This is a genomic window from Aliikangiella coralliicola (assembly GCF_007004725.1).
In the GTDB taxonomy this organism is placed as follows: Bacteria; Pseudomonadota; Gammaproteobacteria; order Enterobacterales; family Kangiellaceae; genus Aliikangiella; species Aliikangiella coralliicola.
In genome coordinates this window covers 1-57,671 of the sequence record NZ_ML660164.1, presented here as the reverse complement: position 1 = coordinate 57,671, position 57,671 = coordinate 1, and the positions used below count along the sequence as shown (strand labels likewise).

The window sequence follows — 57,671 nt, the reverse complement described above, 5'->3', positions numbered from 1 at the left end:
CGATAGAATTCAGTCCTTTTTAGACAATATTACCCTGGGAGAACTCATTCTACAGAATGAGCAACAAGCACTGGAACGGGCTAAACGAAATAGAGAACCAGACATTGAGCTGACTACACTCAACTAGTTTTGGCGACGTTTAAGCGTTATTTGATTTTAAGAAATTAGCAGCGCAATTGAATATTAGAGAGTATTTGTAATGTCAGAAGCGGAAGTTATTGACCAATACGTAAAAACTGAATATGAAGCAGGGTTTGTTACTGATATCGAATCAGAGACATTACCGCCCGGCTTAACTGAAGAAGTCATTCGGTTTATTTCCAACAAAAAGAAAGAACCTCAATGGCTGTTAGAATGGCGTTTGAAAGCGTTTGAAAGCTTTCAAAAGATGCAAGAGCCTGAATGGGCTCACCTTAATTACCCTAAAATAGACCTTGCTGATGTCTCTTTTTACTCAGCACCGAAGAGCATTGACGATGCGCCAAAAAGCCTGGACGAAGTCGATCCTGAACTCATTGAGACATACAACAAATTAGGTATCCCGTTACACGAACAGGAAATACTTGCTGGCGTCGCAGTCGACGTTGTATTTGACTCGGTTTCGGTTGCAACCACATTTAAAGAAAAACTGGCTGAAGCTGGTGTCATTTTCTGCCCAATTTCCGAAGCAGTTCATTCACACCCTGAGCTGGTAAAAAAATATTTAGGGTCAGTCGTACCACAAAAAGACAATTATTTTGCCGGGTTAAATTCTGCCGTTTTTAGCGATGGCTCTTTTGTCTACATTCCAAAAGGCGTTCGCTGCCCGATGGAATTATCGACCTATTTTAGAATTAATGAAGCCAAAACAGGCCAATTCGAAAGAACGCTAATTATTGCCGACGAAGGAAGTTATGTCAGCTACCTTGAAGGCTGTACCGCGCCGATGCGTGATGAAAATCAACTACACGCAGCTGTCGTTGAATTAGTTGCGTTAGGTGACGCAGAAATTAAATATTCGACCGTTCAAAACTGGTATCCCGGTGATGAAGAAGGTAAAGGCGGCATATACAACTTTGTGACCAAACGTGGTGTTTGTCACAACAATGCCAAGATTTCCTGGACGCAAGTAGAAACAGGCTCAGCAATTACCTGGAAATACCCTTCCGTCGTTCTTCGTGGCGACAATAGTATCGGTGAATTTTATTCAGTTGCGCTCACTCGAAATTTCCAACAAGCGGATACCGGCACCAAGATGATTCACTTGGGTAAAAACACCAAATCAACCATCGTTTCAAAGGGTATTTCTGCAGGAAAAAGCCAAAATGCGTACCGCGGATTAGTCCGAATGAGTCCACGTGCAGATGGCGCGAGAAATTATACCCAGTGTGATTCACTATTGATTGGAGATCGCTGTGGCGCACACACCTTTCCCTATATCGAAAGCAAGCATCCAAACGCCATTGTTGAACACGAAGCAACAACTTCTAAGGTCAGTGAAGATCAACTATTTTTATGCCAGCAACGGGGCATCGACGCAGAAAAAGCAGTTTCGATGATCGTTAACGGTTTCTGTAAAGAAGTTTTTAAGGAGCTCCCAATGGAGTTTGCTGTTGAAGCAGGAAAGTTGTTAGAAGTTAGCCTTGAAGGTTCTGTGGGTTAAAGTTCTTGGGGTTAAAGTTCCTTGGGCTAAAATTCTGGGCATTAACATTCTATAGAATTATTTTTGTTGGTCTAAAGCCAATCTAATTTGAGAAAGTATCGATGTTATCAATAAAAAACTTACACGCAAATGTAGAAGATAAAAACATTATTAAAGGACTTTCACTAGAAGTGAAACCAGGTGAAGTTCACGCGATTATGGGGCCTAACGGCTCAGGAAAAAGTACTTTTGGTTACGTTCTATCAGGAAGAGACGGCTATGAAGTCACTGATGGCGAAGTCGTTTTTGATGAGAAAAACATTCTGGAATTAGAGGCTGACGAACGAGCAAAAGAAGGATTATTTCTCGCTTTTCAATATCCAGTTGAAATTCCTGGTGTGAGTAATATGGAGTTTCTAAAAGCCAGCATTGACGCGACTCGTGCACATCAGGGAAAGGAGCCCTACGACGCAGTAGCCTTTATGAAATTAGCACGCGAAAAATGTAAAGCCGTCAACCTTGATCAAGACTTTTTAAAACGAGGTGTTAACGAAGGTTTTTCTGGCGGTGAAAAAAAGCGCAACGAGATCATGCAAATGATGCTTCTCGAGCCGAAATTGTGCATTTTAGATGAAACCGACTCTGGCCTTGATATCGATGCATTGCAAGTGGTAGCTGATGGCGTTAATGCCTGTCGAAATTCAGATCGCTCATTTATCGTCGTGACTCATTATCAAAGATTGCTCGACTATATCGTTCCGGACTATGTCCATGTTTTATCTGATGGAAAAATTATTAAATCAGGTGGCAAAGAACTCGCTCACGAACTAGAAGAAAAGGGTTACAGCTGGATTAACCAGCTTTAACATTAAATGGTGTATTAGTATGAGTTATGCAATAGATTTTCTTAATCGTGATGCCCTTGAGCTTTCTCAGTTTAACAATGAGTTAAGCCCATCATGGCTGGCTCCGATTAAACAGCAGGCGTTGCAACATTTTAAAAGCGCCAAAACGCCGGGGCGAAAAATAGAACACTGGAAGTATAACGATACCGCTTTTTTAGCCGGCCAATCGTTTGTCAAAGCACCGGCTCCCCAACCAAATGAAATAGAAGCAGTTGTAAGCGCCAGTCAATCAATCTCTATTGAGTCTGCGATTGAATTGACATTTATTGATGGTTATCTGGTTAGCGATTTAAATGCGCTAAATGTTCCAGAAGGTTTGAGACTGACTGCAATTCAAAATGCAGATGACTCACAACAAGACGCCATTTTAGCCCATCTGGATCCTGATTTTGATAGTAAAAATTTACTGCTTAATCTAAACGATGCGATGTGTGACAAGGGCATTTTGATCGAAGTAGAAAGAAACGCTGACATCAGCACTCCAATCTATTTACGTCATCTCTCAAGCACGTCTGAAAATGCGAGCTTATCTGACAATAAAGTTATTGTTGAACAAGGAGAATCCAGTCGCTTGACCTTGATTGAGCATTTTGAAAGCACTACATCTACACAAACAGCGCAAGAAACACAACCAGATAAAAGTAATCAGCCTCCTCTGCTTGCTTTGCAAAAAACATCGATCAATCTGGCCGCTAATAGTCACATTGATCATTATCGCCTCAATCTGGAACAAGATAGTGCGACTCAGGTAAGCCAGGTTAAAAGCCTACTTGGAAAAGACGCGGTGCTGAATAGTTTTTACTTAGGCGTTGGAAGTAAACTCAACCGCACAGATATTGATGTTATCCATGCAGGTCAAAATGCGGAATGTAATTTAACAGGTATTTATTTACCAGCAAATGAGCAGACAATCGATTATCACACTAACATCGAACACCGCGTTCCTCATTGCAATACGAATGAAGTCTTTAGAGGAATTATTGCAGATAAAGCAAGCGCAACCTTTAACGGAAAGATACACATTTTTCAGGATGCTCAAAAGTCAGACGCATTTCTTAATAACAAAAACCTGTTATTGACTAATCAGGCTGAAGTTAATACCAAGCCAGAATTAGAAATTTATGCAGACGATGTTAAATGCGCTCATGGCGCTACGATTGCCAAGCTCGATGAAAAAGCGGTTTATTATTTACAAACCCGTGGTATCAATCAGCGGCAAGCGAAAAAAATGTTGAGTATCGGTTTCATACAAGAGCTGCTGAATAATATTCAACTTGAGCCCGTTAAGTCCTATCTGGCAAATTTGCTAGATGAGTATATGAGTCATATTGACTAGTCGCCGACGAAGAACAAAAAGCGGTATTTAAAATAGCAAGTAAATGATGAGTAATTGAGTAATATGAACAACATAACTGCTTTAGACAATCAAACAAACGCGAAGCGGAAGTTTGATATAAAAGAAGTTCGAAGCGACTTCCCTATTCTCAATGAAAAAGTTCATAATCAATCATTGATCTATCTCGATAACGGCGCAACCTCTCAAAAGCCTCAGACGGTTATTGACGCTATCGACAACTACTACCAACATTTTAATTCAAATGTTCATCGTGGCGCCCACGCATTAAGCGACAAGGCAACTGAGTTATTTGAAAATGCCCGCGTCAAAGTTCAAAATTTTATCCGCGCAAATTCAAGAGAAGAAATTATCTGGACTCGTGGTACAACAGAATCAATTAATCTGGTTGCGCAAACTTGGGGGCGAGAAAATATTGGTGCGGGCGACGAAATAATCGTCACAACATTAGAACATCACTCCAATATTGTTCCCTGGCAAATACTTTGTGAATCTGTTGGCGCTCGCTTGCTACCAGTTAATATCAAAACCAATGGCGAACTTGATTACGAGCATTTTACTCAGCTACTTTCGGCCAAAACCAAACTAGTAGCGGTCGGTCATATTTCTAATGCTCTCGGCGTGATTAATCCTGTCGAAGATATGATTAAAGCCGCGCATCAGGTCGGCGCCAAAGTACTCATTGACGGCGCGCAAGCAGCGCCTCACTTAGTCATTGATGTCCAGCAACTAGATTGTGACTTTTACGCTTTTTCCGGACACAAAATGTTTGCCCCCACGGGTATCGGTGTGCTCTATGGTAAGCGAGATTTACTTGATGCCATGCCACCTTGGCACGGCGGCGGTGAAATGATTGAGAAAGTCAGTTTTAGCGGCACAACTTTTAACAAACTTCCCTACAAGTTTGAAGCAGGAACGCCCAACATCGAAGGTTCAATCGCGATGGCAGCTGCCATTGATTACCTTGAACAATTCGACCGAGACGGCATGACCGAATACGAAATGGATTTAATTAACTACGCCACAGAAAAGGCACAATCTATTCCTGAAATGAAAATCATAGGCTCTGATTGTAACAAAACCTCTGTGCTAAGTTTTATTATCGAAGGTTGTCATTCTCAAGACGTCGGCATGATACTCGACCAACAAGGAATCGCGGTAAGAACCGGCCATCATTGCGCTATGCCATTAATGGATGCGCTAGACTTGAAAGGAACAATCAGAGCTTCATTCAGTTTCTATAATACAAAACAGGAAGTTGACAAACTATTTGAGGCATTGGAAAAAGCTAAGCAGTTTCTAATGTAGGATTAGATAAAAGCATTCGGTAAAAGTATTAACTCCGAAGATTTAAACATAGAGAATTAAACGCAGAGAGCTGGAAGTAAATATTATGACAGTTGCAACTTACAATCCTAAAACCACTTTGCCAGTATCTTTTACTGATACAGCGATTAAGCACTTAAGTAATCAGGTTGCAAAGCGGCAAGCCAAAGGCATTGAGTTTAATGTCAAAGAAAGTGGCTGTTCAGGTTATAAATATTTGCTCGAACTTTGTTTCGAAATTGCTGAAGATGCTATCGACTATCAACTGGGTGAAAAATTAACATTGTTTATTTCTCCCAAAGTGATTCCTTTGATAAATGGAACTTGCGTCGACTATATTCAGGAAGGCGTTAACTTTCGACTCGATTTTAACAACCCTAACGCAACAGCTCTGTGTGGATGTGGCGAGAGTTTTAGCGTGGAGCAGTAACACTATGCAAAAAAGAATGGTTGTGGCCGTTAAAGATTGTCCCGCCCGGCTAGTTCCGGCCGGCACAAAAATCATTATTCCTAAAGACACCTTTGTGACAATAACCCAAGCTTTAGGCGGAAACTATACCGTTGCGGTCAACGGCAATATGGCACGAGTTGATGGAACCGATGCAGCAGCCCTCGGCTTAAAAGAAGAGAAACTCGAATTTGAACAGCCAACCTCTGATGAAATTATTGAAGAGCAAGTTTGGCAAGCGCTGAAAAGTATTTACGACCCAGAAATCCCGGTTAACCTGGTAGATTTAGGTTTGATTTATTCGGTCGATATTGACCAGCAAAACAAGTCTATTCAAATCTCGATGACGTTGACTGCGCCAGCTTGTGGAATGGGTCCGGTATTGGTAAGTGATATTAAGTATCGCGTTTCAAAAGTTCCTAATGTCGCTCAAGTGGATGTAGAGTTGATATTTGAGCCACCTTGGACTCGCGATATGATGAGTGACGAAGCGAAGCTAGAAACAGGAATGTTTTTTTAGTTTTCAACCAGCCATCATAGCAAGATACTTACGCAAATTAGCCACAATACCTGAAGATAAATAAAATAAAGTTAAACGAAAGCAGTTAGACAACATGACGACACCAGAAGACATTATTGATACGCTAAGTTTTTTTGACTCATGGGAAGATCGCTACAAATATATGATCGACCTTGGCAAATCGTTACCACCGATGGACGATGCTTTAAAAACCGAAGAAAGATTAGTCCCCGGATGCCAGAGTCTGGTATGGATTGAGCCGACATTCGAGAACGATAAATTTAGTTTTCAGGTCGATAGTGACGCACTTATTGTCAGAGGATTACTTGCTATCGTGATGGCAGCCTACAACAACAAATCATCACAACAAATTATTGAATTTGATATTCAAAATTACTTCAGCCAACTTGATCTCATTAAGCACCTTAGTCCAACCCGCGGAAATGGATTGCAGGCAATGGTGGAAAAAATCAAACAGCTCGCAACGTCTTATTCATAAATAAAATTTACAGACGGAATGGAAAGCCTGCAACAATAGTCGGGAATGATAAAAACCTCCCCAAAATAGACATTACTTGTTAACTCTCTCCTTCAACAGAGAGAGAAATAGAACGCTGCTTAGGATAATAAATTTCTGCTCATCTAATTATCGAATTTCATCTAGCTGTCGACACAATACACTTTAGGATAACCGCATTTTCAATACTCGCTTTTTTATACAAACAATTAGTCAATACTGAGTCGCTAACCGGTGATAAAAGCTATTTAAACTACGGGCAAACTGATTTCGATTCGAAAGCAAACCATAGTATTCTGCATCAATCAGAGCTACTAGCTGCTTTTTAGTTTGCTTATTGGCCTTTAACGCAATCGCGTATTGCTGAACTCTAAAGTAAGGTTCTTTAGGAAAGTCGTTAATCATTGCCTCCAATACTGGATCATTAAATTGAATTTTGTTTTCATTTTTAATCAAATGCCCAATATAAAAACTCTTGGCAAACTTTACCTTCTTATATTTTTTCCAACCGATTTCGTCAATTTCCGGAAGTTTGTCGTTATTTTTTGTGCTTACCAAGATATGCGCTAAAACTTCAAGCTGGTAGATAGCTTGTTCATCAGGCGCTAAATTATTCTTAATATAATCGAAATGTTTATCGAGCAACTGCTCTGGTGTTATATATTTCAACTCCAAGGCACTAGTAACCAACTTTTTCATCAAATAAGGATTTTTGGGTAAACTGCTCGCTGTTGAAAAGTAACCGAACTTATCACAATACTCTTTGAACTCTGATAAATCGCTTGCAGAGTTCATCAACTCATAATGCAGCAACTCCTGGCCAACCTTGCTTTCCGCAGGCCAGGTTTCGTAGATTAAACTTAATGCATTGGAATAAGCTTTCTCATTAAAGCTAATATTCCACCAATCTAAATCCCAACGCTCAGAAAGTTCCAAAATAGAACCAATCGCAGACTCGTCACCTTGCTTAATTCTCTGCGCTAATTTCGAATAGCGACTCATCGGGTGCGTCTTTCCAAAAACATCGTGAATCGTCTTATCGATAGAAACATGATAATTAGCAAAGTCAGACATTTGCCAATATTCTACCGCTTTTTCATACTTCCCAGCTTTAAGGTAACAGTGAGCTACAAGTACAAATTTAGGCTTACTCGAAAGAGAGCCGCTGGATATGATCTTTTCGTAAAAAGGAAGCGCTGTTTTACAATCACCTTCACGGTGATATTGCATGGCCATTTCCAGTTGAACTGAAGGCTCATTCGGATATTCGCGATAAGCCATTTTATGATAGTTAAACGACGCTTCTATATCAGTGCGGTAGAGCATATTACCCAGAATAAAATAATCCGCTGCAGTATGATTCTTATTCTGCTTTTTCAACTCATCAATCGCGCTAGAAGAATTTCCATCTAAAAATAGTTTTTCCTGTTTTGTGTTATCGACCTGAGAATAAACTACCGCTTTAGTTTTTACTTCATTCATAAATGCGGATTCGCCTTGAGAGGCGTGTTCGCCGGCTCGGTTAACCTCTGTTGACTTGCAACCTACAACCAACAAAAAAGTACCAATGATTAATACTGTTATTATTTTATTCATTTTAAATTTAAAATATTAATTTGTTAAAAGTTGACATGAGCATACTGTAAAACCGAGCCTAAATCGGAACAATAAAAAAGGAGGCCAAATAGACCTCCTGTCTCAACTCAATGACTTGTAATAATTACGCCGCAGTCTCTGTCTCAACAGATTCAATCGACTCAATATTTTTCTGTAAGGGTTTAAACAACAACAATAATACAGGTAACAAAGTCAGGTTTGCTAACAGCGCAATAAACATTGCCAAACTGGTAAACACACCAAAGTATATCGACGGCATAAAGTTAGATAACACAAGCACCGAAAATCCAGCAATAATCGTAATCGATGTAAAATACATCGCCCTGGCGATAGTGTCATGACAGGCATACATCGCTTTGGTGTAATCTCCTAATCGAGCATACTCCATTTTAAACCGATGAATGTAATGAATAGTATTGTCTACCGCAATACCGATACTTATTGCAGCAATCGTAATTGTCATCATGTCCAACGGGATACCAGACCACCCCATCAGTCCTAGTACAAAACACGCTCCAACCAGATTCGGAAACATTCCCAAAAGAGCAAGTGTTATCGAGCGGAACAGAATAATAAACATCAACAGGATAATACCAAATACAACGCCAAGGGTCAGAATTTGCGATTTAAACAGACTCTCCAACATGTTGTTATACAAAATCAACATTCCGGTAAAATGAAAATCCTGTTTTGAAAATTTCATTTCATTAACAAAAAAGTCGCTAATGTCAGCCAATAATTGATTGCGGTCAAGCTCAGGATCAGACTCTTTAACTCGAATCAAAAACCTCACTTCGTCATTTTCACGATCATAAAAAGGAGACAGAACTTGCTCTCTTAAATCTTCGGGAATTTTCTTTTGCAGCAAAGCAAGTTCAAAATCACTCAGACGCTCGTTACCGTTAATTTGCTCAACAATTTGCAAACCAGCGGCCAACGATAAAGTTTTTCCCGTCACACTAATACTTTCTAAAAAGTTCTGAATTCGATGTAGCTTATCAATGCCGTGAGAAGTCATCCATAAACGAGGGGTCTCGTCCTCTTTTGCCGCATCGGCGACATCACTTTCGCTCTCGCCTGCTTCAAATTCATCTTCCCACTCATCTTCTTCACTTTCTTCTTCAATAAATGCAAAGTCTTCTTCGATCGCGCTACGTTCTATAATTATTTCTAGCGGCGTCGTACCACCTAGCTCAGTATCAATAACTTTCATTCCCTGATGAATCTCGGTGTTGCTTTTAAAATAATCAATGAAACGATTATCGACCGACAGATAACTAATTCCCCAGGCACTAGCGACACTCATCAATACCGCAACACTTGCCACTTGCCAGCGCCACTTGTCAGTTATTTTCGCCAATTGATTGGTAAAGGTAAAAAAGCCACTTTCTTTACGTTTGTCCAGTCCTGATTTTTTTCTAAGTTTCATCAATAATGGAAACATTAAAAATGCGATAACAAACGCCAGACTCACGCCCATAATCATCATTTTGCCAAAATCAATCACCGGACGAATATCGCTGACCATTAACGAACCAAACGCGACAATTGTTGTTAACGAAGTGTAGGCGCAAGGTGTAAACATAGATGAAATCGTTTCGAGAATTTTATCGTTATAACTCATTTCTCGAAAATCTCGTTCCACCTGTCGGAATCGAACGATCAAATGAATAACGAGCGACATCGTTATTATCAGGAGTAGCGCAACAAAATTAGATGAGATAACTGTTACCGGCCAGTCTAGAACGCCAAGAATTCCAATGCTGGTCACCGCAGTAATCGTACAACACCCTAGCGTGATAATAATCCAGCGAGCCCGCCGAAAAATAAATGCCTGGATCGCCACCAATAAAACAAAGACGCCCAAACCAAAAATGACTAAATCACTTTTGACATAATCAATCATGTCGTAAGCAATCATCGGAATACCACCCAGATAAATCGTGCCGACGTCTTGATAACCTGTTTTTAGATTTCTGATTTGAGTAATAACCCTTTCATCACGCAAGGCTATTTCATCTGCTAATAATCGCAGCTCTTGTCTTAAGTTAGCTTCCGCCTGCGCTTCATATGCGCTGAGCGGCTGCTTATTAACCCGCTTCCATTGCAGCTTGCGGAGTTCATCATTCAATTTAAAATATTTGGGGTTACCTTTTAAATTGGCTTGAATTGCCGTCGTTTCTCCATCAGTACTAACCAATAGATTACGATACAGGGGAATACTTAGAATATCTTGCTTCGCCTGAGCCAGGTCAATTCCTTCGTCTTCAATAAAATAAAGATCATTTTCAATATTGGCCAAACTCACCTTATCGGGATTGAATATGGGCGCATCAACCAGCGAAATAACAGTCTCAACATCGGGCAAGGCGGCAATCTGGTCTTTTAGCGATTTAAGTTGCTTAATCGACTGGTCAGAAAACAAAGGCGCTTTCGGCTGGAAGGTAATGAAAAGGTAATCATCTGTTCCATATTTCTTTTTGACTTTACGATAAAATTCTAATGAGCGATCGTTTTCCAATATCAGCGAGTCAGCAGAGGCATCCATCCGAAAATCAGCTGAATGTGAACCAATGGTTGCAATGATAGCAATCACGATGATTGCAGTTACCCAGGTATGTTGTAACACGTAATCTTTATATAATTGCTTTAGCCAATTTGGCATAAATTTTCCCTTAATCTGGATAAATTATTGAAACTTGTACTTCTTAATTGCTGCATTTTACGGTTGTTCGAGCTTTTCGCCCTAAAACACCCATTATAAAAACAATTTAAATATCAATTAGTTCGGTTTTCTTTCTATCAACAAAGTCAGAAAATTCGTAGTTTTCCACCAAAGAGTATTTTATACTGGTCGGAGCTTTAGTTACATCAGTTTTTGCCGAATTTTTGACCGAGTTAATTTTTGCCAAGCCTACTTGTCACAGAACCAGGACAAATGTTACGGAACTAGGACAAAAAGTATTGTAAATAATTCCGGAGGGAAAAAATGAAGTTTCCACAGAACATCTTAGTCATCGTCAGCGGTAAGCGGCGGAATCACATCGCTTTAAGCCGAGCGATACAATTTGCTGAATTTTACGACATAAAACTAAATCTGTTAAGTTGGGTTTATGATCCAGGGACAGAATTATCCCCCCTGCTGCCCGGATCTCAAAAAAAACTGATTAAGGAACAAAAACTACAGGAACGTCTGGACTACCTGAATGAACTAAAAGCCAACATCGAATCGAAGGGGATTCCGGTTACAACCCAGGTAAAATGGCACCGAAAAATTCAAAAAGCGGTGATTGAAGCTTGCGAAGAAACGAAACCTGACCTGGTGGTTAAACGGATTAGCGAAAGTGCTTCAAGTATTAACCCCTTTACTATGCCCATGGATTGGCAACTGTTGAGGCAATGTCCAGCCCCTATTCTACTGGTTAAAGATGAGCAATGGAAACTCACATCTCCGATTTTAGCGGCAGTAGACGCCGCTTCAGAAGATCCTAAAGAGCAATCTTTTAACAGTCAGATTGTCGGCTATGCTAAATTGCTAGGCCGGCTGACTGACGCACCAATCCATGCTGTCAGCACTCATATCACGCCGATGGTTGATAAGGCTATCTCGATTCCCGGATTTGACCTGGAGGATCTACGTACCCAGGTCAACAGTCTGAATCACGAAAAACTGGCTTCACTGGTTACTGACTTCAATGTTTCCAGTGAAAACCAGCATGTCGTTGAAGGGCTTGCAGAAGATAGAATCCCCGCCTTAGCTGAAGAAATTGACTCACAATTAGTGGTCATGGGAACAATCGGCAGAAGCGGTATTAAAGGTGCCTTTATGGGGAACACAGCGGAACGCGTGCTAACTCATCTTCAATGCGAAGTTCTCGCGTTAAAGCCGGGCTCAATCAATTAATTTTTTGAATGAATGGTCCGATTGACTAATATCAATTCAACCAATCACAATTACAACCGCTCACAATTTACTCTCCTCGCATAAGCGTCCACGGAGAGTAAGTGAGCCTATCTGTCCTCATTCAGGCAAACAGCAATAACAATAATAATTTGATAGATATTCATTAGTTTTTTTTGTGCAAAAATCAACTGATAATATGTGCATTCATATCTCCTTGTTCTATAATTACGTGAATATTTACATGTCCAAGAGTAATCACTAAATACCCATAAATATTTTATTGATTTAGATCAAATTTGACGCACTGCTATTAAGGCAAAATTCGTTGCGGCGATATTCGCCGGTTTCTTTTATAACAATGGGAATAAAAATGTCTGAAACTAATTCTCTGACCTATAACTATCGTGTGGTCAGACAGTTTTCTATTATGACTGTCGTATGGGGTATCGTCGGAATGCTGGTTGGCGTGATTATCGCCGCACAGTTATTTTGGCCTGACCTAACTTATGGTATCGAGTATTTAACTTACGGTCGTTTAAGACCTTTACACACCAACGCTGTTATCTTCGCGTTTGGCGGTTGTGCATTAATGGCAACTTCACTTTACGTTGTACAGAGAACTTGCCAGGCCCCGCTCATCAGTAATGGACTGGCCGCATTTGTATTTTGGGGATGGCAGCTGGTGATTGTGTTAGCGGCGATTTCACTACCGATGGGCTGGACCAGCGCCAAAGAATATGCAGAGCTTGAGTGGCCAATCGATATTCTAATTGCCGTCGTCTGGGTGGCTTACGCAATATTGTATTTTGGCACAATCATGAAACGTAAGGCACCACACATTTATGTTGCCAACTGGTTTTATGGCGCCTTCATTCTTACCGTTGCAGTCTTGCACATCGTTAATAGCGCCGCTGTTCCAGTATCACTGACTAAATCCTATTCTGCTTACTCCGGTGCTATCGATGCAATGGTACAATGGTGGTATGGGCATAACGCGGTCGGATTTTTCCTGACAGCAGGCTTTCTTGGCATAATGTATTACTTTATACCGAAACAGGCGGGACGCCCTGTTTATTCCTATCGCCTATCTATTGTTCATTTCTGGGCTTTAATAGCGATTTACATGTGGGCCGGCCCACATCATCTACACTACACAGCTTTACCAAGCTGGGCGCAATCTTTAGGAATGGTTTTTTCTCTTATCTTACTAGCACCTTCCTGGGGCGGAATGATCAACGGAATCATGACTTTGTCCGGCGCCTGGCACAAACTTCGTAGCGACCCTATTCTTAAGTTTTTGATCGTATCACTTTCGTTTTATGGAATGGCTACTTTTGAAGGACCGATGATGGCCATCAAAACCGTCAATGCGCTATCACACTACACCGACTGGACCATTGGTCACGTTCACTCAGGCGCATTAGGCTGGGTTGCGTTTGTCACTATTGGGGCGATGTACTACATGATCCCTAAGTTATTTGGCCGCAAAGATATGGTCAGTATTAATCTTGTAAATATCCATTTTTGGGTATCTACCATTGGTGTCGTTCTATACATATCAGCAATGTGGATTGCCGGTGTCATGCAAGGTTTGATGTGGCGAGCTGTAAATGAAGACGGTACCTTGACTTATAGTTTCGTTGAATCAGTTCAAGCCACCTACCCCTATTATGGAATTAGACTTTTAGGCGGAATTTTATTCTTGGCCGGGATGCTCATTATGGCATACAACGTCATTAAAACAATTCAAGCTGGACCTGACGTCGATGCGTCTGAATCAAACAATATAAAGGAGGGCTAATCGATGCAACATGAAGCGATTGAAAAAAATATTGGCCTGATGGGGATTTTAATTATTATTGTCATCAGCTTCGGTGGTTTGGCAGAAATCGTCCCACTATTTTTCTTAAAAGATACAACAGAACCTGTTGCCGGGTTAAAACCCTACACCGCGCTGCAGTTAGAAGGAAGAGACATATACATTCGTGAGGGTTGTACTACTTGTCACTCACAAATGATTCGACCATTCAGAGCTGAGACAGAGCGCTATGGCCACTATTCTGTCGCCGGCGAGCATGTTTGGGAACATCCATTTTTATGGGGTTCTAAACGAACCGGTCCCGACCTTGCCCGTGTTGGCGGACGCTACAGCGACGAATGGCATCGTGTTCACCTGATCAATCCAAGAGACGTTGTCCCAGAATCAAACATGCCTGCTTTTCCCTGGTTGGAACATAAACTTATCGATAGCGAACTCACTCCAGAAAAGCTAAAAGCCTTTAAGTTTTTGGGGGTTCCTTACACCGATGAGGACATCGCCGGCGCTAGTGCAGCCGTTGAAGGCAAAACGGAATTAGACGCCGTTGTTGCTTATCTTCAAGCGCTTGGTCTGGCTTTAAAAGACAAAAGGTAACTTAAAGTGGATATCAACCTAATTCGAAGTTTGATTACGCTTGCTCTGTTTGTTTTGTTTATCGTACTGATCTATCAAGTATTCAGTAAAAAGAACAAGCGCCACTATGAAGACGCTGCGAACCTTGTCTTTAACGACGGGGATGAGCGTAGTGAACAAATAAACCAGGATAAAACTAAGGTGAAAAACCATGACTGAATTTTGGAATTGGTGGGTCATAATCATTGTAGCTATCAACATTTTAGGATGTTGGGGACTGCTCTACTGGACCAGAAGAATTAAAGAAAGCGAAGAAGGCGAAACAACCGGGCACGTCTACGACGGAATCGAAGAATATAATAACCCTCTGCCACGCTGGTGGTTAAACATGTTTTATATCACTTTAGTATTCAGCATTGGTTACCTGGTACTTTACCCCGGTCTGGGCAACTTCAAAGGAACTTTGGAGTGGTCAATGGAAGGACAGCATAACAATGAAGTTGAGTCGGCCAAAAGACTGTACCAGCCTCTTTTTGATAAGTATGCCGATGTACCCATTGCAGAACTCGCCAAAATTAAACAGGCAACTGAAATGGGTAAAAGAATCTTTGTTAACACCTGTTTTGGCTGTCACGGTTCTGATGCACGCGGCAACCCCGGTTATCCAAACCTAACCGATAAAGACTGGTTGTGGGGCGGTTCACCTGAGCAGTTAAAGCATAGTATTGTTAACGGAAGAATAGGTGCAATGCCTCCTTTCGGCGCTAACCTCACTGCAAGTCAGGTTGATGAGTTGGTTAACTATGTTGGTCAGCTTTCCGGCAATAAAGTTGATGAAGCAAAAGCGGCGGCAGGTAAAGCGACTTTTGACGTTCAATGCTTCGTTTGTCATGGTACTGACGGTAAAGGAAATACAAGTGTCGGCGCGCCTAACCTGACCGATAATATCTGGCTACACGGTGCCTCAAAAACGGCAATAGCGGACACCATCAGAAACGGTCGCACCGGTGAGATGCCGCCACATAAAGATATTCTAGGTGATGCAAAATCTCACCTGGTTGCAGCTTACGTTTATAGCCTCTCGAATCAATAAAGGCTACTGCGAAACTTAGCTTTCAGTTAACGCCAGAGGCAAATGCCTTTGGCGCTTCTGCACGAAACCTGCTAATGCTTGGAAATTGATAAGATGTCACAATCTCAATCCGATACTTATATCATTCGTGATCTTTACGCCAAACCTGACAAAATATATCCTCGCCAGGTTAATGGAATTTTTGCAAAACTTCGTATTTTTTCTGTTTTATTTTTACTTGGTTTTTACTACCTGGCTCCCTGGGTCACCTGGGATTCTCGTCAAGCCATTTTACTTGATTTACCGGCCAGGCAATTTCATCTTTTCGGTATTACCTTCTGGCCACAGGACTTTGTTTACCTGACCTTGCTTTTGGTGATTTGTGCGGTAGGACTATTTTTATTTACCGCAATTGCCGGCCGAGTGTGGTGTGGTTACGCTTGCCCGCAAACAGTTTGGACCGAAACGTTCATCTGGATTGAAGAGCTAGTTGAAGGTAATCGCAACAAGCGAATGAAGTTAGACAAAAAACCTTGGGGACCGGAAAAAATATTCAAGAAAACAACCAAGCATACACTCTGGATTGTTTTTGCCTTGTTTACCGGCTACACCTTTGTTGGCTACTTCTCGCCGATCAGAGAATTGTGGGATGGAATAGTTAGTCTCTCTTTAGGTCCATGGGAATGGTTCTGGATTGGCCTTTATTCATTGGCGACCTATGGCAATGCAGGCAGGTTACGCGAACAGGTTTGCTTGCACATGTGTCCTTATGCTCGCTTTCAAAGTGCGATGTTCGATAAAGATACGTTAATCATTTCCTATGATAAAAAACGCGGTGAAAACCGGGGTAAACGAAAAAAGAATTCTGATTATCAATCAAAAGGACTTGGCGATTGTATTGATTGCCACCAGTGTGTTCACGTGTGCCCCACCGGCATTGATATCCGGGACGGATTACAATACGAGTGTATCGCTTGCGCCGCGTGTATCGATGTTTGTGATAATGTCATGGAACAAATGGACTATCCCAAAGGGTTAATTCAATATACGACGGAACATGCAGAAAAAGGCAAGGAAACCAAGTTATTCAGACCAAGAACTTTGCTTTACATTTCGCTTTTTCTCGGCCTGATATTCACTTTTATTTATTTGATTGCGTCTAGAACGCCACTAGATGTCAATGTTATTCGAGATAGAAATAATCTCTATACCGAAGCATTCGATGGTAGTATTGAAAATACTTACCAACTAAAAATATTAAACATGTCACAGGTTTCTCAACATTATATGCTTAGCGTTGAAGGAATCAGCGATACTCAAGTTCAAGGTGAAAAAGAATTTTCTATCGAAGCAGGAAAAGTCCTCACGCTACCGTTACGAGTCAGCGCACCTCAAGAGGCACTCAGTCAGCGTTCAAATGATATTTTCTTCAAAATAACGACGACAACTAAAGATGGCTCAAACGATATTCATGTAGCCAAGGCAAAATTTCTCGGCCCGAAAAAAAGGTAACCCGATGGACTCACAGCAAAAACCCTGGTTTAAACAGTTCTGGCCCTGGCTAGTATTCTCGATTCCGCTACTGACCATTGTGGCAGGTGTCATTACTTTTCAAATTGCATCCGATCAACCACATAGTATGGTACAGGATGATTATTTTAAAAAAGGCCTCGCCATCAATCAGTCACTTGCCAAACAGGCATTTGCAAAGGAACTCAATCTCTCTGCTCAACTAGAGGTGGACACAGCAAGTCAATTGCTGGTAGTAAAACTCAATGGTGAACAAACCGACTTTCGACAATTAAAACTCACTTTTTCTCACCCTACTCAACAAAAACTTGACCAGAATCTCCAGTTAGAAAAGCTTTCGGCTCAGGAATATGTCGCCCAGCTACCAGAGCTGCCACAAGCCTATTGGCACATTCGACTGCTCAACGACACTGAGACCTGGTTACTCAAATCTCGCTGGCATTATCCAGAAAGCTCACAGCTCACGATTAGCACCAATGGTAGATGATGGTCGACCGTTGTTATCACTGTGATCTTGAAGTTCCAGCGGGTCAAAATTTTCAACTCGAAGTTCTGACTGAGATAAGGCAGTTCTGTTGCCCCGGCTGCCTGGCGGTCGCCCAGTTGATTTGTAACAACGGTCAAGAAGATTTCTATCAATTTAGAACTGAAAAAAATAACAAAGCAGAAGATATACTGCCCGAAGAAATTTTTGAGCTTGAATCTTTAGATAATCCAGCAGTGATGAATTCCATCACTCACGATGAGAACAATAGTAAAACCATCGAGTTAGGAATCGAAGGAATCACTTGTGCCGCTTGCGGCTGGTTGATCAAAAAACAAGTTGGTGTTCGTCCTGAAATTATCGATATCCAGATTAACACCACCACTCAACGTGCAACGATTAAATTCCAAAAAGATGCTCAAATCAGTCCGACCTTAAAGAACATCCGACAACTTGGATACCGCGCATATCCCTTTAGTGAAGATCAACTGGAACAGTCAGCAAAACGCGAAGAAAAAGCCTTTGTTAAACGTTTGATTGTTGCCGGCCTGGCAATGATGCAGGTGATGATGTTCGCTACCGGGCTTTACATCGGCGACTTTCAGGACATATCAGAGCAGCATGCTTACTTCCTGCATCTGGTCAGCGGCTTATTAGCCACTCCCGTGGTTTTCTACTCGGCCTCACCTTTTTTTGTCAGCGCCTGGAATTCGTTAAAGCATCACTATTTTGGAATGAATTTACCAGTGTCAATCGCAATCTTATCTGCGTATGCGGCCAGCGTATTTTCACTGTTAACTCATAACAATGTTTTTTATTTCGACTCTGTTGTGATGTTTACTTTTTTCCTCCTGGTTGGGCGATATTTAGAACACCGCATGAGATTAAAAGCGATATTGAAACAACAGAATTTTAATCGCTTGCTTCCCCTCTCTGTTTCTAGAAAAAAAGACGATGAATCAATCGAAATAATTCCCGTTGCAGAGGTCAGAGAAAACGATCAGCTGATAATAAATGCCGGAGCAGTCATTCCCGTTGACGGCGTGTTAACGAGTCCACAAGCAGAAATTAATCAGGCAGTTATCACTGGCGAGTTTATGCCAATTTCCAAATCCACAGGAGATAAATTATTCAGCGGCTCAACCAACAATAGCGCGGGCTTTGTCATGCGTGCTACCCATGATTTGAAGAGCAGCCGCATTCAAAAACTCATCCAACTACAAAATAAATCCGAAAACCTCACATCTGATCGTGTCACCCTTGCCGACAAAGTGGCCAACTGGTACGTTATTATTTTGCTCGTGTTATGTGTCATCAGTGGTGCAATCTGGTGGCAGATTGATCCGTCAAATGTGTTTCCAGTCATCCTGTCTCTGCTGGTTGTTAGTTGTCCGTGTGCCCTTTCCCTGGCAACTCCTGCTGCAGTCGCCGCAGCTATCGCCAAATTAACTGACAAGGGACTCATGATCAAAAATAAGGGAACATTGTCAAAACTTGGAAAAATAACCGACGTTTATTTTGATAAAACCGGTACGCTAACCCTTGGCCAGATGACACTGATCGAAACCCAAACTCATGCAGACCTGAGCGCTTCAGAGTGCGAAAATATCGCCGCAGCTTTAGAAAAAATATCCAATCACCCGATAGCAGAAGGCTTTAAACATTTGAATAGTCATTCAATCAAAGTCTCGGAGTTAACAGAAGTCATCGCTGGTGGTATTCAAGGTCAAATTAAGCTCGATGGTGAAAAACAGAACTGTTTTAGAATTGGCAAACCCGAATTTGCTTTTCAAAAAGGCCATCAAAGCTCAAAACATATCAAACAACAAAGTTCGAATACTCAATCTCTGGTTTATGTTTTTCTTGCGAGAAATGACGAGCACATCGCAACTTTTGTTCTATCTGATAAACTCAACCCAACAGCCATCGAGACCACAAAACAACTTCACACTAACCGCCAGAATATCCATCTTCTTAGTGGTGATAGCAAAAACGCTTGTGAATCCATCGCACAAAAATTAGCAATTGAGGCATTTTTTCATAGTGCGACACCAGAAGAAAAACTCAGTATCATTCAAGATGCTCAGGAAAATAAACGCTCTGTATTAATGGTCGGAGACGGCGTTAACGATATTGGAGCTCTCGGTCAAGCGGACGTTAGCGTAACGATGGGAACTGCATCCGAACTCTCGAAAACTTCATCTGACGCAGTTTTGGTCAGTCATGATCTGACAGTTATTCCACTCGCCATTCAATTGAGTAAAAAGCTGGAGAAGATCATTCGTCAAAATATTAGCTGGGCTGTAATTTATAATCTTACCGCAATTCCTTTCGCTATTGCAGGACTCGTTCCTGCCTGGTTAGCTGCCATCGGAATGACAACAAGCTCTCTCATTGTTGTGATTAATGCACTTCGTCTACGTCGCTAGCATTGACCTTATTATCACGCTGTTTAAAACTATTAATTGCAGACTGCATCGCCGCTAAGGTTCGAGAATGAAACTCTCGACGATATAAAATAGCAACAACCCATGCCGTTGAAAACATAAAAAGAAACGGATGCACAAACCAGCCAATCGTTGCCATTGAAAGAGAATAAGCCCTTAAACCATAGTTAAAAGAATTGTTTGCAGAAGTCAGCAACGCATTTGAACACTGAACATAGTCTTCAAATGATTCTTCTTCTCTTTCCGGCGCTGCACCAAACATGACTAACGCAAAATTATATTGTCTGACTGACCAGGAAAATTTGAAAAAAGCGTAGATAAATATAAACACCATTAACAATATTTTTAGTTCCCATGCTGCCTGGCTATGTTCAGCAACAAAAGGTAACGCATGAGCAAGTTGCATTGCCTTATCTGACGCCCCTAAAACGGCTAATAAACCTGCGAGAATAAATATTGTCGTCGAAGCAAAAAAAGTAACCGTTCTTTGAAGAATACCTAATACGGTTGCATCAGCGATTCGCATTTCACGTTTAACCATCGCCTCCATCCAACTGCCCCGAATTTCCGTTAAGGACTGAGATAGATTAACGGCTTCTTTGCGATAGCGATTTGCAAAATAGGTGTAACCTCCCCAACACAGGAGAAACCAACCTAACGCCAACCAATCTGCTAAAGAAAAAATTTCCACTTAATGCTCCAGGCTAATACGAAATGAAACCAAAGACAAATCAATCAAGCCAGCTCGCCTAAGTTGATCATTACTGTCATTAATGGTTTTAAAATCAGATCATAAAAGTAAATACCTTATAAATACGTACGACCTAACATGAGTTTATCTAAGTTATCGTTTTTTCGCCAATATGACAGATTAATCGAAACTGGAAGGCTTTGATTAATCCGCAATGTCGACCTTTTAATTGCAAATAAAGAGGATTCTCATCCAAGCCTCAAACCAAACGGCTTATCTTAAACTCACCGATTGATTATAAGCGTAACAAATCTGAGAAAAATGTATCGATATTAGTTGATATGTTAGTACAACTACTTGTTATGGCTGCAAAACAAAATCGATGTACCGAGGAAGTTTATTACCGGCAATAAAAAAGACGGTTCCAACAAATTCGAAACCGTCTTTCAAGAAACTATTTTGTCAGAGTTTCAATTAAGTCTTTGGCAGAGTAACGCCGGTCTGTCCTTGATATTTACCACCCCGATCAGCATACGAAGTCTCACAAATTTCATCTGATTCATAAAATAACATTTGTGCAACACCTTCATTGGCGTAAATTTTTGCCGGTAATGGCGTCGTATTCGAAAACTCTAAAGTCACATGACCTTCCCACTCTGGCTCCAGGGGCGTCACATTGACGATGATCCCACATCGCGCATAGGTGGATTTACCTAAACACACGGTCAATACACTTCGAGGAATTCGAAAATACTCTACTGTGCGAGCTAACGCAAAAGAATTAGGTGGGATAATGCAAACATCAGATTCAACATTGACAAAGCTCTTATCATCAAATTCTTTAGGATCAACAACCGCTGAATGAACATTGGTAAAAATTTTAAACTCATTCGAACATCGCACATCGTAACCATAACTCGACGTACCGTATGACACGATTCTTTTACCATTAACGTGCCTGACTTGCTCGGAAGCAAATGGCTCGATCATTCCCTCAGCCGCCTGACGACGGATCCACTTATCTGATTTAATGCTCATATTATTTTCTCGAAAGTTCTGGTCTCGAATATCCCGGTCTCAAATATACCTTTGTCGCTGCTTGTTGAATATCGGTTCAACAGCCCAGGTCATTAAGATTTCGGAGACCAGGTTTTGATTTCTATACTATCAGTGCCTTTAGAATAGTCTTTCGCCAACTTAGACAGGTTTGCTGTCAGGTTTCTGGCTATCTGACGATAGGTTTGACTGATACTGCTTTGAGGATCGTCCGCCACCGCCGGTTTCCCCTGATCCAACTGTTGTCGGATTGACATTGCCAACGGTAATTGACCCAATAGCGGCATATCATAATCTTCTGACAGAATATTACCACCCCCCTCGCCAAAAATAGCTTCCTGATGGCCACAATTACTGCAAATATGAGTCGACATATTCTCTACAACGCCCATGACCGGGATATTGACTTTGCCAAACATGGTCACTGCCTTTTTAGCGTCGGCCAATGCAAGGTCTTGCGGCGTAGTCACAATCACAGCTGCTGTAACTGGAATTTTTTGAGATAAAGTTAACTGGATATCGCCGGTTCCAGGCGGTAAATCGACTATCAGGTAATCCAGCTCTCCCCAGCGTGTATCGCGCACGATTTGTTGCAGCGCTGAAGACGCCATTGGTCCCCGCCAGACCATTGCCTGTTTTTCTTCGACTAAAAAGCCGATCGACATGGCTTCAATGGAGTGTGCCTCTAACGGTAAAATGGTTTTCTTATCTTCAGATACTGGTCTGGCATCAGGTATACCAAGCATAATCGGGATACTGGGTCCGTAGATATCAGCGTCTAAAATCCCTACTTTCGCTCCCTCGGCTTGAAGCGCCAAAGCAAGATTGACACTTGTAGTCGACTTGCCAACACCGCCTTTACCCGACGCAATTGCGAGAATATTCTTTATTTTTGCTATGGGAGGCACGCCAGCTTTGGTCTCGTAAGCCGTTAAACGCTGCTTAATCTCAATCGCAATTTTCTTGGACTGCGGCCAGTTGTTAATGATTTCTTGTTCTATCTCTTCTGCCAATGACAGCTTAATTCCCTGACAAGGAAAAGGCAGAACAATTTCTAATTGGATATGATCGCCGATGACTTTGGTCTTTTGCACACAGGCGGTTAATTCAAACCCGGGTGGTACACTGGCAAAATCACCATTCTCAAGTACATCTAAAATAGCTTGTTCGTCTAACATCGATTATTAGGATCAGGTTAAAATAAGATTGCTGGATTATACCTTATGCAAGTTGAGAAATACTCGCTTATTTTGTAAGGTTTTCAGTGGTTTTAGGTGAAAGCGGAGATAAAAAACGGTATAGTTGCGCCAGCTAAGCGGGCAACATGATTAACCCGCCAGTTTGTTGCTAACGCGCTATTACTGAGGCTGCAGAAAGCTAGTCGCCAATCGCGCAATGAGACACTTGCAACCACATAGTCAATCAAATACCGGCAATCGAACAAACCGTCTAACCGATGAATAACAATGAGTGATATAGCAGTGAGTGAAAACCAGTCCAGCCCTAAAAGACGTATTTTAGTTTCCAGTGCTTTACCTTACGCCAATGGCTCAATCCATATTGGCCATATGCTGGAACATATCCAAACGGATATCTGGACCCGTTTTCAAAAGATGCGAGGTCACCAATGTATTAGCGTTTGTGCCGATGACACACACGGCACACCTATCATGCTACGCGCGCAAAAAGAAGGCATCACACCCGAAGATTTTATCGCTGCGACTCGAGAAGAGCATTTGCAGGATTTTGAAGATTTCTTAGTTCACTATGACAATTATCATTCCACTCATAGTGAAGAGAATAGAGAGCTGTGTGAACTCATTTATAATCGCCTTAATGAGTCGGGACATATTGCCAGACGTACTATCAGTCAGCTTTACGACCCTGAGAAAAACATGTTCTTACCAGACCGATTTGTTAAGGGCGAGTGCCCCAAATGTGGTTCTGAAGATCAATACGGCGACAATTGCGATAATTGCGGCGCAACTTATAGCCCAACGGAACTAAAGAACCCAAAGTCTGCCGTGTCTGGCGCGACACCTATTGAAAAAGACTCTGAACACTTCTTTTTTAAACTCACTGACTTCGACGCAATGTTAAAAACCTGGACACGGCAAGGTCATGTGCAAGAGCAAATTGCCAATAAGCTAGACGAATGGTTTGATGCTGGTCTTCAGGAATGGGACATCTCTCGTGATGCGCCCTACTTTGGCTTTGAAATTCCCAATGCGCCTAACAAATATTTTTATGTCTGGGTAGATGCGCCTATTGGCTATATGGCCAGTTTTAAAAACCTCTGTGATAAACGCGATGACTTGAATTTTGATGAGTTCTGGGACCCTAAAAGCGACGCAGAAATACATCACTTTATCGGTAAAGACATCGTCTATTTCCATACGCTGTTCTGGCCAGCCATGCTTGAAGGTAGTGGTTTTAAGAAACCGACCAAAGTTCATGCCCATGGTTTTTTGACGGTTAATGGTACAAAAATGTCTAAATCCAAGGGGACTTTTGTTAAGGCGAGAACTTACCTTAACCATTTAAACCCTGAATATCTTCGCTATTATTTTATGGCGAAATTAAGTAGTAAGGTCGATGACTTTGATTTGAATCTTGATGATTTTGTTGCGCGTATTAACTCCGATCTTGTTGGTAAGTACATTAACATCGCTAGCCGATGCGCTAGTTTCATAACCAAGAAGTTTGATGGAGTTCTATCTTCAGGCGTGGCAAACCACCCATTGATCGTGGAATTTCAACAAGCTCAACAAACCATTGCTGACTTTTACGAAAATAAACAATATGGACGTGCCATTCGCGAGATAATGGCGTTAGCAGATAAAGCGAATCAGTATATTGCGGCTGAAGAACCTTGGGTGAAAATCAAAGATGAAGCCAAGGCAAACGAAGTGCAAATAGTCAGTTCTGTATCGCTTAACCTATTCAGAATTTTAAGTATATACCTCAAACCTGCAGTACCTGCGATAGCAGAACAAGTTGAAGCCTTTTTACAAATTCCGCCTTTGAAGTGGAGCGATATTGATCAAGTTTTAGAAGGCCATTCCATTAACCGATTTAAACCGATGGTTCAGCGTATCGATCCGAAAAAATTGGAAGCCATGATCGAAGACTCAAAAGAAGAAGCCGAAGCAGCAAGCCAACCTCAATTAGCCGAGCCGCTTAAACCTGAAATTGAATTTTCAGATTTTGATAAAATGGACCTGCGAATTGCTAAAATTATCAAGGCAGAACACGTTGAAGGCGCAGACAAATTACTTCGATTGCAACTCGACCTCGATGGCGTAGTCAAACAAGTATTCGCGGGCATTAAATCAGCGTATTCGCCAGAGGATTTGGAAGGCAAGCTAACAGTCATGGTTGCCAATCTAAAACCTCGAAAAATGCGCTTTGGTATGTCTGAAGGTATGGTACTCGCAGCAGGCCCTGGCGGAAAAGATCTCTGGATTTTAAACCCTGATGACGGCGCTCAGCCTGGCATGCGAGTCAAATAAACAAGAGAATTAGCCAATGGAAACTTTTGCACTCTATCCACAAGCCTGGTTAGCCTACGTTGCGTTAGGGCTCGCCCTACTATTTATGTTGGATCTAAAGCTCAGAAAAACGAACTTTAAACTCCGTGCAGGTATCTTATCGCTGATTGCAGTAGGCGCGTTTACACCACAAACGGTTGCTGATGCAGACACCATGGCCCCGCTTATTCTAACCAGTGTGCTTAACGCTGAAATGGTTGGCGCTAGCGCGATTTACAAAGGCCTGGTCACCTTATTGATAGTTTGGGGAATTGTCTTCGCGGCGTCGCTGGCATTCAAATATTTTATCGACGCAAAGAAAGGACCATCTCAACCCCAATCCTGATCAAGGGGTCCAGAGTTTTATGTCGGAAATTGTCTTATTACTTATTAGCACCGTATTGGTTAACAATTTCGTGTTAGCCAAGTTTTTGGGGTTGTGCCCTTTTATGGGGGTTTCCAGCAAAGTAGAAACGGCGACGGGAATGGCTGCCGCAACGACATTTGTGTTAACACTCGCCTCAGTGGCCAGCTATCTTATTAGCACTTACGTATTGCAACCACTGGGGCTGGAATATTTACAGGTTCTATCCTTTATTCTGGCAATCGCAGTAGTGGTCCAGTTTACAGAAATGGTGATCCATAAAACCAGTCCGATGCTGTATCGCTTGTTAGGAATATTTTTGCCACTAATAACGACTAACTGCGCAGTGCTTGGCGTCGCGTTATTGAACGTCAATCAGGCACACAACTTCATCGAATCAATCGTTTTTGGCTTTGGCGCAGCATTAGGCTTTTCGTTAGTGCTAATTTTATTCGCCGGTATCCGAGAAAGAATCGCGGTAGCTGATGTGCCAGAACCTTTCCAGGGAGCAGCCATTGCCTTAATCACTGCGGGGCTTATGTCGCTCGCCTTTATGGGTTTTGCAGGGCTGGTAAAACTCTAATGCAGGAGTTTCTAATCGCCACGCTCACACTGGTAACCATCGCGTTTGTCTGCGGTAGTCTACTTGGTTTTGCCTCGGTTAAATTTAAAGTGGAAGGCAACCCTATCGTTGATCAAATTAACGATATCTTACCGCAAACCCAGTGCGGCCAATGTGGCCACCCAGGTTGTAAACCCTATGCAGAAGCTATCGCCGCAGGAGAAGCAATTAATCGTTGTCCACCGGGGGGAGAAGCGGGAATTAAGGCACTTGCCGAGCTACTCGATATGGAAGTCGTTGAGTTAGATGAATCTTGCGGTGAAGAATCATTACCACGCGTTGCAGTAATTCGAGAAGACGAATGTATTGGTTGTACTAAGTGTATTCAGGCATGTCCGGTTGACGCTATCGTTGGTGCAGCCAAGTTGATGCACACCGTCATCGCTTCTGAATGTACTGGATGTGACCTCTGCGTTCCTCCCTGCCCGGTAGATTGCATTGACATGCCGATCATTGAGACGACTTCTCAAGACTGGCGCTGGCCCGATCCTAAGACAGTTTCTGATCCTCAGGTGATCCCCGTTAAGGTGGTTACATGAGCAATATTCGCCCAAGCAACATTCTAACAGAGTCAGTGTCGCAGTCATGACGGATCTCCCTATCATCGAAAAAGCCAAAGGACATTTTCATGGGGGCGTTCACCCGCAGGAATTTAAGTCGATTTCCAATCAGGCTGAAATATCGGCTCTACCCTCCCCCTCGAATCTCGTCATCCCACTGCAGCAACATATTGGAAATGCAAGCCAGCCAATCGTCAATGTCGGCGAAACAGTCGAAAAAGGCCAACTCATTGCAAGTTGCACTTCTGGATTAGGCGCCAATATTCATGCACCAGTTTCCGGAATTGTTAAATCCATCGGTCCTCATCATACCGGCCACCCATCTGGCTTGCCAACCGCGGCTATCGAATTAGAAACAAATGACCAGCAAAACCTTAACTCAGAATATTTGCCACGATTAAATCATTGGCGAGAAGAAACCAGCGATAACCTAAGAAATTGCATTAAAAATGCAGGTATTGTCGGGTTAGGAGGCGCAACCTTTCCAACAGAAGCTAAACTCAAGACCGCAAATATTAAAACGCTTATCGTGAATGCGATGGAGTGCGAACCTTACATTACTTGCGACGATCGCTTATTGAGAGAGCACCCGGAACAAGTGATAGAAGGCAGTCAGATTGCCGCAAAAATAGTTAACGCCACAGAAATTATATTTGCAATTGAAGATAATAAACCGGAAGCCATTTCATCGCTGGAAAAAGCGATCCGTCTAATCAGGGAAGCGCAAAAATCTACTATCGATTCTTCTGGTGAACCAAAGAACTCCTCTGCTGGTACAGAACCATCGTTAAGAATAGTGATTGCCCCAACCAAATACCCTAGTGGAGGCGAGAAACAAACAATTGAGCTGGTTACCGGCAAACAAGTGCCTAAGGATCAGCTACCTGCGTCTCTCGGTTTGTTGGTTCAAAACGTCGCGACGTTACACAGCATATACAACGCAGTAGTTAACCAAAAACCTTTAACTGAAAGACTGGTTACAATCACCGGTGATCTGGTTAATAAACCGGGCAACTACTGGATCCCATTTGGCACAAAGCTCACTCACTTAATTGAAACCTTTGAAGTCGATAGAAAGAAAATTTCTGCAGCCATTTTAGGTGGCCCTATGATGGGGCAAAGTATTTCTAATTTTGACACGCCAGTCACCAAATCAACTAACTGCATTATATTTAACCGCACTCAGAGCAATGAAAAATCCTGGGTTATCGAGACAAAACCTCATCAAGCTTGTATTCGCTGCAGCGAGTGTCAGCAGGCCTGTCCGGTTGATTTACTACCGCAACAACTTTATTGGTTTAGCGAAAGTAAACAATGGGAGCCTTTAGAAAAACAAGGGCTATTTGATTGTATAGAATGCGGCGCTTGTGCTTATGTGTGCCCTAGTGAAATACCATTGGTCCACTATTATCGTTTTGGTAAGTCGGAAATTCGTAAAAATAAAGCCAACCAGGAAAAAGCGGAAAAAGCTAAACAACGATTCGAGTTCAGAGAAATGCGTCTGGCCAGAGCAAAAGAAGAAAGAGCCATGAAACATAAAAAAGCAGCTGAAGAACGCAAAAAAGCAGCGAATAACCAACAAGAAGATCCTTCTGGCAAACAGGCCGCGATTAACCGTGCGCTGGAGAGAGTGAAACAAAAAAAAGCTGGGCTTGCACAGAGCCAAACAACACAAGATAGCGGAGAAGCTAACGAATGAAACTATCTTCTCCATTTTTTCACCACTCGCTCCCCACCAACAAAGTGATGCTGCTTGTGATTCTGGCGTTAATACCAGGCGCGGCAATTCAATTTTACTTTTTCGGCTACGGTGTATTAATTAACTTAATCTTGTGTAGTATTTTTGCTGTCACAGCCGAATACTTTGTATTGTATTTGAGAAATCGCGCGCCGCAAGAAGTCCTGAAAGACAACTCAGCACTGCTGACCGGCATCTTACTTGGTTTGGCAATACCAACGACCTTGCCAATCTGGATGACATTTATCGGCACCTGGTTTGCGATTATATTTGCGAAACAGTTGTACGGTGGCTTAGGGCTTAATCCGTTTAACCCGGCAATGGTTGGCTACGTTCTATTATTAATTTCATTTCCAGTTGAAATGACGGCCTGGATGCCATCACGGGATTTAACCGCTAATCAACCTTCACTGGTTCAATCCCTGGAGTTAGTTCTTTTTAGCCAAACAAGCAGCGGACTCACTGTTAACGACTTTCGAACATTGGCCGACGGTTACACTATGGCGACACCACTAGACCATGTTAAGACGGAACATGTCCTTGGCAAAATGTCTTCAGAGATTTTCTCCAAGGAGCTCTTTCAAGCCAACCAAAATGGCTGGATGTGGGTAAACTTTGGCTATTTAATTGGCGGAATATATTTACTATTTAACAAGGTTATTCGCTGGCAAATTCCGGTTTCATTATTAGCAAGTATCTTTGTCACCAGCGGCGTTCTCAATTTATTTGATGAAGAGTTATTTTCTTCATCCTGGTTTCACCTGACCTCCGGCGCAACGATGCTAGGCGCATTTTTTATCGCAACCGATCCGGTATCTGCTGCAACCACACCGAAAGGCAGACTCATCTATGGTGCGTCAATCGGTTTCCTGGTCGTTATTATTCGGACATTTGGCGGATATCCTGAAGCAATCGCTTTTGCCGTATTGTTATTGAATCTCGCGACGCCGACTATTGACCATTACACTAAGCCAACAATTTACGGCCACTCTAAAGATCAGCAAGATCAAGACGATGACAAACAAAATGGTACAGCCGCCAATGAGTGATTCCGCTGAGTCTATCAAAAAAGTAAGTATTCAAAATGGCTTGATTCTGGCGATTTTTGCGCTGGTTTCCACTGGGCTTATCGCAATAACGCACCTGATAACTAAAGACAAAATCGCGGAGGAAATTGAAGCAGCGATGGCCAGACGGCTTAATGAAATAATTCCGGCTGATGCATATAATAATGATGTTTACCACGATTGTACCGTGATTAGTAGCCCCGAGTTTTTAGGGACCCCAGAAAATCTTAAGGCCTACCGAATGCGCAATAACGAAAAAGATTATGCTGTTTTTATGACGAGCGTTGCGCCGGACGGGTATGCTGGAAAAATCAATCTTGTGATCGGTATTTATGAAAACGGCACCATCGCAGGTGTCCGGGTTACAGAGCATCAGGAAACTCCGGGTCTGGGAGACAAAATAGAAATCGAAAAATCAGACTGGATAAAACAGTTTAACGATAAATCATTAACGAATACCGCTAAAGAAAATTGGTTAGTCAAAAAGGACGGCGGTGAATTCGATGCCTTTACCGGGGCAACCATAACACCGAGGGCAATCGTTAAATCAGTTTATAACTCCCTCCTTTTCCATCAGCAAAATCGTGATACGCTATACGCTAAAGGTTCTGGTTGTGGGGGCGAAAAATGAAACTCCTGACGGATAATAAAAAAGTCATTGTTGACGGCCTTTGGGACAATAACGCTGCATTGGTACAACTACTTGGACTTTGCCCGCTATTAGCCGTCACCGGTACCCTAATCAATGGATTAGGCTTGGGAATAGCGACTACTTTTGTGCTAGTCGGCTCTAACTTGACCGTTTCAATTATTCGCAATCATATTCCCAAAGAAATTCGCATTCCGATTTTTGTCATGCTAATTGCGTCATTTGTGACCAATATACAACTGCTGATGAACGCTTTTACTTATGAGCTATACCTGATACTCGGTATCTTTATTCCTTTGATTGTCACTAACTGCACCATAATTGGCAGAGCGGAAGCGTTTGCCAGCCGCAATCGGCCGGTGCCTGCTTTTATCGACGGCGTATTTCAAGGAATTGGTTTTACCGCGGTGTTAATGATACTAGGTGCATTGAGGGAGTTTATTGGCCAGGGAACCATTCTTGATGGCGCCCATTTACTACTGGGAGAATGGGCCCGAGATTTGACTATTCATTTCTATTTAACTGATCAAAAATTCTTGTTCGCGATACTACCACCAGGGGCATTTATAGGATTGGGCTTGTTGGTCGCTACCAAAAATATCATTGATAAACGCGCTAAAAACCGCCAAGCGGTAGAGATTGAGCCTGGTCTCCAGCAAACCTGACGGACCCGACTCTCTCTAGTCTCTAGCTCTTGTGCTTGGACTTATTCTTGCTCGGCGTTTGATTGTAACCTAGTTAGCAGCAAATTCTTCTTTAAACCACTTTTTAATATCATCTTCAAAGTAGTTAACAGTACTTCCGTGGGAGTTTTTAATCAGACGAGAAGGCCTGTGGGTCAAAAACTCGCGAATTTTCTTTTCGCCCTGCTTGGTGGTCGCGCCTGCTTCATTTTTGGATTCAAATCGGAAATACAACTTATAAATATCCGTATTTCTGACAATTCTAATATCTCTGTTTCCATCGCCTCGCATATAATCGATATAACCCGCGAGATCGATATTCGTTACTTCAATAGACAAATTTTCCTTCTCACCGACATAATCTTTTGCAAGTTCCTGAAAAAGCTTGGTTAAATCTTTTTGTACATGTTCGATACTGCGCTTTTTGCTAAATCCCGATAGATCGATATCCCTAAACTTGTCTGGCTCAACAAATTTGACTTCTACGCCCGCGGCTGCAGACTGCGAAAATCCAATAAACATGGCGACAACAGTTATTAGAAGCAATATCTTGGGGTGATTCAATTTCATAGCAATTACCTCGCGTTTGATGCACGGATGTGCTTAAAAAGTCTTTGCAGGTGATAAAAAGACCTTTGTAAACAAAAGTATACCAGACTGGGAGGTTAGCATCACATAAATGAATGAAAACTGAATATCTGCTGAACGTCCATGTGGGTGCCGCCGGCCTTTATATACTGTTAACTTTTATAACCTTCACTCAATGAAAACATCATAAGTTTAAACCTTGCTGCCTGTTAAGAGTACCGCCAATTAAGAATTATGACGAAATTCAACCAAGCACTATAAGTCTGTTATAATTGACCGGATAAATGCTAACAAGGGACTTATCCGATGTCTCAATCTGAAATCGAACTGACAACCAAGCAAAAACTCAACCTGGAAACCGCTCAGATAAGCTGGAAGGAACTTCAGCTCTTTTTCGCCAAAGGTAACTTATTAAGAGTATCTGAGCATAAAGATCTGGTTGAGGTAGCAGAAAAAATAGCCTCTAATCAACAAGACGATGTTGAAACATTAATTCTCAGTAAAGAAATTGCTTTCGCGACGCCCCAATGGGTTAAGAAAAATTGCCAACCTACAACCCAACTTTGGGCTGTTGTTGTTGCCCCCTATGTTTTATGCCAGTTAGCCACAGCCAGTCGAATTAGCTGACGGCAATTAATGAGTGCTACGATTAATTTATTTTTGTAATCGCAATAAAAAAGCGAGCCGTATAGGCCCGCTTTATAAGCAGATTCGATTAGTTAAGGTAAATTAGACGATTACTTGTCTTTGCTTACCAAAGCAGTGATGTAAATAGATCAACAACACCAGCTTTGCATACCTGCATTCCATTTTCAGCGATATGTTCTACTTGATAACCTTGCGTATGGAGCACCGCAAAAATGGTGCTTAACATAGCCATCGCAATTAACAAGCTGATTCGGCTGGTTTTTTTAGCACTTTTCCTATTTAATATCATTTTCCTAACCTTCTAGTAGACCTACTAATCTTCTCACATGATCGTTTTTTAATCAAGATGAGCTTTTTATCAAGACTCATCTCTAAATCGACGAATATAAACAGCTCCAGATAATAATACAGCAGCAACGATCAACCCGCCCCAAAATTCCGCTGAAACGAAGGAATGAAGCGCCGAGTTCACTTCGAAGTCCAATATGTCGCCGCCAGCCAGCTGATATAGAGCATAATTTTGGATAGCGAAGCCTTCAGCAATCCTCTCACCGATTAATTGAGCGAATTCGGTGGTACGAAATATATATCCCTCACAAACAATGACTAACATGATTGGTAATCCGCCCCAAAGAAAGGAGACTTTCTTCGCCCAGGAAGAGGCCAACATAAACCAGCCCCACAAAGGCGCTAACCATAAACTTCCACCGATCATCGCCACTAACATGTTAAACCATAGAGCAAATAGATTAGATGCAGTCCAAATTGTTACACCACTACCACCACCAAACCATGAGCCAACTGTGACATAAATCAAAATAAATAACTGAAATACAACAATCACAGCAAAGTAAATGGCCGGCACCAGGAATACGACTGATACAAATTTCGACAAAATGGTTTCAATATCGGATACCGGTAACGACTTCCAGAATAAAATACTTCTATCCTTTCTTTCTTCATAAAGTGAGTTTAAACAATAAAACATGCTGATAAACAACATCACAAACCCAAATAACATTGCTGGCGCAGATAGTCCAATCGTAACCGCCTTTTCTTTGGCTTCTTCAGGTAATTGTTCGAACGAACTCACAACCTTTGGCAATTGTTCAGAAAACGAAATTTCGTGCTCACCATCGATTATTAACCTGTCCCCACTTAATCCAAAAACAACTAGCATTACTGCAAATACGATAACCATGACAGCAGGCGCGTAAAAAAATGACCCTTTGTGCTCCCAGAACTCTCTCTTCACCAGAGCTTTAAAAGTTTTCATTATTTACCCTCCTTCATCTTCGCTACAAACAAATCTGCTACACTGGGTGAATGTAATTCGCCCAAGGCTTCCAATTGTTCTCGACCAACGCCTTCGAATAAATAGACTTTTCGTCCAAATACATCACGTTCCATAACAGGATTCAGCGCCTTCGCTTTTTCAGCATCTTCTCGGCTAACCATCACTTCAACATATTTGTCACCGATCTCTTCCATGGATGAATCCAGGACAATTTCGCCGTCTCGAATAAAAATCAAATCAGTTAGCAAGTTTTCGACTTCCTCAATTTGATGCGTTGTAACCAGAATACTGCGACCTTCATCAAAAAACTCTGCCAATAACTGATTATAAAATTCCTTTCGGTAAAGAATATCTAAGCCCAATGTTGGTTCGTCCAACACCAATAGCTCAGCTTCGATTGACATGACCAATGCAAGATGTAACTGAGCAACCATACCTTTCGATAGCTCTTTCACCTTTGAATTTAACTTGATATTAGTTTTGTTCAAAAAGTGCTTTGCCCTGTCCAGGTTGAAGTGAGGATGGACTTCCGTTACAAATTCAACGGCCTCTTTGACTTTCATCCATTTTGGTAACACCGCAACATCAGCGATAAAACAGACTTTTTGCATCAACTGATGACGTTGTTTACTGGGTTCAAGCCCCAGAACATCAAGCTCTCCGCTATAGGAAGTTAAGCCTAAAATCGCTTTAAGAATTGTGGTTTTACCCGCACCATTAGGACCAACCAAACCAACAATTTTGCCTCGTTCGACTGTGAAATTCACATTTTTTAAGGCCTGGAATGAACCATAGGATTTACTCAAGCCATTCGCCCGAATAATTGTACTCATGAGTTTTCTCCATCCGCTGCTACTGCTTGTTTAGTCAACTCCTGAACAGAAAGCCCCAGACGTTGAATTCGAATCATGATTTTGGGCCATTCAACTTCAAGAAATTGTTTTTTCTCATCTTCAAATAACTTATCTTTTGCACCCTGGGTCACAAACATTCCTAAGCCTCGTTTTTTTTCTAAAATTTGGTCGTCAACTAATTCTTGATAAGCCTTAGACACAGTTAATGGATTTATCTGGTAATCTGCCGCAACCTGACGAACAGAAGGCACCGCCTCCCCTTCGGACACCTCACCATCCATAATCAGCTCTACAACTTTTTCTTTAAGCTGGCGGAAGATTGGCGTTTGGTCATTCCACATCATCGCGTTCATAGAGTTCTCTCACTTGACTGGTTAGTTAACACTGCTTAAGTGTTGTATTAGACTATAACACCAAGTCAGTCATTTATCCAAACTCAATATATTACAAATATTTAATACTTAACTTCCTGTTATTTAAGTATTTTTTTAGTTATCATTAATCTTCACAAACATTTGTTAACATTTCAATGGCGAAATTTTCCGATCAAATATCCCGAATTATCCTGATTTTTCTGCTTCTGGTCGTTATTAGTGGATGGATAAACATCGCCGCCAGTTTGCTTTTGGGAATGGCTTACGCGGTAATTCTTGGCAACCCTTTCCAACTAAAAACCCAATGGGCATCAGGTATTTTGCTTAAAGTTAGCATTGTGGTAATGGGGTTCGGTTTAAATATTAAGGAAATCTTAGAAACAGCGGTTGACGGCTTTTTCATCACTGTATTAACGATTATCTTCGCTATTGTCTGCGGCCTGTTAATTGGAAAACTCGCTAGTGTGGACAAGAAACTCTCATTTCTGATCACTGGCGGCACAGCTATTTGTGGGGCAAGCGCGATAGCAGCCTTCGCGCCGGCAATTCACGCGCGGCCAACCCACATACTAGTTTCCATTTCTATTGTTTTTTTACTCAATGCTTTAGCACTTCTTGTTTACCCTGAATTAGGAAAATACCTTGGGTTAACTCAGCAGGAATTCGGTATGTGGGCTGCATTAGGCATACACGATACAAGCTCTGTAGTCGGCGCGGCTGCGAGTTACGGTGAAGAATCATTAAAAATCGCCACAACCACCAAATTAGCTCGTGCGTTATGGATTATCCCCCTGGTTTTTTTCGCAGCGTTTTCATTCAATTACAAAAAAACCTCGACCCAAATCCCACACTTTATTTTATATTTTGTCGGCGCAAGCCTGCTCGCAAGTTTTGTCCCTTTCTTAACGCCTTATGCCAGCTACGCTCCCCTGATCGCGAAAAAAGGCATGGCCATAAGCCTGTTTTTAATCGGCACAGGTTTTACTCGCGAAACGCTAAAAACACTCCAATGGTCTGCTTTACTGCAAGGAACTATCCTGTGGATATTAATGTCAGTAATCTCACTTTGGTTAATCAAGTTGCTTTGAGGTCAATATGATTTCCTATTCTCCAATCGATAGACAGTCACATATTCGGCAAAGTACATCGACAATTAAGCAATATGCTTCTAGTGAAAATTGTCTCAACTTACTTTGGCATAAAAACCAGCTCATCATTCGGGAAAATGAGAATCTTTATTTTTCGACCCAGGAGCTAGAAAAAATGAGCGTAACACTCTCAACGTCAATCTATCTGGGGGAACACAGGCAAAATAATTACTTTGCCTATCACCTGGATAATTGGGATTCGGGGTTTAAAGATTTACGCCTGGTCGATTTGCGTAGCGCGAGCCTGATGGCGACAGACTATCATCTGGGACTCTTATTTTACTCTAAAGGACTACTCAACTGGCATCATAATCACCAATACTGCGCCAAATGCGGGAGTGAAACGAGCATTACACAGTCTGGACATGCCAGAAAGTGTGCTAACTCAAAGTGTGCTAAAGAGCACTTTCCGAGAATCGAACCGGCCGTAATTACCGCCATTTCGAATAATCAAGATAGCGAAGCAAAATTGCTACTCGCCCGACAATCTGAATGGCCAGAAAAACGGTACTCAGTCATTGCGGGTTTTGCCGAGCCGGGAGAATCCCTGGAAGCCGCGGTAAAACGCGAAGCACTTGAAGAAGTGGGACTGGTAATTGATAAAGTCGACTATTTCGCCTCACAGCCCTGGCCATTTCCAAGTTCGTTAATGGTTGGCTTTAAAAGCGTAACATCCCAGACAGAAATTACTCTTATTGATCAAGAGTTAGAAAAAGCACAATGGTTTACAGCGAAAGAAATCGAATCTGAAATAAAAAGTGGCAATTTACTAATGCCCTACTCAGTTTCAATTTCCTGGTATTTAATTGATGACTGGTTTAAACAACAAACCGGGTATTCGTTGAGGGATATCGAAAAAGATTAGCCAATGACTGAAAAAAAGAAAACAAAAATAAAATCGCTTTTATCCTGGGCACTACAAATTTCAATATATATCACTATTTTTTTTGCGCTAAGTTGGTGGCAACAAAAAGATATGCTACCGACTGGTGAGCAAATCATAGCGCCCCAATTTACGCTGATAGACATTAATGGAAAGGCGGTTTCACTACACCACGAAGGAAAAGCACATCAAACGCTGATCTACTTTTTCGCCCCCTGGTGTTCAATTTGTCATGCTTCAATTGATAACCTTCAAGTCATCGAAGAATCTGAAAGCTATCCAAATTTAAGGATTTTGGTGGTAGCGCTTGACTGGCGTTCTGTGGACGAAGTAGATGAGTTTTTAAAGGAACACAAGTTGACGATGCCTGTATTGCTCGGCACCACAGAAGTACAACAAGATTATCAAATTAATGCGTTTCCGAGTTACTATCTCCTGTCTGAAAATGGACATATCATTTCAAGAAATCTCGGCTATTCGACAGAATTGGGGCTACGCTCTCGTTTGTTGATTGCTGAATAAATAAAAGTTTCTCGACAGCTTGTTCGATTTTACCTAAAGCGTTTTTGGGTACTGCTCTCTTATTTTTAACCAACCTGTAATTGGCTACTCTTTACTTTGCTGACAAGCAACACAATTGGTCGACTCCGGCTTGATCTGTAATCGTGAAAAGCCAATTTCGTCGCCACATTCTTCACAGTATCCAAAGTCTTCATTGTCAATTTGCTCGATCGTTTTATTCAAAACATTAATTCTCTGCTGAGTCCGATTTAACCCGGCCTGTGCCATTTTTTGCTGCTGAATGGCGTCAATTCTTGAAACCCTTCCAGCAAGGGACTGGTCTAACTCGACGGTCTTACTTGACTCTTTGGCCATTGATAATTGATTCTGTAAAGTGATGATTTGTTCTTTAATGGATAACTTGAGCTTCTGTTTCTCTTTCTTCGACAAAAACATTGTTCACCTGGCTTTCTGATAACCTCAAATCGATTAAAACCTTATTGAATCAGCTAATCTACTTGAGGTCGAACAGAGAATTTTTCCTGGGCCACTTTATTCCAGCGATAAAATACATTCAGATCACCAGATTCGTTGCATGTGCCGCAGCTGGAACTTCCTCCAACTCCGCAACCATTGGTTTGCGCCACTTTTTCTTTTTCAATGCGACCTTTCCTCTCCCATTGCGCGATCATACTCAACATCACCGATTCCGAAACATAAAAATGTCTCGCCAGATCAGTTAAACTCATTTGCTCTCTTTCCTTCTTGAGACACTAATCTAAATGCGAATTATTTACAACTCGATTGATATTATCGATGCTGCAATCGATTGAGCTTGATCATCTTTTTGAAGGAAATATCAGATTTTCTCGAAAAGCATTACAAAACGGCTGGTCTTACGACGAATGTCTGGCTGAAAAACGCTGATATCCAGGGGATCTTTCTTATTCATAAGAATTGGAGATTTTTTTATTAGCCTAAATCCTCTTTTCTCCAAATCGGCTTTAACAAATTCATCTTCAATTCGATGAAGTGTTTGTGATTGACTGGTGCCGCTTCCTTTTATTGCATTGTGATCAATAATCAGTAGTTTCCCTCCGGCTTTAAGGGATTGGTGCATTTGTGGTACAACTTGATCAGCGGACACTTTCCAGTTCTTGTCCACAACATAGAAATCATGATACCCCAGTACCAGAAAAATGAAATCGAACTGGCTTTCACCTAGCTTCAGTGACGATGCTTCGCTCATGAGCCGAGTCACATTTTTCAACCGATTATTACCGAGTCTTCCTTCTAGTTCTTTTCCGATATAGGGTATGTAAGCCTGATTATTATGGAGGACTACAGAGCCTTTTGAGCCAACAGCTTGAGATAACAGCTCGCTATAATAACCACCACCACCAAGCAAATCTAAAACGCGTTGCCCGGTTTTAACGCCTGCAAATTGAATAATTTCGATTGGTTTACTTGTTTTATCGCGAGTGAGATCCTCACCGCTTCTTTCGGTCAAAGTTAATCCACCCGCGTAAGCCATAGGTAGAAAGAGGGTTAAATAAATGAATTTGACGAATAAGAAATTCTTCACACAATCGCTCCCGTTAACCTTTTCTTGATGTCATTGTAACTAAATATCGGCGGCTAAAAAGTTGAATTTTACAATCAAAATGCTCAAAACGGTTCGCGACTCAATTTATTTTCATCAATGGCTCGAACCGACAAAATATCTCAATGCTCGATTTATTTATTGATTTTGTTTAATATATAAACTCTATGTTTTGGCAAATATAAACCAATAACGCCAGGGTGGCCTATGTTGAGTTGGATTTTGAGCAGGTTAGCTATCAAAAAAGCCTTGTTATTAGCGGCTTTTATTTTCACACCTGGCTCAAATGCATCATCTCTAATCGAAGAAAGAACTGCTAGTCTCGCTACGAATGCTCAATGTGAATTAACTCTGGGTTGGGGGGACTGGGCTCCTTATCAATTTGTTGAGCAAGGTGACTCTCCCACTGGACTACAAATTGACCTTGTCAAACAAATTGCGGAGCAAGCAAACTGTGAATTGAAGTTTGTTCGACAACCTTTCAGTCAAAACATTCAAAGTGTGAGAGACGGCTCTGTTGACTTCACAATGGATACCACCGTTACCGCTGAAAGACAGAAATATGCATTATTTTCTGAACCTTACCGGCAAGAAGTGCTGGTTTTATATGTAAAGCCTCAATTCGTTAACCAGTGTTCAGGAAAAAGTTTTTCAGATATCGTCAAAAGTGGCGTCAGGATTGGCCTGACCCAGGGAAACATTTACGGCGATTCGGTTTCTAAAGTGCAGAACACACCACAACTTAATAAAAAGTTGGTCTACGCGAACAAAAACGCGAATCTTATTGATTTACTTAAAAGCGATAGGTTAGATGGCTTTTTCGAAGATCCCACTGTTCTTTCCTACAGCTTGAGGAAAAACAATCTGAGCGGCGCACTCAAATCCTGTAAAATCACCGTCTACTCAGGAACAGTTTCATTTATGTTTAGCAAAAAGACCGTATCTGAAAAACTAGTGTCGAGGTTTAATCAAGCACTTAGAAAAGTGAAGAAAACAGAGTCTTATCTGATGAATTGGGCTTGGTGACTCTGGAAGCGATATATAGGAATATATTTGGATGTTAAGCAATTACCTTCAATTCGGATGGTACCAGAGGCCGGACTCGAACCGGCACACTATCACTAGCGGGGGATTTTGAATCCCCTGTGTCTACCAATTTCACCACTCTGGCTCCGAAATGAGCGAGCAATTATATCCGATGTTTGGATGATTGCAATCAATTAGCGTGAGTTTTTATAAATAAAATGATTTGTCTTTACTAATGCTTAAAGATTGTTCAGCTACGACTCAAATGCCTCAGGATTACCGGCACCGTACCGGCTGACTTTTGGAAATCCGTCTAACATATCAATAACAGAAGTTGGCTGATCACTGACAAATCCTCCGTTAATCACGAGATCCACCTTTCCTTTTAGCTTTTCATAAATCTCTTCCGGATCTGCCAATGCCGAGGTTTCTTCCGGGAGAATTAGACTGGTACTCATCAGCGGTTCACCTAACGCTTCAAGCAGCGCTAGAGCAATTGGCGAGTCAGGGACCCTGATTCCGATGGTTTTTCTTTTTGGATGTTGAAGGCGATTCGGTACTTCCGGTGATGCCCTCAAAATAAAGGTATAAGGCCCGGGCGTATGATTTTTTAATACTCGAAAAGACGTATTATCGACTCTGGCATAAATTCCGAGTTCAGATAGATCTCGACACACCAGCGTAAAGTTGTGTGATTTATCAAGCTTTCTTATTTTTCGGATCCTGTCTAGCGCCTTTTTATCTCCAATATGACAGCCCAATGCGTAACCAGAATCTGTCGGATAAACGATCAGACCGCCATTACGAACTGACGCAACGGCCTGAGAGATCAATCTTAGTTGTGGATTTTGCGCATGGATTTCGTAAAACTGTGTCATTGTTTAAAGCCTTATGTGCTTGGTTAAATATTAACCAAATCAATAGATTAGCTTACTAAGTCAATCATAGCATGGATATTCGGCGTTTATCAGTCGATATCTTTTAGCCGGTTTTAAATAGACTCGTTTTTCTATTTATTTCTGACTCGGTCACTAGGGCGTGTTTATCTTTCGTTCTTTGAGATTGCCGAGGTCATTTTTTTGTCCAGCAAGGCGAAAGATTAGCCATGTAGCCATTCTACAGGTTCATCTTTTAACGCAGCTGGGCGAAAAAATGACCCGGCCCTTCGGGTTGTGGCTAAAATTTCGCCACTCTGCGTCGTTTGTCGCTCATTTAGAATAACTAAACCACGCTCCGCTCTTCTTGATTGGCAAAATTTTAGCCGCAACAATCTCAAAGAACGAAAGATAAACACGCCCTAGCATGTTATTTTTATTTTATCAATTCGTCTTTTACGTGAGGAATTGAAGGGTCCAGATTGGGGAATCTTCCCAAATCAGTCCATCGCAGGTTGGGGTAATGAAAATCAGAACCGCTTGAGGCGAGCAGTCCATTTTTTTCTCGATGGATTTTCAACCAATCGGACTTATCCCTGTTTAAACTAGGGTAAGCCATTTCCATCGCATTTCCACCTTCGCACTTAAATGATTCGATTAACAAACTCAATTTACGATTTGATAGCGGGTATCTCGTGGGATGTGCCAGCACAGAAATTCCACCGGCTTGTCTTATCAAATCAATCGCTTCTGCCATGGGTACCCAACTTTTGGAAACCTTAATACGCCCTTTTTTTCCAATGTAACGCTTAAATGCTTGATCCATATCTTTTGCAAAACCCAGGTTAACGATGGCCCTGGCAATATGCGGTCGAGTTGCCACTTCCACTGCCTGGTTGCGAACTTCTTGCAATATGCCTTTGACGCCTATTTTTGCTAATTTGACGTCATACTCCTCAACCCTGCTCCAGCGATTCTTCTGTTGAATGGCCAGGGTTCTCTTTAACCCTTCATTTTCAGCATCGATATCGAGGCCAACAATATGTATTTCACCGAATTCGGTCAGAGCGGATATTTCTATACCATTGAGTAAGCGAAGCGAAGCGCCAATCGCTTTTATTTGCTCACGTGCGCTTTCTAATCCACCAGTGGAGTCGTGATCCGTTAGCGCGAGAACATCTATCTCTTTATCTATTGCATAATCAATCAATGCTTCGGGCGATAGCGCACCATCTGAAAAATGACTGTGACAGTGAAAATCATAGCGCATTAGGTTTCGGATACCTTGTAGTTACTTGTTAATTAGCCTCTGAATTGCCGCATATCATATTGACGGTAAAATCAGCTTTCGCAACAACTCCGAGCTGCTCGAAAAATCTCAGCGCTGAAACGAGTCTGCAGTATAACAGAAATGAGAAGATATCCTGTAAGGTCCCATAGAATCGAATACCTTTTGTAATCCATTTTGCGCTGCGACTGATAACTGCTCTAAAAGCAAGCTGTTCAATAAACAACCAACCTGATTACTGACAAGCAGATCATAGCCTCGGCACAAATATCAATGTATGATACGGCCATATCTGGAATGACTTGCGGTAAATATCTCACATGAAGCTTTTTCTTGATTTTTTCCCTTTAGCCGTTTTTGTCGGCATTTATTTTTTTACCGGCGCTGAAAAACCAATATATCCAGCGGTTCAGGGGCTAATGGTTGCAGCGGTGATTCAAACCATCGGTTCTCGATTAATTACTGGAAAGTTTGAAAAACTTCACCTTTGGACCTTATTGATCACATTAGTTTTTGGGGCGTTTACTTTACTATTTAAGAACGCCGCATTTATTCAATGGAAAGCCAGTATTGTGGTTTGGGTGATGGCTGCGGTATTTCTTTTTCGACAGTTCATTTCGAAAAAGTTATTAATCCAGGAAATGATGCAAGCAGCAGTCGAAGACAAGATGGAAGTTCCCGAGAATATCTGGAAAAAAATTAACCTTTCGTGGCCGATTGCCTACATTATTTTCGGTTTTCTAAACCTCTATGTGGCATTTAATTTTTCTGAAGCTTTCTGGGTTAATTTTAAATTATTCGGACTACTCGCCTTAACTTTTTTACTACTGATTTATACGCTTTACAAATTATTTCCGTATTTTCCGGAAGACGATTCAGCAACAGATTCTTCAACTAATATTAAAACAACGAATAAGGAAGACTAAATGTTATACGCTGTAATTTCTCAAGATGTCGATAACAGCCTCCCATTAAGAAAAACTGCACGTGAAGCGCACTTGCAAAGACTTCAACAACTGAAACAACAGGGTCGTTTGATTGTCGCCGGTCCACACCCTGCAATTGATAACATAGAACCAGGCGATGCAGGGTTTACCGGCAGCTTAATTGTCGCAGAATTTAGTAATTTGCAAACAGCAGAAGACTGGGCAGCATCTGATCCTTATATTGAAGCGGGCGTTTACAAATCGGTTGTGGTAAAACCATTTAACATGGTCTTACCTTAAATCCAATAGTGGTAACCAATAAGCTATAAAAAGTCCAAATTAAGAGTAAAAATTGATGTCAACAAACACTATCGACAACCAACAGCGTATCGAGCGTATGACGGATTTGCTGAACCAATCGCTAGCCCCAACCAAACTGGAAATTATCGACGATAGCCATTTACATGCTGGTCATGCAGGTGCAAAATCCGGCAAAGGTCACTTCACGGTAATTATTCAAAGTGGACAATTTGAGGGACTTGGTCGCGTAAAACAACAACAACTAGTGTATCAAGCATTGGGTGACATGATGCAAACAGACATTCATGCCCTTGTCATAAAAATCACTTAGCATTGTTAATAACTAACCTGAGTTCGGGATTAATAAATAGATAGTAATCAGAGTTTGCTTGTTACGAGTGAGACTTATTCAGGTTAAAATTTTATTGGTGGGAATAAAAAAGCGCATCGTTTGATGCGCTAAAATAATTGATAACAATTAGACAACAGGAGATTGCTTACGCGAGCATAAACTACACGTTAAAAATACTCGAAAGTGACAACCCTTGTCTTTCCAGCATAAAGCGTAGTCGACGTAACGCTTCAACCTGAATTTGTCGAACTCTCTCGCGGGTCAGACCTATTTCCATTCCGACATCTTCAAGCGTTGCCGCTTCATAATTTAATAAACCAAATCTGCGAGCAAGCACTTCTTTTTGCTTTTCGCCAAGTTGATTTAACCAATACTCAATGCTTTGCTTGAGGTCTTCGTCTTGTAGTCGATTAGACGGGCCACACTCTCGTTCGTCGGCAATTGTGTCGAGTAGAGGTTTGTCGTTGTCTGCCCCAATTGGGCAATCAACAGATGATATTCTCTCATTCAGACCTAACATCCTGGCAACCGTCTCAACCGGCTTTCCGAGTTTTTTAGCAATATCTTCGGCGGTAGGTTCATGATCTAATTTTTGTGCAAGTTCACGAGAAGCTCGCAAATACACATTTAATTCTTTAACAACATGGATTGGTAATCGAATCGTTCTGGTTTGATTCATGATGGCCCGTTCTATCGTCTGACGGATCCACCAGGTCGCATAAGTTGAAAAACGAAATCCGCGCTCAGGGTCAAACTTTTCTACTGCCCTGATTAATCCCAGATTACCTTCTTCAATTAAGTCTAATAAGGCAAGCCCTCGGTTGTTATACCTTCGTGCAATTTTAACAACCAGGCGAAGGTTACTTTCAATCATTCGTTTGCGTGAAGCTTCGCAGCCTCTTAACGCCTTGCGTGCATAATAAACTTCTTCTTCCGCAGTAAGTAGCGGTGAGGCACCTATTTCACCAAGGTACATCTGAGTAGCATCAAATCCGCCTTCTCTCCGACCCGCGGTACTTTTGCATTTTTCCTGAAAGTCAATTTCTTCCAGTTGCGCCGCTTCTGGTTCAAGAAGGTCAAGATCGGTTTCATATGGACTAACTTTGTTTGTATTTTGTTTTGCCATTGCTTGCTCTCCACCGTGAGGACAAATGTCCCAAAAGACGAAATTACTAAGCACACATACCAGCCAATTGTACTTTGTAACTCCAGTTTAATGACGACTACTATTATTACTTAATGTTACATTTTAGGTAGCCACTCTGATATTATCGACCACCGTTAATATAACTTTAGGTTTCTAAAAAATATTTTTAATATTTTTTAGAAACTTTCTCTGGCAAGTAGTTGAGCGGATCAACTGGCTTGCCTTTGTAGCGAATTTCAAAGTGCAATTTATCTCTTTGTGCTCCGCTACTTCCTATATCAGCAATACGCTGACCTGCCTTTACAACTTCGTTCTCGGAAACATAAATCTTTGCGTTATGGGCATACGCACTCAAGTAATTACTATCGTGCTTAATAATCACAAGATTGCCATAACCTCTCAGACCGCTTCCTTCATAAACAACTCTACCAGGCGCACTGGCGCGCACCGGCTGCCCACGCTTGCCCGCGATATCAAGTCCTCGATTATCATTGGACTTTGATGAAAAGCCTTCAAGAATTTTCCCATCCGTCGGCCAAATCCAATTGAGGGAACTATTTTTTATTGCGCGTGAACGGTTCGAGCGCTTTTTCATTTTGCTCGACGGAGTAACTGACGCAACCTTTGTCGCTTTTGCAATTACTTTAGAATTATTTTTAACATATTTTTTAGAAGCTGGTTTAGTTCGTACCACCCTTGTATTCTTCAGTGAGGCTTTTTTATTCGCTGCTGTTTTCCTAGCAATATTAGTCGGTTGCTTAAGCACCTCTCGATTGAGTGCTAATAATAATGATTCCGCATCAAAAACATTCGAAGATTCAGGCGCCGTCAATTGAAGTTTTTGTCCAGGGTAAATCAGATTATTATTCAGCTGATTAATTCGCGCAACTTCTCGATAATCAACAGCATGATGCCAGGCGATCGAAAATAATGTGTCGCCGGGTTTTACAACATAACTATCAGCGGCCTTAAATTGATTTGATGAATGACTTGAGCGTTTTTGATAAGTCTTTTGATTTTGATCAATCGTTTTTTTTTGATAAGACTTAGAATAAAGATCGTAGACGGGCGCGGGCGAGTTATGAGAGCAGCCTAGCAACCAACCAGATAATGTTGCTATGACAAAAGACAGTTTTCCATAGTCACTCAGGGTTCTCACTAATATCTTCTCGTTAGCCCGCTCTCAGTTGACGAAAACATCAAGTAGTTTACAGAAATACAACATAAAATAACCACTTGTAATACAAAGATATCATAATTTAAAACAATTAATTCAGCATTATTATTTCACTGAATTAAGACGGGTAAATATTCGTGAAAACAGATTTCGTTTAAAAACACCTAAAAAATTAAAGTACACCTGTTAATTAAAACCACGAATTTGGCTAAAAACCAACCTAATATCTCAAAAACGAATTTAAAAAAACGCGTTAAATGATTGTTTTAAAAAAGCCTATAAGTATTTGTACATCAAATAACCAAAAATAGCAACTATCACTAAACCCCAGCCCAGGATATCGACAATCTCGTGAAGTTTTTTCTCCATTTTCTCACCGCCAAGTTTCATCAACCCGGCAACTAGATAAAAACGTCCGGCTCGACCGATTAGCGAAGCGATAATGAAGGGAATTAGAGCCATATTCAAAGCTCCGGCGCTGATCGTAAATATTTTGTAGGGAATAGGTGCAAACCCAACCACAAATACCACCCAAACGCCATACTCTGCAAACCAGGTTTCTGCTTTGCCGTAAGTATCCATGTAATTAAGTTTGACCAGTAACGGCTCGATCAGGCTATCAAAGAAGAACATACCCAGAAAATAGCCAAACACACCACCGAGAACGCTCGTCACAGTTGCCACCAACGCGTAATGCCAAACTTTCTCCAACCTCGCCAGACACATCGGCGCTAACATAACATCAACGGGAATGGGAAATATCACTGATTCTGCAAAACTCATGATGCCCAGATAGTAGGTCGCGTGTTTGTGCTTTGCCCAGCGAAGGCAAACTTCGTACATCCTTTTAAATATTCTCACCCAATTGTCCCCCCAACCAGCGGAACAAATTTTACTTCTTCAACCTGCATTGAGGTAATTCCTTCTTCTGTTTTTTCTAGTAAATGTAATTGTTGATCACCATTTGCGACTGTCACAGGAATAACCATACGACCACCAATGGCAAGCTGATCGATTAAAGGTTGCGGCACTTGATCAGGGGCCGCAGTAACAATGATTGCATCAAACGGCGCTTCTTCTTCCCAACCCAGATAGCCGTCACCATGCCGATAATTGACATTGTGAAGGTTGAGCAACTTAAACCGGTCAATCGCCTGTTTTTGTAATGGCTGAATTCTTTCAATGGTGTAAACCCATTTTGAAACGCCTGCCAGTACACTGGTTTGATAGCCACAACCGGTCCCAACTTCCAGCACATTTGTCATCTTGCCGCTCATCACCAATAGCTCGGTCATTCGTGCAACAATATAAGGCTGGGAAATAGTTTGGCCCATACCAATGGGTAGTGAAGTGTCTTCGTAGGCGCGGTGTGATAAGGCTTCATCAATAAAAATGTGTCGTGGAAGCTTCTCCATCACTGACAAAACAGAGTTTTCAACGATACCTTTGTCGCGGAGTCTCTGAATTAAACGGCTACGCGTTCTTTGTGAAGTCATCCCGATACCGGCGAGATTTGTTGTTATCATAATTTTGACATCCACTCTTTTACTGAATTAAAGCTCTGATAAGCAGTAAAATCGACCGCTAACGGCGAGATAGAAACAAAGCCCTTAGCTACCGCGTCAAAATCGGTCCCCTCCCCGATATCTTGCGGCTCACTCGGTGGCCCAAGCCAATATATTTTGCGCCCCCTGGGATCTTTGCTCGACACAATAGTATCAGCTCTGTGACGACAACCCAACCGCGTTAAGCGAAATCCTTGAATTTCGGCCATTGGTAAATCAGGAACATTAATGTTCAAGATAATATTGGAAGTCAGGCTAAAGGTCTTTAATCTGACCAACACCTTAGCCATTATCTCTGCCGCTGTTTGAAAATGGGTACAGTCGCTACTCGCCAGAGAAATTGCCACTGCCGGAAACCCCATACTTCGTCCTTCCATGGCAGCCGCCACTGTTCCCGAATACATGACATCATCCCCCAGGTTTGCCCCATGATTGATACCAGAAATAACCATGTCGGGCTTTTGCTCCATTAATCGATGAGAGCCGAGGTGAACACAATCGCAAGGTGTTCCAGTCACAGAATAAAATCCATTGTCTAACTGCTCACATCTTAAGGGTGTATCGAGAGTTAATGCATTGCTACTACCACTTCGGTTCTTATCCGGCGCAACAACCGTAACCTGGTGCGTCCGCTTAATATGTTCCGCTAGAATTTCGATACCAGGCGCTTTGACGCCATCATCATTACTAATCAAGATATTGATTTTATCAGTCATAATAAGACCATTTTCCTAAGCAACATTTCCAGGTGAGCAACTCGCCTTTTGTTAACATCATTTCGCTAAACTCCTTTCCAAAGCAGCGTCCTTGATATTAACAACTTCACGTAATACAGAGGTTGCGAAACTGCCACTCGGCAATGCAAATTCAATTCTCATTACCTGATTCGTTTCGATTGCATATTGCAAGTTAATCGGAATAACTCTGAGCGGCCTACGTGAAGAAGACACTCCAGCCTCAGCCACCCCATCGAACCATTCAGGGTAAGCATTTATCAGCGCTTGTTCATAATCTCGCGCTTCATAAGTTGTCTCAGAACGCCCTTTTCCTGGCATCAAGCCACTAATGTGAACATCTCCATTCTTTAATCGCTCCTGCAACTTTGAATCAACTTCTTCACAATTAAAATACGATTGAGAGCCGTCGAGCGACAGACAGTCACCATTGAGTGCGTAATTCCAGTTTCCATCAGCCACTCGCTGTGCCAACAACTGATTAAAGAAAAACGAGCGCATTGCCGACAAATACAATCCTTTTTTATTGCGAGATTTCACCTTGATCTGTTTTTCCAGCAACTTGACAGCCTTCACCAGGTTATCGCCATGACGGCCAAATCGCTGATAACCAAAATAGTTTGGAACCCCTTCAACACTAATTTTCGCTAATATATTTTCATCAATACCAGCCGACAATTGAGATATTTTAAGCTGAAAGTGATTATGTTTAATGACACCTTTGCGTAACTTTTTGTTATGTCGAACAGCTTTAATTACCCGGTAGTGTTCATTATCCACGGTATCTAACGACACTTCTTTGCCAGGGAGATGCAAGCTAAACCATTGACGCGAAACACTATAGCGATCTTTTTTGCCCGCGTAGCCGATATCTTGCGAACGTAAATTAAAGTGTCGTTGTAATTCTTTGGCGACCCAATCGGTATTACAGCCTGTTTTTTCAATAAATAGAAAAAGATGCTCTCCCTCACCGGAGGGTTCAAAAGAAAGCGTTTCTGTCACTCGAAAATCGGCATTTTCTTCTCGAATGGTGCCACTAACAATTGGAGAGGAATTTGCTGTCGGTAGTTGCTCGAGATGCTTAGAAAAATCTAAGCAATCCTTTTTTTGTTCAGCTGGGTCGCTAGTGTTCGATTTATGTCCACCCAGTTCATGACTGGAAGGCTTTTGATAGAAAGGAATCTCTGACACCAGCTCAAACCGCTTCAAGCAATACTACAGCATGCACGGCAATACCTTCTTTACGACCGACATAACCAAGTGCTTCAGTGGTGGTCGCTTTCACATTCACCTGATTAATCTGAACTTTTAAGTCGGTCGCAATATTTTTCCTGATTGATTCGATATGCGGAGCCATTTTTGGCGTTTGTGCAATGACAGTCACATCAATGTTGTTGATATTATAATTAGCATTCTCAACCAGACTAACGACTTCAGACAGCAATATACGGCTATCAGCACCGGCAAAATCAGCGTCGGTATCAGGAAAATGCCGACCAATATCGCCAAGTGCCGCAGCACCTAACAGCGCATCGCAGACGGCATGCAATAATACGTCACCGTCGGAGTGCGCAATCAATCCAATATGATCGCTAACTTCTACCCCACCTAATATCAGTGGTTTATCGCCACCAAATGCGTGAACATCAAACCCATGCCCAATTCGGATCATTCTATCTTCCAGCCTCAACTGCTACATGCTAAATTCGTGGGCTATTTTAGTCTCTCAGTAACGCCGATTCAATTCTCAATAACAATTAGCCCTCAAATTAGCTGGCGCAAAAGACGAATATAGCTTCTACTCGAAGCTCAAAAAACAGAACTATCGGTTATAAACACTCAAGCAGAAGCAATTAAGTGATGATACCTCAGGCTCAGCAACGCACTATTATCACTAATTTGCATTACTTGGCTGAAGCGGAGGTTAAATCATAACTTTTAGTTGGGTTGAAGCAAAAAATTACCTGTCTTGACTGGCTAACCCCTCACTTCAAGGAGTACAATTAGCCATCGCAAAATAATGCCCAAATAAAAAATAATTTCACCGGAGTTGCACAATGTTTGACCGCTTAAATGCATTACCAGCCGATCCGCTTTTAGGTTTAATTTCCGCTTTTCAAAATGACACCAATCCAAATAAAGTTGATTTGGGCGTAGGTGTTTATCGCGACGAAACTGGACATACTTCAATTATGACCGCAGTTCAAAAGGCTGCCGCTCGGCATATGGAGACAGAAGACTCAAAAACTTATATCGGACCAGGCGGAGTCATCGGTTTCGTTGAAGGAATCAAACAACTGGTTTTCGGCGCGGAATCTGCAGCATTGAAAGATGGCCGAGTATCAGGACTGCAGTGCCCGGGCGGATGTGGCTCTTTACGAATTGGTGCAGAATTATTGAAGCGGCTTAACAGCGACTTGACAGTATGGGTCAGTGACCCAACCTGGGCAAACCATATTCCGTTAATTAGCTCTTCCGGGTTAAATATAAAAACCTATCCTTACTTTGATCCATCAACTGGCGGCGTAAATTTTGAAGCAATGGACACAAAACTAGCTGAATTAGGTCCTAATGATATTGTTTTATTACATGGTTGCTGTCATAACCCTACCGGTGCTGATTTATCGTTCGAAAACTGGCAGCGGGTTGCCGAAAGAGCGGCTAAACAGGGTTTCATTCCTTTCATCGACATAGCTTACCAAGGCTTGGGAGATGGACTGGAAGAAGACGTTAAAGGTATTCGATACCTCTCAGAAAACGTTGAAGAGATGTTGATAGCGACTTCATGTTCAAAAAATTTCGGTCTTTATCGCGAACGAGTCGGAACCCTGTTAGTTCAAACTAAAAATGCTGAACACACAAATGTTATTCAAACTCAGGTTCAAGATATTGCCCGCGCAAACTATTCAATGTCCCCCGCTTATGGTGGTTTTCTTGTTGACATTATTTTGTCCGACAGTGAGTTACGCAACGAATGGGAAAACGAACTTAACGCAATGGCTACACGGATGAAATCTCTGCGCAACGGTTTGTATGAAAATATTCAACAACAAGGTATCGAACAAGATTTCAGCTTTATCAATCGACAGAAAGGTATGTTCAGTTACCTTGGTATTAATGGCGATCAAATCCAGCGTCTACGCGATGAGTTCGGCATTTATATGGCAGGCTCTAGCAGAATAAACATCGCCGGTTTAAATAGCCAGAGTTTGGAGTATGTCGCCAAGTCACTTAAAAGTGTTCTTTAATCTCAAACACTATTAACAATAAGCCGGCCTCAGTTGCCGGCTTTTTTAATTTTTAATCACTATCAAACTGGTAATATTTACATCAATTTTTCACTCTAACGAAATGTAACATACGTTAACTCGACGCATCTTAATTGGCACAATTAACAAATAGCGTGAGTATCAAGATGTTGACAAAGTTTCACAGCAGTATTCAAAATAAGATATTTTCCGGTCTTACTTTACTAATCGCAGTTGTCATGATTTTAGTCTACTGTATTTTAGAAAGCGCCAGTCAAAACCAGACATTGAATAATGAAAAAACTCACATCTACTCTCTTTCCGACTCGTTAAAAAACATTCAACGTAGTAACACTATTTATCTGTCAAACGCGGCTCGAGACTATGAGAGTTACTTTCGTGATCTCGACGTTTATTATAAAGTTCTCCAGCAAGACCTGGCGGACATCGATGAAAAAATCACACATTTATCACAAACTAGAAACATTCTCACGGCACTATCACAAAGTGCTATTAATTTTATTAGTCCTTCTAACGTGATACAACTCAACCTTACGATTGAAAATACCCAAAACCGCTGGGAGCAATTTAAAATCGAACTCTCGGAACAGTTTGGTGACAATAAAGAAGAACCAAGATTAGAATGGGGAGCGAAATATATCTCAGAAAATGCATCGCAGCTATCAAACCTGTTCGATACGTTAATCAGTAATTTTAATACTATTAACTCTCAACAAGCCGATTTATCTAAAACAACTGTAAACTTAACTATCGCTACTCTGATAATTTTTACGATTGGATTTGCGTTCTTTTTTTACTTACAAATTATTAAGCCAGTTCAAACAACCAAAAGCGCTTTCCAACGAGTATCCGAAGGCGACTTTGGCCATCAAATCACGTCTCAGCGTTCCGATGAAATTGGTCAACTGATTCATTCATTTAATCAGATGTCTGCGCGTTCGGAATCAATACTATCGATATTGTCAAAACTACAAAGCGTAAAATCCTCAGCCGAAATAGTCGACATTTTATTCTCACAGTTAACAACTTATATTGGTTGTGACTTAGTTGTTCTGGTGAAAAAAAACCTATCTAATGAAGGTTATCGGTTAAGCCATGTTTCTCCGCAAGCAAACTTTAAGAACTTGAATAAAATCAATATAGCGGTCGAGAATCAGGCTCAAAAAGAGCACTTAACAAAATTATTTGCAGATGGAGATACAATTCAGATAAACAATATAGATGAGTACTTAAAGCAATTCAGAAACAACTTAATTTTACAGACACTGAATAGCCGTTATCCGCTAAAATCCGCATTAGTCCATCCGCTTGACTTTGACTCTCAAGAAATGGCGTTAGTATTCGCAAGTTATCACGAAGGCCAGCTCACTCAAAAACATCAAGAGCTAATAAAACACCTAACGCCGTTTATCAATCACAAAATAAAATCAATGGCAAATGCACCGGCTCAGGAAACCAGTAAAGTACTGCCCACTGAAGCTCTTTCTCTTTCGTAAGACTAAGCGGGTTAATCGCGCTAGCACGCTTCAACATCCCAAAATAGCTAACAAGCAACTCACTTAATCTACCCAAGGTGATTAAGTGAGTACTTTCGTTGCTTTGAGAGTAATTTTACTATTGGATGAGAGGAATGGCTTATCAAGCCATAACTGTATTTAGTCTTTCACCAATCCCAGGAAATTCGACTATCACCGGAAATAGAAGTCACAATTTTGAGCTTTTGGTTTGCTATCAACTGTGCAGTGTGATGACGCAATAGAGAAAAAGACAAGTCGCCAGAATCACTTGATTCAAAACCAGCCATCCCAACCCAGGCATTACGTTGGGTGTGTTTTGCAGCGTATAAACAATGATCTGCAAGCTCTAAGGTTTTATTCCAGCTAATCAAAGTGGGAGAAGAAGTAATCACAGGAAATGGCACAAAACCGAGAGAGCAAGTTATTTGCAAACTGATTTCATCGGATACGTTAAAATCTTGCATGGCAACCGCCCGTCTAAATCGCTCCGCAATTTCAGCCGCATTTTCTCTTCCGGTAAATCGAGCAATCACCAAAAACTCTTCTCCGCCCCAACGGACCAGGTAGTCTGATTTTCGAAAAACTTTTTCAAGTCTTTGTCTCATCTGCTTTAGGACAATATCACCGACTTTATGTCCATACTGGTCATTAATCCGTTTAAAATGATCGATATCAATTAAGTAAAAAATCAAATCTGAGTGATTCGAGTTATAATGCTCTTCTTGCCTTGAGAGGTTCTGATATTTTCGCAAACACCACTCGACATCATCTTGAATATACTTATCAACAAAATATCGGTTTTTCAAACCGGTCAATTGATCGGTCAAGCTAATTTTCTTTAGCGCTTCATAGGCGAGCTTTCTTTTCTGAGAGTGTAGATAATATCGAATCAACCCCATAAAACTGAGTACGTAGAGTGTATAAGCCCAGAAAGTTCTCCAGGGAGGAGGATCGATCACTATATTCAAGCGAGTGACTTTTTGGCTCCAAACTCCATCTTTATCACTTGCTTTAATTTCGAGCTGGTATTCTCCCGGGTCCAGGTTCGTGTAGGTTAAACTATTCAGTTTCGTTTCAGTCCATTTAGAATCAAAACCATGTAATTTGTACCGATAGACAACATTATCCATTAACGAGTAATCTCGGGCTGAATAACGCAAGGAAAATACTGGCTCATTATAGGGAATTTGAAGGGTTTCAGTATCTTCAATTCGCCGACTCAAAATTGAAGTTTCATCATCAGAACTTATAATCTGGTTATAAAATACTAATTCCGAAAAAAGAACTCTCGATTGCTCATTGTGATCGCTTAATGATTTCGGATTGAATTTTGTTACGCCATCATAGCCACCAAAATAAAAATTTCCTTCTGTGTCTTTAAATTTAGCTGGATAACTATGCCTACTCAAAGCGCCATCAGCCGTTCCAAAAAGTTTAAAATTACCGGAGTCCGGGTCAAACCGATAAATACCTTTCTGCGCGCTAATCCAGAATTTATTTTCATTATCGATTAACAAAGAAACCAGCTTTTGTTTACCAAAATATTCGAACTGGGCATTCTTTGGTGAAGTATTTTTATCTATCAGCCGGTTAAGCCCTCTTCCTGTTGAAATCCATAATTGATTTTTATTATCTTCGATAATATCCCAGATCATATTATGGCTAAGCGAACGCGGATTATCGCTCTCGTGTTTATAAGTAGCAAAACTTTTTTTATTTTGGTCAATTCTATTGAGACCTCCACCGCTAGTTCCAATCCAGATATTACTTTGGGAATCTTCAAAAATAACATAAATGCTATCATGGCTTATACTTTGATGATTATCGGGGTCATGTCGATATTGGATTACTTCCCACTCTTTCAGATCAATTTGATTAAGTCCGTTAGTTGTTCCTACCCATAAAATACCGTTTCTATCTCGATAGATTGCTCTAACATCATTTCCACTTAAATCACTTTTCTCGTTACCCTGACTTAAATATCGAACAACTTTTCTGGTATTAATATTGAATTGGTTAACGCCGCCAAAACGAGTTCCAATCCATAAAGTTTCGGGTTCGAAAGGATCTTGATAAACCACCTCAACATCATTATCGCTTAAACTTTCGGGGTTGCCTGGATCATGAGAAAATCGAATAAACTGATCCTGATTTTTTTCAAGCGCATTTAACCCACCACCTTCAATACCAACCCACAATGTTCCCTGGTAATCAACGGCAACGCCTTCAGCTGAACCATAAGCAAGGCTACCGGAATCCCCAGGTAAATGCCGATGACGAACTAACTGACTGGCTCTTGGATTAACCTTCGCGACACCACCTCCCCATGTTCCAGCCCAGATAAACCCTTGATGATCTTGGGTTAGTGTATAGACACCACCGAAGGGTATACTTTGAATATCTGCGGGATAATTTTGGTAAACCGAAAACTTTTGCAACCGCTTATCGAAATGATACAAACCGTTTGTAATAGTCCCCATCCAGATGTCTCCAGAATCAGTTTGGAGTAAAGAAACAATGGCATCCTCGCCAATTGATGCGCTTTCTTGCGTAGCATTTTTAAATTGCATCCACTCGCCGGAGTTGATATCTAACCGGTTTAAACCGGTATCCCAAGTTCCCACAAAAAGTTCATTGTCTTTAGTCAATAACAAACTTTGCACCATATCGGAACTAATCTGGTTATCGTCGCCTGGCTGATGACGGAAATGGGTAAATTTTCCATCGGGTGATAAATAATTAAGGCCGTTAAAACGCAATCCAATCCACAACCCACCATCAGCGTCAACTTTCAGCGCTCGAATATAATTGCCCGATATTCCTGTAGGATCAGACGCTGAATGTTGAAAATGTTTAAACTGGCCTTTTTTCGGATCAAATAAGTTGAGTCCACCACCACTGGTGCCAATCCAAAGTTTGTTGTTTTTGGCCGGTCGAATTTCACGAACATAGTTATGGCTAATCGAATGCTTGTTAGAAGGATCATGAATGTAAGCTGTAAATTGTCCAGTATCAGGATCATAGCGATTGAGCCCGCCAAACTCAGTGCCAATCCACAAGATTCCCTGATTGTCCTCGTATAGTGCCCAAATTTTATCCGCTAATAAACTACCTGGATCTTGAGGATCATGTCGAAAGTTTACAAACTCATAACCGTCAAAGCGACTAAGACCGGCGCTAGTACCAAACCACATGTAGCCATAGCGATCTTGAAGGCTGGTGATAATCTCGTTACTCGGCAGCCCTTGTTCATCAGTCAATCTGGAAAAAGGTAATGAATTAGGTCTAGATTGTAAATCAGTGATAAAAAGTAAATAGCAGCCAAAGACTAGAAAAGTAGCACGCCCAACAAGCTTTTTAACTAATTGGATGGTTATCACTTGCTTGTTGAAATCAGAAGCTCGAATTATTCCCATGATTATTTATCAAAAAATTAATTTTAAGTTTAGTGTTTGATTAATTCTCCTTACGCCGACTTAATTCATCTGATAACTTTCCAGTGCTATCAAAACCGAATAGATGCTAATTTGGCTTTCCCCTTTTGTTTTACTTTAACGTATAATCCACGGCCTGTATTTTAATTTGCATTGTCGTTCAGGTTTATTCTTATGAATTATTTACCTCACATTGAAGTCGAAACTAGTCAAAATCCTGATGCATCAGTCATTTGGTTGCATGGTTTGGGGGCCGATGGGCACGATTTTGAACCAATAGTCCCCGAATTAAGGCTTCCCAAATCTGCAGCGGTCAGATTTATTTTCCCACATGCTCCGTCCATTCCAGTAACAATCAATGGCGGCTATGTTATGCCAGCTTGGTACGATATTTTAGAAATGTCAATTAGTCGTAAGGTTGATTATGAACAACTCTTAAAATCATCAGAGCTAATCAATCAATTTGTTGAACGAGAAATTGAACGTGGAATTAGCAGCAACCGTATTATTCTAGCGGGCTTTTCGCAGGGCGGCGCGGTAGCAATTCAATGTGCATTAACAGCTCCAGTTCAACTTGGCGGATTGTTGGCGATGTCGACTTATTTCGCTACAGAAGAAATTATTCAATTAAATGATATCAATAAAAATATTCCTATCGAAATTCATCATGGAACGGCTGATCCTGTGGTACCTGTTCAACTGGGTGAGCACTGTCACTCAGCACTCACTACCCAAGGGTATCAAACAGACTTTAAAACATTTCCCATGGAACATTCTGTATGCCAACCTCAAATCGAAATTATTTCTGGGTGGTTGCAAAAAGTTTTGAACTTGGGTTAGTTGATGTATCAAAAACGAACCAACAGTAGATTGCTCAGGGGCTTATTCACAGACAGTCACCTTATTCGTTATCAAAAATTGAACCAACAGACAGTCACTTCTTTTCTCAATATTGTTGGTCTCTGCGTTTAGTGCACTCTTTAGCAGACAGTCACCGCATTGGTGTCAGGCTTTAACTCCTCAACCGCAAAACTCGTGACTGTCTATTCATTCCTGAAACGTATTCGC

Annotated in this window: 57 protein-coding genes, 1 tRNA gene and 1 pseudogene (1 of these 59 running past the window's edge); 35 read left to right on the top strand and 24 right to left on the bottom strand. The window is 41.4% G+C overall.

Annotation, left to right across the window (positions count from 1 at the left end; genetic code table 11):
• The 8 genes from iscR to FLL46_RS11550 form a co-directional block, all read left to right on the top strand.
• A protein-coding gene (gene iscR, locus FLL46_RS11585) for a Fe-S cluster assembly transcriptional regulator IscR (RefSeq protein ID WP_142893687.1) crosses the window boundary here: on the top strand, positions 1 to 127 show its 3' portion. 341 nt of this gene lie to the left of the window's left edge; the window shows 127 of its 468 coding nt (coding positions 342-468); its start codon lies off the left edge, out of view; its stop codon occupies positions 125 to 127.
• A gap of 72 nt (positions 128 to 199) precedes the next feature.
• The gene (sufB, locus tag FLL46_RS11580; protein WP_142893686.1) at positions 200 to 1,642 is read left to right on the top strand and encodes a Fe-S cluster assembly protein SufB; all 1,443 of its coding nucleotides are present in this window, start codon (positions 200 to 202) and stop codon (positions 1,640 to 1,642) included.
• Between the two features lie 101 nt (positions 1,643 to 1,743).
• A complete protein-coding gene (gene sufC, locus FLL46_RS11575; protein ID WP_142893685.1) occupies positions 1,744 to 2,487 on the top strand; it encodes a Fe-S cluster assembly ATPase SufC in 744 nt (247 codons plus the stop codon).
• 19 nt (positions 2,488 to 2,506) lie between these two features.
• Positions 2,507 to 3,862: a Fe-S cluster assembly protein SufD gene (gene sufD / locus FLL46_RS11570; protein WP_142893684.1), complete on the top strand. Its 1,356-nt coding sequence runs from the start codon at positions 2,507 to 2,509 to the stop codon at positions 3,860 to 3,862.
• Between the two features lie 63 nt (positions 3,863 to 3,925).
• On the top strand, positions 3,926 to 5,188 hold the full coding sequence (locus FLL46_RS11565; protein WP_142893683.1) for an aminotransferase class V-fold PLP-dependent enzyme: 1,263 nt from the start codon (positions 3,926 to 3,928) through the stop codon (positions 5,186 to 5,188).
• An 85-nt stretch (positions 5,189 to 5,273) separates the two neighbouring features.
• The gene (locus tag FLL46_RS11560) at positions 5,274 to 5,636 is read left to right on the top strand and encodes a HesB/IscA family protein (protein WP_142893682.1); all 363 of its coding nucleotides are present in this window, start codon (positions 5,274 to 5,276) and stop codon (positions 5,634 to 5,636) included.
• Positions 5,637 to 5,640: 4 nt separating this feature from the next.
• The gene (sufT, locus tag FLL46_RS11555) at positions 5,641 to 6,174 is read left to right on the top strand and encodes a putative Fe-S cluster assembly protein SufT (RefSeq protein ID WP_210418679.1); all 534 of its coding nucleotides are present in this window, start codon (positions 5,641 to 5,643) and stop codon (positions 6,172 to 6,174) included.
• Positions 6,175 to 6,268: 94 nt separating this feature from the next.
• Positions 6,269 to 6,673: a SufE family protein gene (locus FLL46_RS11550; RefSeq protein WP_142893681.1), complete on the top strand. Its 405-nt coding sequence runs from the start codon at positions 6,269 to 6,271 to the stop codon at positions 6,671 to 6,673.
• Between the two features lie 231 nt (positions 6,674 to 6,904).
• Here FLL46_RS11550 and FLL46_RS11545 read toward each other — a convergent pair whose 3' ends face one another.
• Both FLL46_RS11545 and FLL46_RS11540 read right to left on the bottom strand, forming a co-directional pair.
• Positions 6,905 to 8,287 (bottom strand): tetratricopeptide repeat protein, encoded by a 1,383-nt coding sequence (locus tag FLL46_RS11545; protein ID WP_142893680.1) that lies wholly within the window; start codon positions 8,285 to 8,287, stop codon positions 6,905 to 6,907.
• Positions 8,288 to 8,411: 124 nt separating this feature from the next.
• Positions 8,412 to 10,973, bottom strand: a complete 2,562-nt coding sequence (locus FLL46_RS11540; RefSeq protein WP_142893679.1) for an efflux RND transporter permease subunit — start codon at positions 10,971 to 10,973, stop codon at positions 8,412 to 8,414.
• Positions 10,974 to 11,297: 324 nt separating this feature from the next.
• Between FLL46_RS11540 and uspE the strand changes: the two genes are divergently transcribed.
• From uspE to FLL46_RS11500, 8 genes are all read left to right on the top strand, one after another.
• Positions 11,298 to 12,212 carry a universal stress protein UspE gene (gene uspE, locus FLL46_RS11535; RefSeq protein WP_142893678.1) on the top strand — a complete coding sequence of 305 codons (915 nt, stop codon included), beginning with the start codon at positions 11,298 to 11,300 and terminating at the stop codon, positions 12,210 to 12,212.
• Positions 12,213 to 12,582: 370 nt separating this feature from the next.
• Complete coding sequence (gene ccoN, locus FLL46_RS11530) at positions 12,583 to 14,013, top strand: cytochrome-c oxidase, cbb3-type subunit I (protein WP_142893677.1); 1,431 nt, start codon at positions 12,583 to 12,585, stop codon at positions 14,011 to 14,013.
• Positions 14,014 to 14,016: 3 nt separating this feature from the next.
• Positions 14,017 to 14,625: a cytochrome-c oxidase, cbb3-type subunit II gene (gene ccoO / locus FLL46_RS11525; protein ID WP_142893676.1), complete on the top strand. Its 609-nt coding sequence runs from the start codon at positions 14,017 to 14,019 to the stop codon at positions 14,623 to 14,625.
• 6 nt (positions 14,626 to 14,631) lie between these two features.
• On the top strand, positions 14,632 to 14,823 hold the full coding sequence (locus FLL46_RS11520; RefSeq protein ID WP_142893675.1) for a cbb3-type cytochrome oxidase subunit 3: 192 nt from the start codon (positions 14,632 to 14,634) through the stop codon (positions 14,821 to 14,823).
• A complete protein-coding gene (gene ccoP / locus FLL46_RS11515; RefSeq protein WP_142893674.1) occupies positions 14,816 to 15,697 on the top strand; it encodes a cytochrome-c oxidase, cbb3-type subunit III in 882 nt (293 codons plus the stop codon). Before FLL46_RS11520 ends, ccoP begins: the two co-directional genes overlap by 8 nt.
• Before the next feature lie 93 nt (positions 15,698 to 15,790).
• Positions 15,791 to 17,188, top strand: a complete 1,398-nt coding sequence (ccoG, locus tag FLL46_RS11510; RefSeq protein WP_142893673.1) for a cytochrome c oxidase accessory protein CcoG — start codon at positions 15,791 to 15,793, stop codon at positions 17,186 to 17,188.
• Positions 17,189 to 17,192: 4 nt separating this feature from the next.
• A complete protein-coding gene (locus FLL46_RS11505) occupies positions 17,193 to 17,693 on the top strand; it encodes a FixH family protein (RefSeq protein ID WP_142893672.1) in 501 nt (166 codons plus the stop codon).
• Entirely contained in the window at positions 17,690 to 20,119 is a 2,430-nt protein-coding gene (locus FLL46_RS11500) for a heavy metal translocating P-type ATPase (protein ID WP_142893671.1), read from the top strand. Before FLL46_RS11505 ends, FLL46_RS11500 begins: the two co-directional genes overlap by 4 nt.
• Here FLL46_RS11500 and FLL46_RS11495 read toward each other — a convergent pair.
• From FLL46_RS11495 to apbC, 3 genes are all read right to left on the bottom strand, one after another.
• A complete protein-coding gene (locus FLL46_RS11495) occupies positions 20,094 to 20,828 on the bottom strand; it encodes a DUF599 domain-containing protein (protein WP_142893670.1) in 735 nt (244 codons plus the stop codon). The two genes, FLL46_RS11500 and FLL46_RS11495, sit on opposite strands and share 26 nt — an antisense overlap.
• Positions 20,829 to 21,302: 474 nt before the next feature.
• Positions 21,303 to 21,866, bottom strand: a complete 564-nt coding sequence (gene dcd / locus FLL46_RS11490) for a dCTP deaminase (RefSeq protein ID WP_142893669.1) — start codon at positions 21,864 to 21,866, stop codon at positions 21,303 to 21,305.
• 92 nt (positions 21,867 to 21,958) lie between these two features.
• On the bottom strand, positions 21,959 to 23,062 hold the full coding sequence (gene apbC, locus FLL46_RS11485) for an iron-sulfur cluster carrier protein ApbC (RefSeq protein ID WP_142893668.1): 1,104 nt from the start codon (positions 23,060 to 23,062) through the stop codon (positions 21,959 to 21,961).
• 288 nt (positions 23,063 to 23,350) lie between these two features.
• Here apbC and metG point away from each other — a divergent pair, with 288 nt between their 5' ends.
• From metG to FLL46_RS11445, 8 genes are read left to right on the top strand one after another with little or no spacing between them, the layout of a single operon-like run.
• On the top strand, positions 23,351 to 25,396 hold the full coding sequence (gene metG / locus FLL46_RS11480) for a methionine--tRNA ligase (protein WP_142893667.1): 2,046 nt from the start codon (positions 23,351 to 23,353) through the stop codon (positions 25,394 to 25,396).
• A 16-nt stretch (positions 25,397 to 25,412) separates the two neighbouring features.
• Positions 25,413 to 25,760 (top strand): hypothetical protein, encoded by a 348-nt coding sequence (locus FLL46_RS11475; protein ID WP_142893666.1) that lies wholly within the window; start codon positions 25,413 to 25,415, stop codon positions 25,758 to 25,760.
• A gap of 19 nt (positions 25,761 to 25,779) precedes the next feature.
• A complete protein-coding gene (rsxA, locus tag FLL46_RS11470; protein WP_142893665.1) occupies positions 25,780 to 26,361 on the top strand; it encodes an electron transport complex subunit RsxA in 582 nt (193 codons plus the stop codon).
• The gene (gene rsxB / locus FLL46_RS11465; RefSeq protein ID WP_142893664.1) at positions 26,361 to 26,939 is read left to right on the top strand and encodes an electron transport complex subunit RsxB; all 579 of its coding nucleotides are present in this window, start codon (positions 26,361 to 26,363) and stop codon (positions 26,937 to 26,939) included. Before rsxA ends, rsxB begins: the two co-directional genes overlap by 1 nt.
• 46 nt (positions 26,940 to 26,985) lie before the next feature.
• Positions 26,986 to 28,659, top strand: a complete 1,674-nt coding sequence (rsxC, locus tag FLL46_RS11460) for an electron transport complex subunit RsxC (protein WP_142893663.1) — start codon at positions 26,986 to 26,988, stop codon at positions 28,657 to 28,659.
• Complete coding sequence (gene rsxD / locus FLL46_RS11455) at positions 28,656 to 29,747, top strand: electron transport complex subunit RsxD (RefSeq protein ID WP_142893662.1); 1,092 nt, start codon at positions 28,656 to 28,658, stop codon at positions 29,745 to 29,747. The genes rsxC and rsxD overlap by 4 nt, the downstream gene beginning before the upstream one ends.
• Positions 29,713 to 30,396, top strand: a complete 684-nt coding sequence (rsxG, locus tag FLL46_RS11450) for an electron transport complex subunit RsxG (RefSeq protein ID WP_246119305.1) — start codon at positions 29,713 to 29,715, stop codon at positions 30,394 to 30,396. Before rsxD ends, rsxG begins: the two co-directional genes overlap by 35 nt.
• A complete protein-coding gene (locus tag FLL46_RS11445; protein ID WP_281281962.1) occupies positions 30,393 to 31,079 on the top strand; it encodes an electron transport complex subunit E in 687 nt (228 codons plus the stop codon). Before rsxG ends, FLL46_RS11445 begins: the two co-directional genes overlap by 4 nt.
• A gap of 69 nt (positions 31,080 to 31,148) precedes the next feature.
• Here the strand turns inward: FLL46_RS11445 and FLL46_RS11440 are convergent, their stop codons facing one another.
• Complete coding sequence (locus FLL46_RS11440; protein ID WP_142893661.1) at positions 31,149 to 31,667, bottom strand: DUF3016 domain-containing protein; 519 nt, start codon at positions 31,665 to 31,667, stop codon at positions 31,149 to 31,151.
• 324 nt (positions 31,668 to 31,991) lie between these two features.
• Here FLL46_RS11440 and FLL46_RS11435 point away from each other — a divergent pair, with 324 nt between their 5' ends.
• Positions 31,992 to 32,312 (top strand): DUF2288 family protein, encoded by a 321-nt coding sequence (locus FLL46_RS11435; RefSeq protein ID WP_142893660.1) that lies wholly within the window; start codon positions 31,992 to 31,994, stop codon positions 32,310 to 32,312.
• Positions 32,313 to 32,436: 124 nt separating this feature from the next.
• Here FLL46_RS11435 and FLL46_RS11430 read toward each other — a convergent pair whose 3' ends face one another.
• From FLL46_RS11430 to FLL46_RS11415, 4 genes are all read right to left on the bottom strand, one after another.
• Complete coding sequence (locus FLL46_RS11430; RefSeq protein ID WP_142893659.1) at positions 32,437 to 32,622, bottom strand: hypothetical protein; 186 nt, start codon at positions 32,620 to 32,622, stop codon at positions 32,437 to 32,439.
• A 69-nt stretch (positions 32,623 to 32,691) separates the two neighbouring features.
• A complete protein-coding gene (locus FLL46_RS11425) occupies positions 32,692 to 33,609 on the bottom strand; it encodes an ABC-2 transporter permease (RefSeq protein ID WP_142893658.1) in 918 nt (305 codons plus the stop codon).
• Positions 33,609 to 34,463: an ABC transporter ATP-binding protein gene (locus FLL46_RS11420; RefSeq protein ID WP_142893657.1), complete on the bottom strand. Its 855-nt coding sequence runs from the start codon at positions 34,461 to 34,463 to the stop codon at positions 33,609 to 33,611. Before FLL46_RS11420 ends, FLL46_RS11425 begins: the two co-directional genes overlap by 1 nt.
• Complete coding sequence (locus tag FLL46_RS11415) at positions 34,460 to 34,837, bottom strand: GntR family transcriptional regulator (protein ID WP_142893656.1); 378 nt, start codon at positions 34,835 to 34,837, stop codon at positions 34,460 to 34,462. Before FLL46_RS11415 ends, FLL46_RS11420 begins: the two co-directional genes overlap by 4 nt.
• A gap of 176 nt (positions 34,838 to 35,013) precedes the next feature.
• On the opposite strand from FLL46_RS11415, the gene FLL46_RS11410 reads away from it, so the two are divergent.
• Genes FLL46_RS11410 through FLL46_RS11400 form a run of 3 tightly spaced genes read left to right on the top strand, consistent with a single transcriptional unit; the run spans position 35,014 to position 37,411 of the window.
• Positions 35,014 to 35,946, top strand: coding sequence for a YeiH family protein (locus FLL46_RS11410; RefSeq protein ID WP_142893655.1), 933 nt, complete (start codon positions 35,014 to 35,016; stop codon positions 35,944 to 35,946).
• Between the two features lie 7 nt (positions 35,947 to 35,953).
• Complete coding sequence (gene nudC / locus FLL46_RS11405) at positions 35,954 to 36,871, top strand: NAD(+) diphosphatase (protein WP_142893654.1); 918 nt, start codon at positions 35,954 to 35,956, stop codon at positions 36,869 to 36,871.
• Between the two features lie 3 nt (positions 36,872 to 36,874).
• A complete protein-coding gene (locus FLL46_RS11400; RefSeq protein WP_142893653.1) occupies positions 36,875 to 37,411 on the top strand; it encodes a TlpA family protein disulfide reductase in 537 nt (178 codons plus the stop codon).
• Between the two features lie 84 nt (positions 37,412 to 37,495).
• Here the strand turns inward: FLL46_RS11400 and FLL46_RS11395 are convergent, their stop codons facing one another.
• The 3 genes and pseudogenes from FLL46_RS11395 to FLL46_RS11385 form a co-directional block, all read right to left on the bottom strand.
• Positions 37,496 to 37,840, bottom strand: coding sequence for a TraR/DksA family transcriptional regulator (locus tag FLL46_RS11395; RefSeq protein WP_168204135.1), 345 nt, complete (start codon positions 37,838 to 37,840; stop codon positions 37,496 to 37,498).
• Between the two features lie 59 nt (positions 37,841 to 37,899).
• Positions 37,900 to 38,142 (bottom strand): annotated as a pseudogene (locus FLL46_RS11390) (FeoC-like transcriptional regulator); the annotation flags it as partial.
• 107 nt (positions 38,143 to 38,249) lie between these two features.
• Entirely contained in the window at positions 38,250 to 38,975 is a 726-nt protein-coding gene (locus tag FLL46_RS11385; RefSeq protein ID WP_142893650.1) for a class I SAM-dependent methyltransferase, read from the bottom strand.
• 225 nt (positions 38,976 to 39,200) lie between these two features.
• Between FLL46_RS11385 and FLL46_RS11380 the strand changes: the two genes are divergently transcribed.
• Positions 39,201 to 40,019 carry a substrate-binding periplasmic protein gene (locus tag FLL46_RS11380; RefSeq protein WP_142893649.1) on the top strand — a complete coding sequence of 273 codons (819 nt, stop codon included), beginning with the start codon at positions 39,201 to 39,203 and terminating at the stop codon, positions 40,017 to 40,019.
• Between the two features lie 58 nt (positions 40,020 to 40,077).
• Here the strand turns inward: FLL46_RS11380 and FLL46_RS11375 are convergent.
• From FLL46_RS11375 to FLL46_RS11365, 3 genes are all read right to left on the bottom strand, one after another.
• A tRNA-Leu gene (locus FLL46_RS11375) sits at positions 40,078 to 40,164 on the bottom strand.
• A gap of 109 nt (positions 40,165 to 40,273) precedes the next feature.
• Entirely contained in the window at positions 40,274 to 40,897 is a 624-nt protein-coding gene (locus FLL46_RS11370; RefSeq protein ID WP_142893648.1) for an L-threonylcarbamoyladenylate synthase, read from the bottom strand.
• 433 nt (positions 40,898 to 41,330) lie between these two features.
• Entirely contained in the window at positions 41,331 to 42,164 is an 834-nt protein-coding gene (locus FLL46_RS11365; RefSeq protein ID WP_142893647.1) for a PHP domain-containing protein, read from the bottom strand.
• Between the two features lie 338 nt (positions 42,165 to 42,502).
• On the opposite strand from FLL46_RS11365, the gene FLL46_RS11360 reads away from it, so the two are divergent.
• The 3 genes from FLL46_RS11360 to FLL46_RS11350 are packed head-to-tail and all read left to right on the top strand — an operon-like array spanning position 42,503 to position 43,739.
• A complete protein-coding gene (locus FLL46_RS11360; protein ID WP_142893646.1) occupies positions 42,503 to 43,108 on the top strand; it encodes an inner membrane-spanning protein YciB in 606 nt (201 codons plus the stop codon).
• On the top strand, positions 43,109 to 43,408 hold the full coding sequence (locus FLL46_RS11355; RefSeq protein WP_142893645.1) for a YciI family protein: 300 nt from the start codon (positions 43,109 to 43,111) through the stop codon (positions 43,406 to 43,408).
• A 55-nt stretch (positions 43,409 to 43,463) separates the two neighbouring features.
• The gene (locus tag FLL46_RS11350; RefSeq protein ID WP_142893644.1) at positions 43,464 to 43,739 is read left to right on the top strand and encodes a BolA family protein; all 276 of its coding nucleotides are present in this window, start codon (positions 43,464 to 43,466) and stop codon (positions 43,737 to 43,739) included.
• Positions 43,740 to 43,920: 181 nt separating this feature from the next.
• Here the strand turns inward: FLL46_RS11350 and rpoS are convergent, their stop codons facing one another.
• The 7 genes from rpoS to ispF all read right to left on the bottom strand — a co-directional run bounded on the left by rpoS (position 43,921) and on the right by ispF (position 50,055).
• A complete protein-coding gene (gene rpoS / locus FLL46_RS11345; RefSeq protein WP_142893643.1) occupies positions 43,921 to 44,886 on the bottom strand; it encodes an RNA polymerase sigma factor RpoS in 966 nt (321 codons plus the stop codon).
• Positions 44,887 to 45,073: 187 nt separating this feature from the next.
• The gene (locus FLL46_RS11340; RefSeq protein ID WP_142893642.1) at positions 45,074 to 46,066 is read right to left on the bottom strand and encodes a peptidoglycan DD-metalloendopeptidase family protein; all 993 of its coding nucleotides are present in this window, start codon (positions 46,064 to 46,066) and stop codon (positions 45,074 to 45,076) included.
• 294 nt (positions 46,067 to 46,360) lie between these two features.
• Positions 46,361 to 46,945, bottom strand: a complete 585-nt coding sequence (locus FLL46_RS11335; RefSeq protein ID WP_142893641.1) for a YqaA family protein — start codon at positions 46,943 to 46,945, stop codon at positions 46,361 to 46,363.
• A complete protein-coding gene (locus FLL46_RS11330) occupies positions 46,942 to 47,607 on the bottom strand; it encodes a protein-L-isoaspartate(D-aspartate) O-methyltransferase (RefSeq protein WP_425456739.1) in 666 nt (221 codons plus the stop codon). Before FLL46_RS11330 ends, FLL46_RS11335 begins: the two co-directional genes overlap by 4 nt.
• Positions 47,607 to 48,365 carry a 5'/3'-nucleotidase SurE gene (gene surE, locus FLL46_RS11325; RefSeq protein ID WP_246119304.1) on the bottom strand — a complete coding sequence of 253 codons (759 nt, stop codon included), beginning with the start codon at positions 48,363 to 48,365 and terminating at the stop codon, positions 47,607 to 47,609. The genes FLL46_RS11330 and surE overlap by 1 nt, the downstream gene beginning before the upstream one ends.
• A 57-nt stretch (positions 48,366 to 48,422) precedes the next feature.
• A complete protein-coding gene (gene truD, locus FLL46_RS11320) occupies positions 48,423 to 49,574 on the bottom strand; it encodes a tRNA pseudouridine(13) synthase TruD (RefSeq protein WP_168204134.1) in 1,152 nt (383 codons plus the stop codon).
• Between the two features lie 4 nt (positions 49,575 to 49,578).
• Entirely contained in the window at positions 49,579 to 50,055 is a 477-nt protein-coding gene (ispF, locus tag FLL46_RS11315) for a 2-C-methyl-D-erythritol 2,4-cyclodiphosphate synthase (RefSeq protein WP_142893638.1), read from the bottom strand.
• A 385-nt stretch (positions 50,056 to 50,440) separates the two neighbouring features.
• On the opposite strand from ispF, the gene FLL46_RS11310 reads away from it, so the two are divergent.
• Both FLL46_RS11310 and FLL46_RS11305 read left to right on the top strand, forming a co-directional pair.
• Complete coding sequence (locus FLL46_RS11310; protein WP_142893637.1) at positions 50,441 to 51,631, top strand: amino acid aminotransferase; 1,191 nt, start codon at positions 50,441 to 50,443, stop codon at positions 51,629 to 51,631.
• Positions 51,632 to 51,798: 167 nt separating this feature from the next.
• Positions 51,799 to 53,148, top strand: coding sequence for a HAMP domain-containing protein (locus FLL46_RS11305; RefSeq protein ID WP_142893636.1), 1,350 nt, complete (start codon positions 51,799 to 51,801; stop codon positions 53,146 to 53,148).
• 167 nt (positions 53,149 to 53,315) lie between these two features.
• Here the strand turns inward: FLL46_RS11305 and FLL46_RS11300 are convergent, their stop codons facing one another.
• Positions 53,316 to 56,585, bottom strand: coding sequence for a ligand-binding sensor domain-containing protein (locus FLL46_RS11300; protein ID WP_142893635.1), 3,270 nt, complete (start codon positions 56,583 to 56,585; stop codon positions 53,316 to 53,318).
• 192 nt (positions 56,586 to 56,777) lie between these two features.
• Between FLL46_RS11300 and FLL46_RS11295 the strand changes: the two genes are divergently transcribed.
• Positions 56,778 to 57,443 (top strand): alpha/beta hydrolase, encoded by a 666-nt coding sequence (locus FLL46_RS11295; protein WP_142893634.1) that lies wholly within the window; start codon positions 56,778 to 56,780, stop codon positions 57,441 to 57,443.
• Positions 57,444 to 57,671: the final 228 nt, after the last annotated feature.

Excerpts from the sequence above, each read along its gene's own strand:
- rsxC (WP_142893663.1), top strand. The coding sequence starts at position 26,986 with ATGACGGATCTCCCTATCATCGAAAAAGCCAAAGGACATTTTCATGGG.
- FLL46_RS11400 (WP_142893653.1), top strand. The coding sequence starts at position 36,875 with ATGACTGAAAAAAAGAAAACAAAAATAAAATCGCTTTTATCCTGGGCA.
- rsxD (WP_142893662.1), top strand. The coding sequence starts at position 28,656 with ATGAAACTATCTTCTCCATTTTTTCACCACTCGCTCCCCACCAACAAA.
- FLL46_RS11300 (WP_142893635.1), bottom strand. The coding sequence starts at position 56,585 with ATGGGAATAATTCGAGCTTCTGATTTCAACAAGCAAGTGATAACCATC.
- FLL46_RS11475 (WP_142893666.1), top strand. The coding sequence starts at position 25,413 with ATGGAAACTTTTGCACTCTATCCACAAGCCTGGTTAGCCTACGTTGCG.
- rsxG (WP_246119305.1), top strand. The coding sequence starts at position 29,713 with ATGACAAACAAAATGGTACAGCCGCCAATGAGTGATTCCGCTGAGTCT.
- surE (WP_246119304.1), bottom strand. The coding sequence starts at position 48,365 with ATGACTGATAAAATCAATATCTTGATTAGTAATGATGATGGCGTCAAA.
- sufB (WP_142893686.1), top strand. The coding sequence starts at position 200 with ATGTCAGAAGCGGAAGTTATTGACCAATACGTAAAAACTGAATATGAA.
- FLL46_RS11350 (WP_142893644.1), top strand. The coding sequence starts at position 43,464 with ATGTCAACAAACACTATCGACAACCAACAGCGTATCGAGCGTATGACG.
- ccoP (WP_142893674.1), top strand. The coding sequence starts at position 14,816 with ATGACTGAATTTTGGAATTGGTGGGTCATAATCATTGTAGCTATCAAC.
- uspE (WP_142893678.1), top strand. The coding sequence starts at position 11,298 with ATGAAGTTTCCACAGAACATCTTAGTCATCGTCAGCGGTAAGCGGCGG.
- FLL46_RS11425 (WP_142893658.1), bottom strand. The coding sequence starts at position 33,609 with ATGAAAACTTTTAAAGCTCTGGTGAAGAGAGAGTTCTGGGAGCACAAA.
- FLL46_RS11445 (WP_281281962.1), top strand. The coding sequence starts at position 30,393 with ATGAAACTCCTGACGGATAATAAAAAAGTCATTGTTGACGGCCTTTGG.
- FLL46_RS11500 (WP_142893671.1), top strand. The coding sequence starts at position 17,690 with ATGATGGTCGACCGTTGTTATCACTGTGATCTTGAAGTTCCAGCGGGT.
- FLL46_RS11370 (WP_142893648.1), bottom strand. The coding sequence starts at position 40,897 with ATGACACAGTTTTACGAAATCCATGCGCAAAATCCACAACTAAGATTG.
- FLL46_RS11420 (WP_142893657.1), bottom strand. The coding sequence starts at position 34,463 with ATGAGTACAATTATTCGGGCGAATGGCTTGAGTAAATCCTATGGTTCA.
- FLL46_RS11430 (WP_142893659.1), bottom strand. The coding sequence starts at position 32,622 with ATGATATTAAATAGGAAAAGTGCTAAAAAAACCAGCCGAATCAGCTTG.
- FLL46_RS11440 (WP_142893661.1), bottom strand. The coding sequence starts at position 31,667 with ATGAAATTGAATCACCCCAAGATATTGCTTCTAATAACTGTTGTCGCC.
- metG (WP_142893667.1), top strand. The coding sequence starts at position 23,351 with ATGAGTGATATAGCAGTGAGTGAAAACCAGTCCAGCCCTAAAAGACGT.
- ccoN (WP_142893677.1), top strand. The coding sequence starts at position 12,583 with ATGTCTGAAACTAATTCTCTGACCTATAACTATCGTGTGGTCAGACAG.
- FLL46_RS11310 (WP_142893637.1), top strand. The coding sequence starts at position 50,441 with ATGTTTGACCGCTTAAATGCATTACCAGCCGATCCGCTTTTAGGTTTA.
- ccoG (WP_142893673.1), top strand. The coding sequence starts at position 15,791 with ATGTCACAATCTCAATCCGATACTTATATCATTCGTGATCTTTACGCC.
- FLL46_RS11355 (WP_142893645.1), top strand. The coding sequence starts at position 43,109 with ATGTTATACGCTGTAATTTCTCAAGATGTCGATAACAGCCTCCCATTA.
- rsxA (WP_142893665.1), top strand. The coding sequence starts at position 25,780 with ATGTCGGAAATTGTCTTATTACTTATTAGCACCGTATTGGTTAACAAT.
- FLL46_RS11415 (WP_142893656.1), bottom strand. The coding sequence starts at position 34,837 with ATGAACGCGATGATGTGGAATGACCAAACGCCAATCTTCCGCCAGCTT.
- FLL46_RS11295 (WP_142893634.1), top strand. The coding sequence starts at position 56,778 with ATGAATTATTTACCTCACATTGAAGTCGAAACTAGTCAAAATCCTGAT.
- FLL46_RS11365 (WP_142893647.1), bottom strand. The coding sequence starts at position 42,164 with ATGCGCTATGATTTTCACTGTCACAGTCATTTTTCAGATGGTGCGCTA.
- apbC (WP_142893668.1), bottom strand. The coding sequence starts at position 23,062 with ATGTTAGACGAACAAGCTATTTTAGATGTACTTGAGAATGGTGATTTT.
- FLL46_RS11305 (WP_142893636.1), top strand. The coding sequence starts at position 51,799 with ATGTTGACAAAGTTTCACAGCAGTATTCAAAATAAGATATTTTCCGGT.
- dcd (WP_142893669.1), bottom strand. The coding sequence starts at position 21,866 with ATGAGCATTAAATCAGATAAGTGGATCCGTCGTCAGGCGGCTGAGGGA.
- sufD (WP_142893684.1), top strand. The coding sequence starts at position 2,507 with ATGAGTTATGCAATAGATTTTCTTAATCGTGATGCCCTTGAGCTTTCT.
- FLL46_RS11545 (WP_142893680.1), bottom strand. The coding sequence starts at position 8,287 with ATGAATAAAATAATAACAGTATTAATCATTGGTACTTTTTTGTTGGTT.
- FLL46_RS11380 (WP_142893649.1), top strand. The coding sequence starts at position 39,201 with ATGTTGAGTTGGATTTTGAGCAGGTTAGCTATCAAAAAAGCCTTGTTA.
- ispF (WP_142893638.1), bottom strand. The coding sequence starts at position 50,055 with ATGATCCGAATTGGGCATGGGTTTGATGTTCACGCATTTGGTGGCGAT.
- sufC (WP_142893685.1), top strand. The coding sequence starts at position 1,744 with ATGTTATCAATAAAAAACTTACACGCAAATGTAGAAGATAAAAACATT.
- ccoO (WP_142893676.1), top strand. The coding sequence starts at position 14,017 with ATGCAACATGAAGCGATTGAAAAAAATATTGGCCTGATGGGGATTTTA.
- FLL46_RS11505 (WP_142893672.1), top strand. The coding sequence starts at position 17,193 with ATGGACTCACAGCAAAAACCCTGGTTTAAACAGTTCTGGCCCTGGCTA.
- FLL46_RS11550 (WP_142893681.1), top strand. The coding sequence starts at position 6,269 with ATGACGACACCAGAAGACATTATTGATACGCTAAGTTTTTTTGACTCA.
- FLL46_RS11565 (WP_142893683.1), top strand. The coding sequence starts at position 3,926 with ATGAACAACATAACTGCTTTAGACAATCAAACAAACGCGAAGCGGAAG.
- FLL46_RS11360 (WP_142893646.1), top strand. The coding sequence starts at position 42,503 with ATGAAGCTTTTTCTTGATTTTTTCCCTTTAGCCGTTTTTGTCGGCATT.
- rsxB (WP_142893664.1), top strand. The coding sequence starts at position 26,361 with ATGCAGGAGTTTCTAATCGCCACGCTCACACTGGTAACCATCGCGTTT.
- nudC (WP_142893654.1), top strand. The coding sequence starts at position 35,954 with ATGATTTCCTATTCTCCAATCGATAGACAGTCACATATTCGGCAAAGT.
- sufT (WP_210418679.1), top strand. The coding sequence starts at position 5,641 with ATGCAAAAAAGAATGGTTGTGGCCGTTAAAGATTGTCCCGCCCGGCTA.
- FLL46_RS11540 (WP_142893679.1), bottom strand. The coding sequence starts at position 10,973 with ATGCCAAATTGGCTAAAGCAATTATATAAAGATTACGTGTTACAACAT.
- FLL46_RS11560 (WP_142893682.1), top strand. The coding sequence starts at position 5,274 with ATGACAGTTGCAACTTACAATCCTAAAACCACTTTGCCAGTATCTTTT.
- FLL46_RS11435 (WP_142893660.1), top strand. The coding sequence starts at position 31,992 with ATGTCTCAATCTGAAATCGAACTGACAACCAAGCAAAAACTCAACCTG.
- rpoS (WP_142893643.1), bottom strand. The coding sequence starts at position 44,886 with ATGGCAAAACAAAATACAAACAAAGTTAGTCCATATGAAACCGATCTT.
- FLL46_RS11410 (WP_142893655.1), top strand. The coding sequence starts at position 35,014 with ATGGCGAAATTTTCCGATCAAATATCCCGAATTATCCTGATTTTTCTG.